The organism is Mycobacterium sp., assembly GCF_019247615.1.
Taxonomy (GTDB): Bacteria; Actinomycetota; Actinomycetes; order Mycobacteriales; family Mycobacteriaceae; genus Mycobacterium.
In genome coordinates, this window is the sequence record NZ_JAFBAT010000199.1 from 1 (window position 1) to 42,230 (window position 42,230).

33 protein-coding genes and 3 pseudogenes are annotated in these 42,230 nt (G+C 67.3%); 8 read left to right on the top strand and 28 right to left on the bottom strand.

Annotation, left to right across the window (positions count from 1 at the left end):
- Both JO059_RS13685 and JO059_RS13690 read left to right on the top strand, forming a co-directional pair.
- A pseudogene (locus JO059_RS13685) lies at nucleotides 1-1,158 on the top strand (hypothetical protein); the annotation flags it as partial.
- Nucleotides 1,155-3,317: a secretion protein EspK gene (locus tag JO059_RS13690; protein ID WP_293319522.1), complete on the top strand. Its 2,163-nt coding sequence runs from the start codon at nucleotides 1,155-1,157 to the stop codon at nucleotides 3,315-3,317. The pseudogene JO059_RS13685 and the gene JO059_RS13690, both read left to right, overlap by 4 nt.
- Here the strand turns inward: JO059_RS13690 and JO059_RS13695 are convergent.
- From JO059_RS13695 to JO059_RS13760, 14 genes are all read right to left on the bottom strand, one after another.
- The gene (locus tag JO059_RS13695; RefSeq protein WP_293319524.1) at nucleotides 3,303-4,040 is read right to left on the bottom strand and encodes a hypothetical protein; all 738 of its coding nucleotides are present in this window, start codon (nucleotides 4,038-4,040) and stop codon (nucleotides 3,303-3,305) included. The two genes, JO059_RS13690 and JO059_RS13695, sit on opposite strands and share 15 nt — an antisense overlap.
- Nucleotides 4,041-4,072: 32 nt before the next feature.
- Nucleotides 4,073-5,635, bottom strand: coding sequence for a type VII secretion integral membrane protein EccD (gene eccD, locus JO059_RS13700; protein WP_293319526.1), 1,563 nt, complete (start codon nucleotides 5,633-5,635; stop codon nucleotides 4,073-4,075).
- Nucleotides 5,632-7,170: an AAA family ATPase gene (locus JO059_RS13705; RefSeq protein ID WP_293319588.1), complete on the bottom strand. Its 1,539-nt coding sequence runs from the start codon at nucleotides 7,168-7,170 to the stop codon at nucleotides 5,632-5,634. Before JO059_RS13705 ends, eccD begins: the two co-directional genes overlap by 4 nt.
- Nucleotides 7,171-7,273: 103 nt before the next feature.
- Nucleotides 7,274-7,564 carry a WXG100 family type VII secretion target gene (locus JO059_RS13710; protein WP_293319528.1) on the bottom strand — a complete coding sequence of 97 codons (291 nt, stop codon included), beginning with the start codon at nucleotides 7,562-7,564 and terminating at the stop codon, nucleotides 7,274-7,276.
- Nucleotides 7,565-7,613: 49 nt separating this feature from the next.
- Nucleotides 7,614-7,916, bottom strand: a complete 303-nt coding sequence (locus JO059_RS13715; protein ID WP_293319530.1) for a WXG100 family type VII secretion target — start codon at nucleotides 7,914-7,916, stop codon at nucleotides 7,614-7,616.
- A gap of 88 nt (nucleotides 7,917-8,004) precedes the next feature.
- A complete protein-coding gene (locus tag JO059_RS13720; protein WP_293319532.1) occupies nucleotides 8,005-9,183 on the bottom strand; it encodes a PPE family protein in 1,179 nt (392 codons plus the stop codon).
- 262 nt (nucleotides 9,184-9,445) lie between these two features.
- Complete coding sequence (gene eccCb / locus JO059_RS13725; protein ID WP_293319534.1) at nucleotides 9,446-11,197, bottom strand: type VII secretion protein EccCb; 1,752 nt, start codon at nucleotides 11,195-11,197, stop codon at nucleotides 9,446-9,448.
- On the bottom strand, nucleotides 11,194-13,437 hold the full coding sequence (gene eccCa / locus JO059_RS13730; RefSeq protein WP_293319536.1) for a type VII secretion protein EccCa: 2,244 nt from the start codon (nucleotides 13,435-13,437) through the stop codon (nucleotides 11,194-11,196). The genes eccCb and eccCa overlap by 4 nt, the downstream gene beginning before the upstream one ends.
- On the bottom strand, nucleotides 13,434-14,879 hold the full coding sequence (gene eccB / locus JO059_RS13735; RefSeq protein ID WP_293319538.1) for a type VII secretion protein EccB: 1,446 nt from the start codon (nucleotides 14,877-14,879) through the stop codon (nucleotides 13,434-13,436). The genes eccCa and eccB overlap by 4 nt, the downstream gene beginning before the upstream one ends.
- Before the next feature lie 23 nt (nucleotides 14,880-14,902).
- On the bottom strand, nucleotides 14,903-16,642 hold the full coding sequence (gene eccA, locus JO059_RS13740) for a type VII secretion AAA-ATPase EccA (RefSeq protein WP_293319540.1): 1,740 nt from the start codon (nucleotides 16,640-16,642) through the stop codon (nucleotides 14,903-14,905).
- A complete protein-coding gene (locus tag JO059_RS13745; protein ID WP_293319542.1) occupies nucleotides 16,639-17,259 on the bottom strand; it encodes a hypothetical protein in 621 nt (206 codons plus the stop codon). The genes eccA and JO059_RS13745 overlap by 4 nt, the downstream gene beginning before the upstream one ends.
- A gap of 36 nt (nucleotides 17,260-17,295) precedes the next feature.
- Entirely contained in the window at nucleotides 17,296-18,171 is an 876-nt protein-coding gene (locus JO059_RS13750; protein WP_293319544.1) for an ESX secretion-associated protein EspG, read from the bottom strand.
- 2 nt (nucleotides 18,172-18,173) lie between these two features.
- The gene (locus tag JO059_RS13755; protein ID WP_293319546.1) at nucleotides 18,174-18,491 is read right to left on the bottom strand and encodes a type VII secretion target; all 318 of its coding nucleotides are present in this window, start codon (nucleotides 18,489-18,491) and stop codon (nucleotides 18,174-18,176) included.
- A gap of 71 nt (nucleotides 18,492-18,562) precedes the next feature.
- Complete coding sequence (locus JO059_RS13760; protein WP_293319548.1) at nucleotides 18,563-19,927, bottom strand: EspA/EspE family type VII secretion system effector; 1,365 nt, start codon at nucleotides 19,925-19,927, stop codon at nucleotides 18,563-18,565.
- A gap of 376 nt (nucleotides 19,928-20,303) precedes the next feature.
- On the opposite strand from JO059_RS13760, the pseudogene JO059_RS22955 reads away from it, so the two are divergent.
- Nucleotides 20,304-20,594: pseudogene (locus JO059_RS22955) on the top strand (PE family protein); the annotation flags it as partial.
- A 438-nt stretch (nucleotides 20,595-21,032) separates the two neighbouring features.
- Here the strand turns inward: JO059_RS22955 and JO059_RS13770 are convergent.
- Complete coding sequence (locus JO059_RS13770) at nucleotides 21,033-21,479, bottom strand: nitroreductase family deazaflavin-dependent oxidoreductase (RefSeq protein WP_293319552.1); 447 nt, start codon at nucleotides 21,477-21,479, stop codon at nucleotides 21,033-21,035.
- A gap of 1 nt (nucleotide 21,480) precedes the next feature.
- Nucleotides 21,481-22,329: an NAD(P)H-binding protein gene (locus JO059_RS13775; RefSeq protein ID WP_293319554.1), complete on the bottom strand. Its 849-nt coding sequence runs from the start codon at nucleotides 22,327-22,329 to the stop codon at nucleotides 21,481-21,483.
- Nucleotides 22,330-22,432: 103 nt separating this feature from the next.
- Between JO059_RS13775 and sigI the strand changes: the two genes are divergently transcribed.
- On the top strand, nucleotides 22,433-23,317 hold the full coding sequence (gene sigI, locus JO059_RS13780; RefSeq protein WP_293319556.1) for an RNA polymerase sigma factor SigI: 885 nt from the start codon (nucleotides 22,433-22,435) through the stop codon (nucleotides 23,315-23,317).
- Here the strand turns inward: sigI and JO059_RS13785 are convergent.
- Nucleotides 23,314-24,600, bottom strand: a complete 1,287-nt coding sequence (locus tag JO059_RS13785; RefSeq protein WP_293319558.1) for a MinD/ParA family protein — start codon at nucleotides 24,598-24,600, stop codon at nucleotides 23,314-23,316. The two genes, sigI and JO059_RS13785, sit on opposite strands and share 4 nt — an antisense overlap.
- 512 nt (nucleotides 24,601-25,112) lie before the next feature.
- On the opposite strand from JO059_RS13785, the gene gltB reads away from it, so the two are divergent.
- Both gltB and JO059_RS13795 read left to right on the top strand, forming a co-directional pair.
- The gene (gene gltB / locus JO059_RS13790; RefSeq protein ID WP_293319560.1) at nucleotides 25,113-29,696 is read left to right on the top strand and encodes a glutamate synthase large subunit; all 4,584 of its coding nucleotides are present in this window, start codon (nucleotides 25,113-25,115) and stop codon (nucleotides 29,694-29,696) included.
- Entirely contained in the window at nucleotides 29,689-31,155 is a 1,467-nt protein-coding gene (locus JO059_RS13795) for a glutamate synthase subunit beta (protein ID WP_293319562.1), read from the top strand. The genes gltB and JO059_RS13795 overlap by 8 nt, the downstream gene beginning before the upstream one ends.
- Nucleotides 31,156-31,606: 451 nt before the next feature.
- Here the strand turns inward: JO059_RS13795 and JO059_RS13800 are convergent, their stop codons facing one another.
- A complete protein-coding gene (locus tag JO059_RS13800) occupies nucleotides 31,607-32,458 on the bottom strand; it encodes an LLM class F420-dependent oxidoreductase (RefSeq protein ID WP_293319564.1) in 852 nt (283 codons plus the stop codon).
- Nucleotides 32,459-32,514: 56 nt separating this feature from the next.
- Between JO059_RS13800 and JO059_RS13805 the strand changes: the two genes are divergently transcribed.
- A complete protein-coding gene (locus tag JO059_RS13805; RefSeq protein ID WP_293319566.1) occupies nucleotides 32,515-33,522 on the top strand; it encodes a PHP domain-containing protein in 1,008 nt (335 codons plus the stop codon).
- Here JO059_RS13805 and dinB read toward each other — a convergent pair.
- Together dinB and JO059_RS13815 are read right to left on the bottom strand one after the other, a co-directional pair.
- The gene (gene dinB, locus JO059_RS13810) at nucleotides 33,519-34,733 is read right to left on the bottom strand and encodes a DNA polymerase IV (protein ID WP_293319568.1); all 1,215 of its coding nucleotides are present in this window, start codon (nucleotides 34,731-34,733) and stop codon (nucleotides 33,519-33,521) included. The two genes, JO059_RS13805 and dinB, sit on opposite strands and share 4 nt — an antisense overlap.
- Before the next feature lie 30 nt (nucleotides 34,734-34,763).
- A complete protein-coding gene (locus JO059_RS13815; RefSeq protein ID WP_293319570.1) occupies nucleotides 34,764-35,402 on the bottom strand; it encodes a TetR/AcrR family transcriptional regulator in 639 nt (212 codons plus the stop codon).
- A gap of 77 nt (nucleotides 35,403-35,479) precedes the next feature.
- On the opposite strand from JO059_RS13815, the gene JO059_RS13820 reads away from it, so the two are divergent.
- Nucleotides 35,480-36,952, top strand: a complete 1,473-nt coding sequence (locus tag JO059_RS13820) for an NAD(P)/FAD-dependent oxidoreductase (protein ID WP_293319572.1) — start codon at nucleotides 35,480-35,482, stop codon at nucleotides 36,950-36,952.
- A 15-nt stretch (nucleotides 36,953-36,967) separates the two neighbouring features.
- Here JO059_RS13820 and rraA read toward each other — a convergent pair whose 3' ends face one another.
- The 8 genes and pseudogenes from rraA to JO059_RS13860 form a co-directional block, all read right to left on the bottom strand.
- Nucleotides 36,968-37,441, bottom strand: coding sequence for a ribonuclease E activity regulator RraA (gene rraA / locus JO059_RS13825; protein WP_293319574.1), 474 nt, complete (start codon nucleotides 37,439-37,441; stop codon nucleotides 36,968-36,970).
- A gap of 11 nt (nucleotides 37,442-37,452) precedes the next feature.
- Nucleotides 37,453-37,893 (bottom strand): nucleoid-structuring protein H-NS, encoded by a 441-nt coding sequence (locus tag JO059_RS13830; RefSeq protein WP_293319576.1) that lies wholly within the window; start codon nucleotides 37,891-37,893, stop codon nucleotides 37,453-37,455.
- Between the two features lie 101 nt (nucleotides 37,894-37,994).
- Nucleotides 37,995-38,507, bottom strand: coding sequence for a copper resistance CopC family protein (locus JO059_RS13835; RefSeq protein ID WP_293319578.1), 513 nt, complete (start codon nucleotides 38,505-38,507; stop codon nucleotides 37,995-37,997).
- Nucleotides 38,504-39,148, bottom strand: coding sequence for a YcnI family protein (locus JO059_RS13840; RefSeq protein WP_293319580.1), 645 nt, complete (start codon nucleotides 39,146-39,148; stop codon nucleotides 38,504-38,506). Before JO059_RS13840 ends, JO059_RS13835 begins: the two co-directional genes overlap by 4 nt.
- Nucleotides 39,149-39,162: 14 nt before the next feature.
- Nucleotides 39,163-39,819 carry a DUF6474 family protein gene (locus JO059_RS13845; RefSeq protein ID WP_293319582.1) on the bottom strand — a complete coding sequence of 219 codons (657 nt, stop codon included), beginning with the start codon at nucleotides 39,817-39,819 and terminating at the stop codon, nucleotides 39,163-39,165.
- A 134-nt stretch (nucleotides 39,820-39,953) separates the two neighbouring features.
- Nucleotides 39,954-40,352 (bottom strand): helix-turn-helix transcriptional regulator, encoded by a 399-nt coding sequence (locus JO059_RS13850; RefSeq protein WP_293319584.1) that lies wholly within the window; start codon nucleotides 40,350-40,352, stop codon nucleotides 39,954-39,956.
- 510 nt (nucleotides 40,353-40,862) lie between these two features.
- Nucleotides 40,863-41,519, bottom strand: a pseudogene (locus tag JO059_RS13855) (TMEM165/GDT1 family protein); the annotation flags it as partial.
- Between the two features lie 253 nt (nucleotides 41,520-41,772).
- On the bottom strand, nucleotides 41,773-42,230 hold a 458-nt coding region (locus JO059_RS13860), incomplete at its 5' end, for a peptidase (protein WP_293319586.1).

The window sequence follows — 42,230 nt, forward strand, 5'->3', positions numbered from 1 at the left end:
CCGCCACCGCCGCCGTTCCAATACCCGTACTACGAGGTGAGGCAGGCCGCGGCGGACATCGAAGCCCCCGACCAAGGCACGGCGTTCAGGGCGTTCGCGACCGAATGGAACAGGTACCAGCTCGCATTCCAGCAAGAGGACTACCGCTTCCGCCCCTTCCTGAGATGGGAGGGTGAGGCGAGGGCGGCGGTCGAGGGCAACTTCACCTCACAGAAACAGTGGATATCCGGCATGGTCGGGCTGTGCGTAACCCTGGCCAAGCAGGCCCAGATGGTGGCCGACGCGCACAAGAAGGTCAAGCCCTTGGGCGGCTACGGCAACGACGACGGAACGCATCCGTCGGTCTATGAGGTCGCGCAATGCGATGCGACGTACAAGCGCTATTCAGAAGATCGTTACCTGCAACAGTATTTGCCCAGTGTCGTGGAGTGGTATGAGCTCTTGCAGAAGAGGTCGGAAACGGCGATATCGACTTACATTGGGAGCGCGGGCGTTCCGCTCGCCGCGTTGAACCCGAATGCCCCGTACACCGCTTACGTCATAAACCCGCCGCCCACTCCTGACCCCACTCCTGACAAGGGCGACGGTGACGGGGAAGGGACGACGCCCGTCGATCCCGTCGTCCCCGGCCCCGTCCCCGAAACGCCCGGCGACCCGGCGGCCAACGTGCCCACCACGCCGACGACGCCCACGATGCCCACCACACCGATGATGCCTGCCACCGGCATGGGTGCGACGCCGTCAACACCGTCGATGCCGGCGACACCGGATGCCCAGGCGATGGTGAACGCGGCGATGAACAAAGCGGGGCTGCCGAAGGGGGGCCCGGGAGCGGGAGTCAAGCCGGCGTCGGTGGGCGGAGGCGGCGGGGCCGGCATGCCAACGATGCCCTTGCAACCCGCGACAGGCGGCGATGCCGCGCCACGCCCGGCCGGGGCCGGCCCCGGGGTGGCGACCGAGGGCTTGGGCAAGGGGCTCCCGGGCGCAGGCGGCACGGGCGGCGGCATGGGTGGCATGCCGCTGGGCGGGCAAGGCGCCAAAGGTGAAGGCAAGGGCAAGCGCGTGGCGTCCGAAGACGACGCGCTCTACACCGAGGAACGCGCGTGGACCGAGGGCGTTATCGGCAACCGTCCGCGCAAGGGCGCAACCGAAAAATGACCGCGGGTCTGGGCGTCGCGAAGCCGACGGGGGGCTATGCGGAGCCGATGATCGACCCGGGCGGTTGGCCGGACGTCGACGAGCAAATCTTCTATGACCGGGCCCAGCAGTACACGCGGGTTCTGCACCAACTCACCGGCGTTTTGGAAACCTGCCAGCACCAGCGGGCGGAGATCTTCGACGGAGGTATCTGGTCGGGGGGCGCCGCGGCCGCCGCCAACGGCGAGCTCGGCGCCCTGATCGATGAAATGGCGGTTCTGCAAAACGGTCTCGCCACCGTCATCACGTGGCACAAATACGTTGCCATGACGATCGTGGAGGCCAAGTCGGACGTCACCGACAATGTTGTGGCGGCGCACCGGACGATCGACGCCCTGGAGAAAGACTCCAGCCTGGACGCTGCCGAGCGGACACAGCAGATCAGTACGGTGGTCAGCTCCGCGCACGCGGCCAACGTCGCCATTGTCGACGGCACCGCCGCGCAGATCTTGGTGAGCAAGACGTGGAAACCGCCGGCCAGCGCGCTGCAGGAGCTGCTCGACCAGAGAACACCACCCCCGGTGACGATCCCGGACACTCCCGCCGTCCGGCCATCGCCCGACGCGCCGCCGAGGCCCGCGCAGCCGGTCCCCGTCACCCCCGGGCCGGTCCCCGTCACGCCCGGGAAAGGTGGCCTCACCCCACCGCCCGTCACCCCGGGCACCGGGGGCACGAAGCCACCGCCTGGAACGCCACCGGCCGGACCGCCACCGTCCGGAACACCTCCGGTGGATGGCGGCGGCCTGCAGCCGACCCCGGGAACACCTCAGACGCCCGGGAAGCCGACAGCACCGACATCGCCGGGTCCCGCAGGCCCCGGTCCGGCGGTGCCGGGCGGCAGTCCGATTGGCGGACCGGCAGTTCCGCTGGCCCCGGCGACTCCGGCGTCGCCGTTGAGTCCTGCGGCCGGGGCGGGACAACCCGGAGCGGGTGGTGACGGCGGCAAGGGGATGGCTCCGGCGGCGGCGTCGGGGGCGGCGTCACCGGCGTCGACGAAGCCGGCGGGGGAATCAGGGGCCGGCGCGGGTGCCGGGCCGACCGGCATGCCGGCCGGCCCGATGGGATCGGGCGGATCCGGTGGTGCGGGCACCGGCTCGGGCGCAAAGTCGGGAGGCAAGTCGGGCGCTCCGGTCGGGCAGAAGTCCGGCGACAAGCCCCCAAGCACGCGACCGGCGGCAACCGCGAGGTCGACGGAAAAGGGCAAGCCCGGTCCGCAACCGCGGCATGTCGAACGCACTGAAGTCGACCAGGGCGCGGCGGGCGCCTCGGCGGTTATCCCGGTTTCTGCTGCGCGAGCCGAACGTGATGCGATCGCGGAGGCCGCGACGGCCGACGCGGCGCGGCGCGCGGGCCCGGACGCGCTGCAGCTGGCACGCCGCGTCGGCGCCGCGCTGAACGCACCGGGCGTCGGCGGCCGGACGGACCTCGGGTTCTTCTGGGTGACCGGGGTCACCACGGACGGCGCGATCGTCGTGGCCAACAGCTATGGGCTGGCCTACATCCCCGAAGGAGTGCAGCTGCCGCAACGGGTCCATCTGGCCAGCGGGGACGAGACGATCCCGCCCGCGGAACGGGCACGCTGGGCCACCTACCCGGTGATGGCCGTGCGGGGCTGGGCGGATCACCACGACAAAAAGCTGCGGGCGGTCATCGGCACCGAGCAGCAGTTGGCGAATTCCGATCCCGGCGTCGCCACAATTGTGTTGCAGCCCGACGACATTCCGGAGACCGGTGATATGACCGGCCGATCCCGACTCGAGGTCGTGGATTCCGAGGCGGCAACCCTGTTGGCAGCCACCCCGGATGCGCGCTTGGTCGACCTCTTGCCGCCGGCGCCGGCCGGGGCCGAGCCGGCCAATTCACCCGCCGACGATCGCCTCGTCCTGTGGTTCGACGTGATGAAGCCGTTGGCCAGCAAGGCATCTGGTCGTCAAGCCGCACACCTGCGGGCCTTTCAGGCGTACGCCGCCTGCGCCGAACGGGTTTTCGTGAGGGAGGCGCACGCCGCGACGGACCCCGATGCCCAGCGCAGCGCCGTGGCCGACTGGCTCTACTGGAAACACCTCGCCGCGTTGATCGACGCCGCGCTGGCCGACCCGCGCATCTTAAGTCCCGCCTAGCGGGTTCGTCTCTGGCCCGCCCGCAGTAGTAGGTGACTGGGCCGGAGCGCTACCGGACCGTTGCCCGCCCGCCGCCGCGCCGCCACTGTCCGCCGATGTTGCGTCGACCAAATGCGCGTCACCGGTTTGTGATTCGTCCGGTTCCGCACTGTCGTCGGCTTTGTTGTCATCGGCGGGCTTTGCCGGCGATGCACCCGCGTTGCCGACGCCGCCCGTCATTTGCTGCACGCTCGACATCACACTCTGCATGCCCTGTGTGGCAGGTTGTGCCGCCTGCGTCATCGCGGACACCTGATTGAGGTTGCTCGCCACACCCGCGGCCGGTGTCGTGTCAGCCTTCTCCGCGGCTGCCGCGTCGTTCTTGTCGGCCGTCGCGGCGCTCTGCTTGTCGGATGTTTCGCCGCCGGCGCCCGTTGCCCGCTGATCGCTTGCGGCCAGAAATTGGACCGTGCCGACGTGCTCCCCCAGCAGTTGGTCGGTCTCGGCATACAGGTCGGCCGCGGCGACGATCTTCGAACCCGTATTGGCAAGGGCGCCTTGGGCGTCAGGCAACCCCTCGACCACCGGCGATTCGATTATCGGCATCGTCTGGTTGATCGCCGCGGATACGGGGTCGGACCCGGTCGCGGAAATCTGCGGCGGCGACTCGGGCAGCACTTGGTCGCGCAACGCGATTCCCGCCGCTTTCAGACGAGCGGGATCGACCACCAGTGAGTCAGTCATCTTTCGGTCCCTCTGTGAGGTGCCCATCGGGCTCAGAATCGAATGTTGCGGACCGTGTCATAGACGCCACTTATCCACAGCAACAAGGGCAGGATCGCCGCGACTATCGCGCCGTCCAACAGCTCGAGAACCCGCTTCGTCACCGGCGTGATTCGGCGAATCCCCGCCGCGGCGCCAACCACGGTCACCGTTATCAGGCTGGTCACAACCAGAATGGTCAGAAACAGCCACGCGCGGTGTGGGTACCAGATGCACAACCGCGCCGTCACGCCGACCGGAATGGCGACGGCCGTCGCCAGCAGCGACCACGCGCACCAAGGCTCCGCGTAGAGCCGCGCACGAAACGCGCACATCAGGGTGACGAGGCCGGCGAGCACCAGGGTGTGGACGAAGAAGTGTCCGCGGACGAGCACCGCGACCACACCGGCCGCCAGAACCAGCGTGCCGGCGGTGACGAACCCGATGAGCAGGCGCTTGGCGAGTTGACTGCGTTCCGTGAGCCTCAGGGACGAACGAGGCACTGATGCGATGATGGCCTGCCAGGTGGGCGTTTCCTTGTCTTCACTGGCCTCTTCACCCGCAACGGGGTCGAGCAGTTCCTCGTGTTCCACCGTCTCACCCGGGGCCGGGATCGGCGGCAGTGCGATCCGCGCGACGACGACTGTCAGCTTGGCCGCAGTCGTCACGGTGAACAACCCGAACACGATCGCTCCGGCCGGCACCCATTGCTGCCAGCCGTAGCCCCAGGCGATGGCGGCGGCGGTCACCGCGATCGCGGTGACCGCACAAAACGATGCGATCTCGGTGCGCCGCCGAGGCCCGCCCCGAGTCATCAGCATCAGAAAAAGAACAGCCGCGGCCGCACCGGCAAGCTGCGGCGGCCCGAACGAGGAGACCCCGCGCGGCCTCGGGATGGCCAGCCCGACGGCTACCACGATCAATGGAAACGCGGTCACCAGTAGGCTTTCCGAAAATTCAGCGTTGCGGTAGAACCGGTTGGCTGCCCAACTGCCCGCCAGGAAAACGATTCCCGCAATGCCCAAAGCCAGCGGCCACCACAGCTGGCGCCCCGTGTTTGACCACGCGAATATCGCCAGCACGACAACCGCCAGGGCGACCGCCGGGATTGCCACGGCGACAAAGCGGTTCAGCGCCCTCCGGTCGAACTCCGGTGATTCGTCGAGCACGGCGATCGCGTCGATGACGTCCTCGACGAGCGGGCGGTACCGCTCGGTGCGGCTCACCGGAACCAGGGTCAGCAGCGACCCGTCGACAACGGACGCGTCATCGAGTGAGTGCTGGGGCGGTAGCGGGGGCGCCCCCGGGCGCGCAAACGTCCAGGCGCCTTGTGCGGAAAAGTCGAAACCGGCCAGGACGTCCGCGGGCGTGTCCTCCAGGATCTCAGCCAGTACCGCGACCGTGTCGTCGATGTACGTTTCTATCGGTGCGGAGGAAGGCAGCACGACATCGGTCAGCCGTCGGCCGTTGAGGATCGTTACCCGGGTCGTGGCGGGCTTGGGGGGTGCCGCGGCCGCAGCCGCCGGAGCAGAGGCGGCTCCCGCGCCGGCGGCGGTCCCAGTCGCGGTGACGCTCAACGACGTTCATGCCTTTCGAAATCGTCGGACAGGGCGGCGGCTAGCTCAAGAATCATACGCTTGTACGCGGGGTCCAGCAGGCCGAACTGAATCTCGGTCCCCGCCGCAATGTGCTTGTCCCAGGGCAACACGATGACCCGACCGGCCTCGACATACTGCCGGAATTGTCGCACCAACTGGGCGACGTCGATATTGGTCTCTCCGGGGAACACGTGGTTGATCACCACGCATGTGCGCGCCAGCAGTTCCTGATGGCCGTGGTTGCGCAACCAGTCGATCGCGACCGCGGCTTGTCGGGCTCCGTCGATCGACGCGTTCGTCACGATCACCGCCGCCGAAGACGTCGAGAGTACCCCGCGGGTCACCGGGTCGAACAAGCCGGCGCCGCAATCGGCCAGCACGAGATTGTAGAACCTGGACGCCGGGCCGATCGCTTGATGCCAATCCGCTTCGCTGAAGGCGCGGCGCGCCGTGCTGTAGTCCTGCGCCGCAAGAACTTCCAGATTGACCGCGTTCGCGCTGGTGTGCGCGCGGACATTGTTGTAGTGCGTCAGGTCCTTCTCGGCCAACAGATCCGCGACCGTCGCGGCCGATTGATGCCCGGCACGATCAGCGAGGTTGCCGCAGCTTGCATCGGCATCGACGGCCAGGACGCGATCAGAGCGCACCTGAGCGAACGCCGAACCCAAAGCGACTGTCACGGTTGTCTTGCCGGCGCCACCCTTCAGGCCCAGGATGGCGATCTGATACGGACCGTGGGGGGTGCGGCGAATCCGGTTGCGCAGGTTCAGTTCGTATTTCTCGTCCCGCGACAGTCCGACGTTGATACGTGTCAGCTTGTGGAGCCAGCGCCGCCAGCCTCGCTGCGAAACCGCTCTGCCCGCGGGCTTCCCGGCGGGTTTGACCCCGATGTGGGAAACCGCGGGCCGCGCACGCGGATCATCCGTCATCTGCGGTGGCAACGACTTTGCTTGTGCCGCAACCTGTCCAGTGGGTGGCGGTGGCGGGGGTGGTAAGGAGCGCTGGGATGGGGGTGTTCGACCGGCGGTCCCATTGTCGCGGTTGCGTCTTGGACCGGCGCGGTGGCTGTGTGGCGGGGTGGCGGGTTGGCCGCGCGGTGCCTCCGCCGCATCGCGAGGATTTTGCCGCGGGCGTGCATGTCGCGAATGCTGTGAGGGGGCCGCGGGCTGCGGTCCGGGTGGGACCGGCGGGGGTTTGGGGCGGGCCGGGGGCGATTGTCCGTTCCCTTCGACCGGCATAGGAGGCCGCGCGTGGCCGTTGGGGCCGCCCGGGTTCGTCGGCATGGGAGTGGGCGCCACGGGCCGGGCCGGTGGGGGTTGGCTGTTCCACTCGACCGGCATGGGAGGCGCTGTGTCGCCTTGCTTGCCTGGCTGGCTCGTTGACGCGGGCGCCGCCCCCGACGGCGGACTGATGTCGAAGCCCAGATCGATGTCGAAGTCTGGCTCCGCGGCGGCCGCATCCGGAATCTCGCCGCCCTCGGGCGGCTGAAACAGCCGGTCGTAGTCGGCCGTCATGCGAGCCTCCAGCAACTCATCCGTATGGGCGAACACGAGACGAGGCGAGTTCTCCCCTCAGGTCGAAACTCGCCTGATCCCGCGTTCGACGCTCCGTGCCTTTCTAGGTGAACATGCCGGTGACGCCGGACTCCGTCTGCGACATGGTCTGGCCGGCCTCGCCGATCCGCTGCGACAGCGCCTGCAACGAGTCGTTGAGCTCCTTCGAGGTGTTGTCCCAGTTCTGCTGGACCGCCTGGTAGGCCTCCGAGCCGCTACCGCCCCAAGCCTCCGCGAGCTTGCCAAGAGAAGCCCTGCCCTCGTCGAGCAGGCTGTGGGTGGTCTGCACGGCTCCGGCGATTGAGCCGGCGCCGGCTTCGATGCCGCCGAAATTCCATGACTGATGTTCCGACATTGGTTTGTTCCGTGCCTTTCTGGTGCTGTTCTGGTGTGGGTCGGGTTGGTCAGAAGTTCATTTGCGACGACAGCGAGCTGGCCTGCTCTTCATCGGCTCGCTGATACTGGATTCCGGCCTGACTGACGTTGCTGGAAATATCGCTGAGGGCCTTGATCTGTGCCTGACCCGCTTCGTGGAAGCGCGCCAGCGCCTGCTGGGTCGCGGTGCCGGCCTGGCCCACCATGTGGCTGGCCAATTCGCCGCCGGTCTGCTCTACCCCGGCGATGACCCGCTGAAGCTCGCTCGAGATCCGGTCGAAGTTGGCGGCCTCGGCGCTGAGGGTCGCGGCATCAGTTCTCATCTCTGCCATGTTGCGCTACTTTCTGTGTGCTCTGACCTCACCAAAAGATGGCAAGTCTTCCGGCCCCGGCGGCCGGGAAGTCGGTAACTGCGGGTGCTCACCAGCCGTCGTCCTGATCGTGGAGATCGAAGTCCTGGTCTTCACCGGGATGCTCGGCAAGCAGCGCCGGGGTCGCCGACGCTGGCCTGGCGCCGGCGGCGGATCGTCCGCCTTGGCCCATCATTCCGAGCGGTGCCGCGCCCCCTGCCGCCGACGACCCGGCGCCGGCGCCGGCGGCCGCCGACGAGGCCGCAGGGCCGGACTGATCCACCAACCGGCTCATCATCTCGGTTCGGGGCGACGTTCCGCCCGCTCCGGGCAACGCCTCGGCGTGCATCAGTCCGAGGCCCATGCTCGGGCCCGATCCGCCCGCCAACGGGTGGTTGGACAGGGGAGGGGCGCCGATGAGGCCCACCTGCCCGATGTCTGCCTTGCCGGGCGTGCCGGCCATGCCGTGTGCGCCGCCGGCGCCGGGCATGCCGCCGGCCTGGCCGGCCAGCGACGTCAGCTGCTGTAGCGGCTGGAGCAGCTGCTGCATCGGCCCGCTCAGTTGTCCGAGTTGGCCGATCCCACTTGCGAATTGGGTAAGCTCCTGCCCGGTCGGAATCCCCGCGACAGCGGCGGTGGGTGTCGCCACTTCACTCGCCGCCTCCGACGCCATCTGCGAGAACTGGCTGAGGTTGCCGAGAACCGTCTCACTCACCGCCCCGGGCTGCAGGATTGGCTTCATCGGCTCAAGCGGCTCGAAAACCGTGTTCGCGGCGGTTTCCGCCTGGTAAATGTCCATCGCGCCGCCGGCCTGGTTCCACATGCGGACGAAATAGTCGACTTCGTTGAAGCCGATCGGCACCAGGTTGATACCGAAGAAGTTGGTGGCCGTGAGGACCGCGTGCGTGATGTGGTTCGTCGCTATCTCGGGCAACGAGGGGGTGATCCCCAACGCCTTGACGTAGGACGCGGCTTGCGCCGAGGCCTGCATCCCGCGCCGTCGCGCCTGCTGCGCGGCGGTCTGCAGCCAGGCCACCATCGGAGTGGCGGCGGCGATCGCGCGCGCGCTGCCGCTTCCGGTCCACGCTGCCTCGAGAGCGGCAAGCCTCGCGGCCAACTCGGCGGCCTGAGCCTCCAGGGCGCCCCCCAGCGCCTCCCACCCGGCGGCGGCCTGCAGCATCGGCGCCGGACCCGCTCCGGCCATCAGCCGCGCGGTGTTCAGCTCCGGTGGCATCGCATGCCAAAACATCTCGGCCGGGCTCCTTCATCGAGCGCTCAATTGGGCAATTTCTCAGGCTGGACCAGATCGGCTGAAGGCAAGTCTTCTCGGCTGCGGGATGCGGTCCTCCACTTGGTGTGAACACGAATCAAAATGTGCGTGAATACAAGGCAATTCGGTGAACGCGGAGGCGCAATCCAACGGTCAACGCAGTCTCCGACTCAGTTATCGCCTTGTGGTTCAACGGTTTAATGCGCGACGGGATAATCCTAACCGCCCTTCGGGGATCTGGTCACACTTCTTCCGGTGGATCGATGTAAGCGGCTTGGATGACCTCTTTACCGTCGGGTGACACCAGAAATGCCTGGCCCGGGGGCCGCTTTTTGACCTGAAGATCCCGAGACGGGAAGTCCTGCTTGTCTCCGGAAAGGAACAGGGTGGGCGACCCGGCGCCGTAGGCCGCGCCGACAAATTTGTCCATGGTCGCCTTGTAGGCCTGGCTCATCTGGCAAGTGACAATGATGTGCAATCCGATGTCTTGAGCGGCCGGCAACAATGGAGCCAAAGGCGCCATTGGCGGCAACCCTCCGGCGGCGCCGACGATCATGTGCCAGTCGTCGACCAACAACACGAGGTCGAATCCTTGCCACCATGACCGAGACCGCAACTGCGCGGTGGTCAGGTCGGCCGGCGGCAGCCGCTTCTGCAGGTTCACCGCGAGCGCTTTGACGGATTCGTCCAGCGACTGGGCGTTGCGGTTGATTGCTCCCGCAGCGAGCAGGTGGCTGTCCGGTACCGCACCGAGCAGACCGGAGCGGTAGTCAGCCACCATGAAGCGCACCTGTTCGGGACTGTTGCGGGCACAGATCGCGCGGGCAATCGCATGCGCGATGGTGGTTTTGCCCGCTTTGGCCGCACCGAAAATCAGCAGGTGCGGTGTCGTGTACATGTGGGCGTGGGCGACCGAAAGGTCCGTCTCGCGCAGGCCGATCGGTATCGTCCAGCGCGTCCGGTAGTCGGCATCCGGGCCGGGCGGGCGGGGGTCGAGTTCTTTGAGGTGAACGCGCTCCGGCAGCACCCGCACCCGAGGCGCCTGCACCGTCGCCAGGGATGCGATGTGATTTACCGCCGCCGTGATGGCCTCAACGAGGCCTTCGGTGCTGTGGACGCCGTCCAGCCGCGGCACACCGATCATCAGGTGGTGCTTCTCCACCGACATCGCCCTGCCCGGCCGGTTTGCCGGAATGTCGCGGGTGGCGCGATCGATCTGGGTGTCGTTGACGTCACCGAGCCGGAACTCGATCTTGGTTCCGAGGTAGTCGCGTATGCGCGACTTCAACTCGGTCCACCGGGGTGTGGTGATGATCGTGTGGATCCCAAACGAAAGGCCCTGTGCGGCGAGGTTCTGGACATGCACTTCGAGGTCGGGAAACTCGCCGACAAAAGCAGGCCACCCGTCGATGACCAGAAACACGTCGCCGAACGGATCGGCCGCGACCGGTTGGCTGGGATCGGCGCGCAACTGCCGGTAAGACGCGATCGAGCCCACGCGATGCTCCTTGAAGGTGACTTCGCGTTGCCGCAGAACGGCTTGCACCTCCGCGATCACTCGCATCACCCGGTCGGGCTCTGATCGGGTCGCCACTCCGCCGACGTGCGGCAGCTTGTCCAGGTACATCAAGCCGCCACCACCAAGGTCGATGCAGTAGAACTGCACCTGCCGCGGCGTGTGCGTGGCGGCGGCCGACAGCATCAAGGTCTGCAACAGCGTTGACTTGCCGGTTTGTGGCGCACCTCCGACGCCGATGTTGCCGCCCCCGCCGGAAACGTCGACACCCCAAGGCTCCTGGAGATGCCGGCGCGGCTCGTCCATGATTCCCAGCGGGAAGTACAACAGCCGTCCCTCGGCCCGGGTAACGAGTTCATCGACAGGAGTGGGATCGGTCAACGGCGGCAGCCACATCTTGTATGCCCGCGACTCGCCGGTGCTGAGCTGGTCGAGCACTACCTCGCTCAGCGCCCGTCCTTTCGACTCGACAGTCATTGGCGCTCCGATTCTTCGAGCATCGGGGCCGCGGTGAACTGGCGGATGCGCAGCGCTCGGGAGCCATTGCGCGTTCCGTCCACACCGGCCTCGCCATCTGCCTCGGCATGCGCGGGCGGAACGTACGCGGCACCCGTGTAGATGGTGCTGAACTTGACCGGGTCCTCCATTCCGACTCGCAGGAACCCCACGCCGCTTTCCTTGTTGGTGATGTACACCGCTTCCGGTGTCCCGATCACCGACTTCGATTCGTGGGAACTGCTGGTGCGCAGCGCGATTCGATAGGTGATGTTGGGCTCCAGTTTGTCGATGCGTGCGCCGCCGGTCTGCAGCGACTGGGTGGCCAGCAACAGATGCACTCGCAGCGAGCGGCCCACTCGGCAGATTCGATCGAACAGCCCCACGAAGTCGGGGTGACTCTGCAGCAACTCGGCGAACTCGTCGACGACCACGAAAAGCGTTGGCAACGGCTTCAGGTCGGCGCCGCGCTCCCGATATTTCTCGTACTCGGCCACGCCGGACAGCGCCCCGGTCGCGCCCACCTGAATGCCGGCCTGGCGCAGGAGGTTCTGCCGGCGGTCAAGCTCGCCGGTCAACACCTCCCCCATCCGACCGACGAGCTCCGCTTCCTCCGCCATGTTCGTGATCACCGCTGCCGTGTGGGGAAGCTTTTCCATCCCCAGAAACGTCGAACCACCCTTGAAGTCGGTGAGCAGAAGGTTGACCTGGTCCGGGTGGTGCGTCGCCACCAACGACAGGATGAGGGTGCGCAGAAACTCGGACTTGCCCGACCCGGTGGTCCCGATCAGCATTCCGTGTGGGCCGCCGCCGAATTCCGCGCCCTCCTTGATGTCCAAGTACATGACCTCGCCGGTCTTCAGTTGGTGGCCGAACGGGATCTTGAGGCGGTCAAGGTCCTTGTCGGCGAACATTCGCCAACGGGCCGGCGTCACCTCCTCGACGCTCTTGGCGCCGACCAGCTGGTGCCATTCGGTCGCCACCTTCTTCTTGGCGCCCGTGCTCTTCTTGTCGATGATGGTGCCGGTGATCGACCATCCCGCAAGCTTTCTCGCGATGCGCGTCGCCTGCTGCGGTGTCATGCGATCGGTGGTCGCAGTCACCTGGCGGAAGTTCTGGCCCGGCAGTCGGTCGTCCGCCGTCCCATCCTCGGCCACCCTTATCCGGTATTTCGAGCCGCGGTGGTTGCCCAGCGTGATCACCGTGACACCGGCTCTTCCGTCGGGCGGAACTCCCGCCTTGCCGCCGGTCAGGTCGACTACCACGACATAGGGTCCCCCCGGGATGGAGTCGGGAGTGTGCGGACCGCGCGCGGCGAGATCGGACAGGCTTTCCGCCTGGGACGAGATCAGCCGAACCGGCCCGGCCGCGTCAGTGTCGCTCGGATGCTGAACGTGCGGAAGCCATTTCAGCCAGGACCACGCCGGATCATCGGGGGCTTCGGTCAGGACCCGGATCGCCAGCAGGTCGGGCGGATGGAACACGGCCAGATGGCAGATGATCGCGGTCAACAACCCGGCCGCGCCCGCCGGGTCGCCGCCGATGGCGATCGTCGGAAACGTCCTCAGCTGCACCAGTTTCGGACAATCGTGGATCAGCCCGTGCGTGCGCAGGAACTTGACCGCCCACATGTTGGCGACCGGCTCCAGATACGGCTGAGGCGCCGCGGACGGGCCCGCCAGCTCGCCGCCGACCGAGGGCTTCATGAGCCGGTCGACCGCCGGCTGGTCTCCGATTCCGATGCGGGTGGCGGCGTAGAAGTCCGCACTGGCCGGGCGGGACCACTGCCGGGGTGTGCCGACGAGTGACAACAGATCGTCAGGATGGGGTGCGTGGTAGCTGAAGAACGCGACCTGGGCGGCGGCCGAGGACGTCACCCGGGGTCGAAGCCCGGCCAGATAACGCAGATACTCTCTGCGGTCGGCGTTGATCTCGGGCACCTTCTTGCCGCCGCCGCCTCCGCCGGCGCCGACCATGCTCAACGACATCATGATCATCATCAGCGGCATCATCATCATGTAGGGCGACAGCGTCTTGGTGCCGCTCATCACCATGATCCCGATCATGCCGAGCATGCACACACCCATCACATACGGCATGACCCGCTGGACGAAGGAGGGCGGGACGTCGACGCCGAGGTCCTCGGGCGGTGTGAGGGCTATCTCGCCGGGGTTGAGCCTCGGGCCGCGAGTGACGCTCGGGGTGAACTTTTTCGTTGTCATCCGGGAGCTCCTGACGTCGCCGGTAGTTTCCCGGGGCTCGGGTCCGCGGGCAGCGTGTCATGCGCCAGCAGCGCGGCGTCTTTCGACAGCACGGGACCGTCCACCAAGAGGCGAATGACCTCCCACGGAGCCGGTTTGGGTGACGACAAGCCGAGCGCCTTCGCCGTCTGTTCATCCGGTATCCCGTAGCGCACCCCCTGCGGGTCGATGTAGAACAGGGATTCGCCGTACCGGGGATCGGGTGACTGCACCTGTACGTACTTGCCGCCGTCGGTGTAAATGGTTGCCGCGCCCTGGATCTGCTGGACGCCGCGGTTCATGGCGGACGGCGGGATCGGCAGACTCCGACCCGTTATGACCGTTGTCTTCGCCGAATGCTCGCCGGTCTTGCGTTGCCAGGACCAGCACAACACGGGCTCGTTCGGCCGGGACACGATCTTGATCGGTTGATCGGGGAGCGGCGACGGATAGATCTTCTCGGGGATTCTGACGACGACGCTCGACACCACCGCGGGAGGTTCGACCAGGCCGTGCGACTGGATGGCGCGCAGCGCCGTGGCCGTGTTGTCGTTCACCGGTGCGACACCGTCCGGGAGGACGACGAAGTACTTCGGCCCCGAGGGCGTCCGGATCTGGAACACCGACCCGACCACCAAATTGTCCGGCAGCCCAAGGGTATTGGGGGCGCCCTCGTCGGGAATGGGCGGCAACCGCCACGACCCGCCGTCGGGCAGGGCGTTGAAGATCGCGGCAGACAGGGGGCTGGGATTGGGGTTGAGGGGAATGCCCACCGCGGAGGTGAGGGGGCGGTCGGCCAATTCGGTGGCGTGCCGACCGCTTGTCGTGATGACCCAGTCAACCTTCTCGTAGATGGTCAGCAGCGCCTCGTTGGGAAGGAGCGGATCCACCGACGGATCGATGGCCAAAGGCATTGCCAGCACGGCCGTCTGGACGGAGGGATTGATGGTGTTGGCCTTGGTGACGGTGTCACACACCGCCCAAGCCGAGGTGGAGCCCGACGACACGGGGGTGGCATACGGCGCACCCGGGATGCCAACCGGCTGGCCCTTCGGCAGCTTGTTCAGTTCGGCGGACTTCACGGCCGCCGGTTCGGCCGGACTGCCAAGCACCAGCCGCGCCGAAGTCAGGTTGTAGACAGGATGCAACTGCCCCGACACCATCAGATACAGCTCATTGGTCGTGCGGTCGACGAACAGATTGCCGCTGCCGAGTTTGCCCTGGGGCTTGAAGTATGCCAGCGCCAGGGCGCCCACCAGGATCAGCACGGAGACGACAACGCCGAGCGCGGCCGACCTGCCGTAGAAGGACAGCGGGTCGTCGAACATGCGGGTGTCGCGGCGAACGATGGCATGCTCCAATCGCCGGAGCAGAAAACGCCAGCCACTCACCTGGACCTTGGTAGTAAGCCGAAAACCCGCCATTCGTTGTCCAGTGATCCCTCTTGTCAGTCGGTGATGTTGAGTCGCCCATGTACCGAGGCGATCGCCTCGGCCATGTCGTCGCCGTTGATCTCGCTCAGGCGGTCAACGTCGAGAGCCTCGAAGTCGGCGGCCTGGGTCAGCCGGATGTCGCGGTACTGCTCGGCGGCCTCCACCAGTTGGCGCGCATAGCGACCGTTGCCGGCGACGTCGATGCCGGCTTTGCCCCGAACTGTCCGCTGACTGAGCAGCTTCGCCGCCTCCAGCAGGTTGTCGGCCGCCTCCAGGCTCAACGTTGAGTCATTAGCCGCCGCAATGACTTTCGCGATCTCGAGGATCTCCTCGGGGGCGTAGGAGTCGAACTCGATCCGGGTGGCGAACCGCGACCGCAAGCCTTCGTTGGTTTCCAGCAACCGGTCGATGTCGGCGCTGTAGCCCGCGATGATCACCACGAGTCGGTCGCGGTCGTTCTCCATCCTGGCGAGCAGGGTGTCAAGCGCCTCCTGCCCGAACGGATCCGTGCGGCCGTCGCGTTCCTGTACCAGCGCGTAGGCCTCGTCGATGAACAGGACGCCGCCCATGGCACGGTCGATCGTCTTGGTGGTCTTGACCGCCGACTGCCCCTCGTATTCGGCGACGAAGTCCTTGCGCGCGGTCTCTATCAGCTTCGGTTCTCCGATGACGCCCAGGCCGGCCAGAATGTTGGCGACGACCCGCGCGATCGTGGTCTTGCCGGTACCGGGCGGCCCCGTGAAGATCATGTGCTTGCTCGGTTGCGCGACCTTCATGCCACGCGCGGCGCGGACCCTCGCCATCTGGGTCGCGGCCCGGTATCGCTCGATCTGGTCCTTGACGCGGGCGAGGCCGATCTGTCGTTGTAGCTCGGCCTCCGCCTCGGCGAGCAGCTTTTCGCGCCCCGAGGTGTCGGCCACGACGCTGGCCGCGTCCCAGGGGTCGGTCCGGGCGGCGATCTGTTCGGCGCTGGTGGTCGCCAGGCGGTAAGACGGATCCTTAAGCGCGGCAGTGACTTTGGCGCTCGGGTGCGTGGTCTGCAGCCACTCGAGAAGCGCCACGGCCGATTCTTCATTCCCCTGGCCGCGGCGCGTCATCGCCAAGTACCAGGCGATGGACTGGGCGCACGCCTCGCCGGCAGGCGAGGAGTTCGCCTCGGTGAGCCGGCGTTCGGCTTCGGTGAACAAACCGAGGTTGGCCGCCGCCACCCCGTGTGCGACGCTCGCGGCGGCAGCCAGGAACGTGTCCGGCCACTTGCCTGCCGCCCGCACTTCGTCGATCACCTCTGTCCATCGCCCGGCCGCGCCGTAGATCACCGCCTTGGTCCACGACACCAGGTGTTCGGCTCCGGTGTTGGGACTGCCCCCAAGGCCCTCGAGGCCCTCGATGGCTTCCATGGCATCCGCGTAGTTGCCCTGCGACGCTTCGTTCACCGCGAAACCGAGGGTGAGCGCCAACGGCGAGTTGACCGGGTACGTGATGTCGCCGTAGAGGCCGCCGATCGGAATTCTGGCGCCCACGGCGTTCATCGAGATTTGAGCGGACCCGGCCAGCCGTCCGAAGTGGGTGCGCGAATACCAGGCTCGGAACACCGTCACCCGGTCGTTGTCGCCACACCGGATGCGGCCAACCCATGCGTCGCAGGCGGACTCGTCGTAATTCGTTATCTCGGTGAAGAGGTCAAGGGCGCGCGCCTCCGAGACGGGCAGCATGCCGACCGCACTCTCGAACAGACCGGCCAGATGATCGGTCATTTATCGTCGGTGTATCGGGCCGCGAAGACTTCGGCCTGTTCCGCGTCGGCCTGCTCCGGGGTCGGCAACCGCATGCCGACCTCCACGAAGTCACGGAATACCTGGCTGCCGTCTATCCCGAGCTCGGCGAGGTCTTGCAGCCCCTCCACTTGGGATTCGTTCTCGAACAGATAGGTGTGCGTACCGGCGAGACCCTGTTTTCGGGCCAGGCCGGCGAGGACCGTAATCTCTTCTGCCAGTTCCGATTCGGTCATCCTGGTCACTGTAGGCGACAGCTTGACGCGTTGAATCCTGCCGTCCATGAGCGCCGACACCGACACCGTCCCGGCGGGGTTGGTGACCGTGAACTCCTGGGCGACCTCTTCTTCCTCTTCCTCGGAGGCGTCCGACGCCTCGGTCGCCGCGGCGATGGCATCCAGCTCGTTTGCGGCCTCCTCGGGCTCGGCGGTCGGCGCAAACCCGGACAGCGCCTCCACGTCCGACTCCTCGTCGGTGTCGTCGGCGGCAGCGGAGAAGTCGAGGGCGTCGGATTCCCCGTTGCCGTCGTCGTCCGATTCCGACTGAGGGGAAGAAAAGTCCAGGGCGGCGAGGTCGTCGTGCTCGTCGTGCTCGGGCATGGGAATTCCTCTTTCTGAAATTGGGTAGCGGCGGAATCAGCCTCGGTAGGCGGCCTGGGTGTGATCGGAGGCGTGAGCAGAATCGTCTTCCGGAGTGGCGTCGAACCAGGCGCCCGCCGGGAGAAACTCCAGGAGTCCGTCCAGGGTGCGCTGCAGATTCTGGTGCGTGCCGCACAGGAAGCTGCCATACAACTCGCCGTGGACGCGACGGGGCAGCGATACCACTCTGCCCAGCGGTGAATCGAGGACGCCGGCGGCGACATCGGTGTGCGAGAAGGTGCCGCCGGCGTGGCGCTGGCCGGCGATGATCTCCACCCAGCCACTCGGGTTGCTGACGATCTCGGCGTAGATGCGGGCCGTGGCCGGCGGGACGCCTTGACTGATCAAGTCTGCGGCGGTGGTGCACTCGGCCAGTTCGGCCGCGATACCGGTCATCGGTTCGACGCTGGCCGGAGTCCCCGGGCCCAGCACGGTGGTCACCATGCCGGCCAGACCCACCTGCGGCGCGACCAGTTGCAGCGCGATCAGTTCACCGTTGCGCGCGGCGATGACGTGCCGGTCGCCCTTTCGGCACACGGCGAAACGCACCATCACATCCCCGGCATCGCGCCGCCACCAGCGGCCTTCCAGGGTCCGGTCCGGCCTGCTGAGCGTGTCGACCATCTGCGCGACCGTCGGGTGGGGATGGCCCGAAGGGTCGAGCACCCCTTGCACGGTGAGGTCGTGCCGTACCTGGTCCCAGACGCGCTGGCGCACGTCCTCGAGTGGAATGTTCTGCCGGATCCCAAGCGCCACAGGGAATTCGATCAACTGCAAGCGGTCGGCGATCACCAGCATGCCGTCGATGGTCACCTCGACGCCGACGACGTCGTCGACGAGCCCGGCGCGAGAGGCAGCGAGATGACCGGCCATGGCTACCTGTCAAGCATTTGCTTGTTGAGGTTCCCGGCCAACTCACCGTCAACGCCCTGATATGCCTCCCTGGCGGCGCGCAGCTTCGCGGAGAGGTGCTTGCTGCCGTCAGCCAGGGCCTGAACGGCGGCTTTTCGGATCCCCTCGATGGAATCCAAGCCGCCGGCGGCCAAGGGGCAGCCGATGGCGCCGTGGGTGATCCGGCAGTCGGCGGCCGTCCCGTCCAGGCCGTTGGCGGCCGATTCGGCGTACTTGGCCGCGGCCTCCTGGCTGTTTGCCAGCGCCGTCAGGGTTGCCGGGTTGAGGAGTAGATCTGCCATTGTCGTTCTCCTTGACGTTTGCTTGTCACGCTATTGCTTTGGCTCGCAACGGATTAGACGCGCGAGTGGAATCAAAGGACGCGCTCGCGACCCGCCCCGGTGGGCTTGTCGCCGCTCGTCGCGGCATCGACCGGCGCCCGCTCGGCGCCCTCGCTGCCCGCGGCCGCACCGGCCTCCGCGTCCTGGCCATCGCCCGCCGCGTCGGCGGGCGGCGGGGCCGGATCACCCGGGCCCTTCCCGGATTGGGCCGCCTGCTGAATCTGGCTCACACCCTGGTTGACCGTCTGGCCGAGCTGGCTGACGGGCTGGGACATCTGCGATATCTGGGCCGACATCGCAGCCATCTGCGCCAGGGTGGGCGGGGCGTACCCTGCGGCGGCCGCAGAAGTTGCCGCCGGAGCTGCGGCCGGAGTTGCGGCCGCAGCTGTGGCCGGAGTTGCGGCCGCAGCCGCTGCCGCGGGCACCGCCGCCGGCGTCGCTTGCGGCGCTCGCGGCGCTTCAGAGCCGGCCGGGCTCTTCGCGGCAAGCCCCTGCTGTTGTCTGTTCGCGTCGAGGAACTCGCGTTGTTCCCGCGTAACACGGTCGCCGGCCTGGTTGGCCAAGTCGTTGATGCTCGGCGCGAAGGAGAACTTTGTCAGGCCGTCGGAGATCCCCCTGAAGCTGGACAGCTTGGATGAGGCCTCCGCCGCCACCTTCCCCTCGATCTTCCCGAAGCTGCCCTCGAGCGCCTTCTGCACGTTCTCGCCGAGCGTGACGTAGTCCTTGGCCAATGTGGCCACCTGGTTGTTGAGGGTCATCGATCTCGCCACCTCGAGCAGCTCGACGACCAGGACCGCCGCGCAGCACGCGAAGGCGGCAATGATTTGCCACGCCTGCGACCACGCCGGTCCCGTGACCGGAATCAAGTACAGGAGAAGGGCGACACCCGCGGCGGCGGTCAGCACGGCCACGTTGACCGCGCAGCACATGTGCGCCTCTTTGGTGTTACCGGCCTGTTCCGCGATGAAATTTTTCAGCTTGTCGTCCAGGAGCTTCAAGTCCTGCGTGTAACGCTTCAAGTCGGCGTTCTGCGCGATGTAGGCCGCCGCGGCGGGCCCGGCCCAGTCTCGGGGATCGGGAACGCACCCGGGGTCCAAGCTGGTTACGAACAGGTCGAGATCCTTTGCGGCGGTGGACACGGCGGAGCCCGAGTTCGGGGAACCGAATCCGTTGAGGAAGTCCACCAAAGTGACCGCCAGCGCCGCAGCATCGACGATGGCCGTCGGGGTCGGCAGCGCCTTCTTTACCGCGTCGGTCTTCAAAACGTCGACAAGCTTCGTCCATTGCTTGCTCGCGTAGATCAGCCCCTTGCCCACGATGGTGCCCGCGCTCGCACCGAGGGTGGCCCAGTCCTTGTTTTGAATGGCGCTTCCGCCGGTTTGGAAACTCTTTGTCACCGTGATCAGATCTGACGCACCGTTAAGCCAAGACACCTCGGTGTTCCCTTCACGCTCGCGAATCCTGTGCACCGATCCCGTGCACGGTGGAGCGAGCCTTTCAACGCTCAGAACAGCCCCGGCGCACGATGTTTCGGCTACGCAACAGCATTCACCACCTGGCGCGCGCACGCTATGCCATACATTGCAGCAAGGTTGCGGCGAAGCGAACACTTGGGAGTGAAGACGATCGAAACCAACTGATGCGACTGTATCGCACACCGGGCCCTTCATTGAGTCCGCTATGGATCTCATCGCCCACTAGAATCAGGTCTGACTTTCAACGCGGCCGGACCCCGGTGACAACCTCGGGATGGCGCATAGGAGCAGTCTGCACATGGAATCGATGTCAATCGATCCGGCCGCCGCCGCGATCGGATCGCAATTGGTCGATGTCGCCACTCGCGCCCTGACCTCCGGTGCGGCCGCGGCGCCGTTGTTGACCGGGTTGGCACCCGCCGGGGCAGAAGAGGTCTCGCTACAGGCAGTGATGGCTTTCGCGGCAGAGGCCTCCACGATGCTGGCTGCCAATACCACCGCCCAAGAGGAGCTGGCCCGGGCGGGCTTTGCGGTGACCGAAATCGCTCGCATGTATTCGCAGGTCGACGGCGACGCGGCCGCGACTTTGGCGGCGGCCGGCGCCCAATTCGCCGGCCAAGCGTCCGCGGGTGGAACCCCGGCGACCGCCGCCGCGGGACTGCTCAACGCGGAGACAGCAGCGGGTGCCGGTGGCCTGGCTGCCCGCACACCGCTGATGGCAAATCCTTTGGGAGGCGTCGCGGCGTCGAATCCGGCCGCCACGGTGCCCGCGACCGCGAACGCCGCGTCAACGGTGCTGGGCGCGGGCACCGCCCCGCTGAGTTCGATCGGCCAGTTCACATCGGCCGGTGGCGGGACGGCGGGTGTTCCTCCTTCGCTTACAAGCCAAGAAGAAAGCACCCGCGACGAGTCGAGCGACCGGCAAGCCGACGACCCGCAGCCCGGCGAGCAAGTCCTCTGACGGGTCTCCCCCGCCGGTGGTGCGCCGGCCCTTTCCGAAATATCGGACGGCTCGCCAGCTCTACTGTCAGGTGGCGTTGGGCTCGAACCGGAAGACGGCGACCCGGCCCGCCAGCGCCTCGAATTCGTCGGCCGTGCCGTCGCGCACCATGCCGGAGCGCTTGGCGAACGCCACGCCGACCGGCACCTTCACCGAGAACTCTCGCAGCACCGGGCGCGCCTCGTCGGCGTCCAGTTCGACGATCTTGACCTCACGTGATCGCCTGCCCCGGCTCAGTGTGCCGGTGCCCGCCGCCCGGGCGTTCGCCGCCCAGTCCGCGCCGGGGTAACCGGCCACGACGTACAGGCCGCCGCGGAACTCGAACGGCGTCATCGGGGTGCTGCGCGGTTGACCGGTTTTGCGGCCGGGCACGGTCAGCACCATCGCGGGGCCGGTCGGTAAGCCCAGCCGCTGGGCGGCCATCATCACCTTGTTCATGGGTTTGAGGTAGCGCGGGGGGCGTGGCTGCGACATGTCAGGCTCCTTCGGGTCGGGCGAACAGGTTGCGGTGCTCCGAAACCCATTGCGCGAACGTGCTTGCGGGCCGGCCGAGGATCTTCTCGACGTCGTGAGTGACGAGCGCGGGTTTGTCGAGGGTTTCGGCGAGCATGGACATGTAGGCGTCGGCGAAGTCGGCAGAGAATCCGAGGCCGATGAACCGTTGCCGCACCACGTCATTCGGCACTTCGAGGTATCGCAGCGGTCGACCGAGGACACCGCCGATGACCTCGACCAGCTCCGAGTTGGTGAACGCCTGCGGACCTGTCAGCGGGATGCGCTGGCCGACAAGGTCATCGGTGAGCAGCGCCCGCGCCGCGACCGCGGAGATGTCGCTTTCGACGATCGGCGCCGAGGACGCGGCGGCGTAGGGCCCGGCCACCACGTCGCCGGCGCGGATCTGCGCCGACCACATCCCGGCGAAGTTCGTCGCGAACACGCTGGGCCGCAGGCTCACCCACTCCAGGCCGGATTCGACGGCGAGCTGCTCGACCTCCTTATTGCGGTCCCCGCGAAAACGCGATGGCTGACGCGAGAAGTCGTCGTCGGCATTGATCGCCGACAGCGCAACCAGCCTGGTGACCCCGGCGTGCACGCACTGGTCCACCAGTTCGGCCAGCCGCTCACCCAGCGCGCGGGAATTGAGGAATACCGCCGAGGCACCCGTCAGCGCGTCGGCGGCCGAGTCGACCACCTCGACGCGCGAGGGAAACCCGGCGCCCTTCGGTGTGCGGGTGACCGCCCGTACCCACGCGCCCGCGGCGACAAGTTCGGCAACGAGCGGGTGTCCGACGTTGCCGGTCGCTCCGGTTACGACGATCGTCATGAGATGGTCCTTCCGTGAGTTTTACAGCCAAGGACGGCGCCGGCGGCGGGAAAGTTACACGGGCGACGCGTAACTTTTCGCAGTCCCGAATCGTCGAAGTTTCATGACCCAGTCGCACTCCCCGACCGACCAGCTCACCGAGGCGTGGCGCCATCACCGCCCCTATCTGGTCAACCTCGCCTATCAGATGCTCGGGGACGTCGGTGACGCCGAAGACGTTGCGCAAGAAGCATTCCTGCGGCTCTCCCGTGCCGATCTGGATGCGATCGACGATGTCCGCGCCTGGCTGACGGTGGTGGCGAGCCGGCTTTGCCTCGACCAGGTGCGGTCGGCCCGAGCCCGCCACGAACGGCCCGGAACCGGCGATCTCGAGGAGCGGGAGCCCGTATCGCGCCGCCCGGACCCGGCCGACCGGGTCACCCTCGACGATGAGGTCCGCAACGCGCTGTTCGAGGTCCTGCGCAGGCTCAGCCCCGGCGAACGAGTGGCGTTCGTACTGCACGACGTGTTCTCGGTTCCGTTCGAAACGATCGCCGAGACCGTGGGCCGTCCGGTCGGCACCTGCCGTCAGCTTGCGCGGCGCGCGCGCGCCAAATTCAATGCAGCGCAACCGAAGTTGAACGAAGTGGCCACGGCCGAACACCAGCTGGTCACCGAGAGATTCATCACCGCGTGCGCCAACGGCGACATCGCCGCGTTGACCGCCGTCCTCGATCCGGCGGTCTGGGGAGTGGGCACGATCCTCATCGACCCCGCGCCGCCGCCGCAGGTCAACCACGGTCCCGACGCCGTGGCCACCAACTTGCTGCGCTACCTGGGGCCGGAGGTGACGCTGGTCAGCGGTCCCGCCGGGCAGCCGGCGGTGCTGGCCTTCGCCGACCGGCGGCTGTTCGCGGTGATCGTGCTGAGCATCCGCGGCCCTCTCGTGACCAAGATCGAGGCAGTCGCCGACCCGTCGGCGCGGGCAGGGGTTCCGGGGCGGGATTAGCTCTTGTCGGGGCGGCGGTCCCGCGCACGATCCGACCGCGCCGCGAAATAACCGGCGACGGTTGCCGTCACCTCAAGGAATCTGCGCCGGGTGGCCGGGGCCATCTCGCGGCTCACATCGATCACCCCGCCGGGCCGCAGGTGGGCGTCGAAGGGGACCTCGACCACCGGCCGGCCGTGATCGACGAACTCGCGGGCGAGCAGCGCACGGGTCCGTTTGTCGGCATGGCCGTCGGAATCGTTGAGCACCACGATGGTGTGCTGCAAGAGATTCGTCATGCCGTGCTCCGACAGCCACTCCATGGTCCTGGCAGCAGCGGCGGCGCCGTCCGCCCACGGCGAGGACACCACGATCAGCGCATTCAGATCGCGCAGCACTTCCTGGGTGACCGGCGAGTCCATCGTCGAGCCGCAGTCGATGACCGAGATCGTGAAATGAGCGTCCAGCCGCAGCGCCGCTTCCCGATAGACGGCGGGATCGAGCACACGGCGGGGGCCGGACGCCGGTTCACCACCGAGAACGTGCAGGCCGGCGGAATTACGGCCGAGGCGCGCGACCACGTCGGTGAAGGAACCCGGATTCTTCTCCGATGTCAACTCCCAGAATGAGTCGGTCGATCGAGGATCGATCCGGCTGGCCAATCGCCCGAACGCGGTGTCGGCGTCGATTGCCACGACGTGGTCTTGCTGCCGTAATTCGGCGAAAAGCGATCCGACGCTGGCGGCCACGGACGTTTTTCCGACGCCGCCCTTACCGAGCACGCCGACCTTGTAGTTGCCGCGCAGCGGAGTCCGGATGGCCGCTTCGAACTGAGCCTCCCGGCGCTGGGCTGCCGACGGCCCCGGCCTGACGAGGCCGAACGTGGCCAGCCGCAGCAGGCGTCGCCAACCACGTTCGGGCATCTCCGCGTCGGCGGTCTGCAGCGGCGCGCCGACGGCGGTGGTCGGAGACTGCCGGCGATCCGGTCCCGTGGGCGTCGGGGCCGCGGGAGAAGCCGGCTGGCGGGGCGACAACGCGGGCTGCGCCGGCCCGGGACGAGGGGATGACGCCGGGGGCGGCGGACCCGGCCGGGGTTGCGCTGCCGCCGGCGAGGATTGCGGTGGACCCGGGCGGGGACGCGGGGGGGCCGGCGGGGGCGGCGCGGCCGGCCGCTGGGCAACCGGCAAAGCAGGCGGCGGCGCGGAGGGCGCAGACCTCACGGGCGGGCCGGGCGGGCGCGCGGCAGGCGGGGTGGGCCGGTCGCGCTGCAGCCGGTCGCGCAGGAATTCTTCGCGCTCGTTCATGGGCTCCTCGGTGCCAGGCAATCGCACCTTGCGCATGTGGCCGACCGCGCGAGCCCTGCTGATGAGCACCGCGGCCCGACCGTCGACGCTGGATGCGGACCACTACCAGTCCAGTATCGGCCATCCCGCCCGAGCAGCCGACCGCGTTCGGCCGGGCTGCCCGCCATCGGCGAGAAACAGCATGTCGGCGGTGTTGCGCACGCCACCCGCCACGAATTTACGGTGCCGCCAACTGGCGGCTAGACTTGACCAAGTTGGCATGTCAGGCGGGTTTTGTCATATCGTTTTACGACTTGTCGAGACCGATTCCAGGCCACCGTTCAGAGCTGCACGGACGTCACTAACCGGATTATTGCCCGCCTGGGGGACATCCTACCGACAAGGCCGAAAAGGGCTCAAAAGGTCCTCAGAAGGTCCGAGCCCGCAACCCTTCGGGGTTGCGGCCCCGGCGGAGCTGCTCGTAATGGCCCGGATAGGGCCGCTGGAACGTTCTGGTGAAGAGGCAGGTGCATATGACGCCCAAGCGCGTCGGGTTATACAACCCCGCGTTCGAGCACGATTCGTGCGGGGTAGCCATGGTCGTCGACATGCACGGCCGCCGCAGCCGGGACATCGTCGACAAGGCGATCACGGCGCTGCTCAACCTCGAACACCGCGGGGCTCAGGGCGCCGAGCCGCGCAGCGGCGACGGGGCGGGCATTCTCATTCAGGTTCCGGACGCCTTCCTGCGGGCAAGTGTGGATTTCGAGCTTCCTCCTCCGGGCAGCTATGCCACGGGCATCGCGTTCCTGCCCCAGTCGTCCAAGGACGCCGCGGCGGCGTGTGCCGCGATGGAGAAGATCGCCGAGGCCGAAGGCCTGCAGGTGCTGGGCTGGCGGAAGGTGCCCACCGACGACTCGTCGCTGGGTGCCCTGTCCCGCGACGCGATGCCGACCTTCCGGCAGGTGTTCATGGCGGGGGCATCCGGCATGGCGCTCGAGCGCCGCACCTACGTCGTCCGCAAGCGCGCCGAGCACGAACTCGGCACCAAGGGCCCGGGCCAAGACGGCCCCGGACGCGAAACCGTCTATTTCCCAAGCCTTTCGGGCCAGACGCTGGTCTACAAGGGCATGCTGACCACCCCACAGCTCAAGGCGTTTTACCTTGACCTGCAAGACGATCGGCTGACCAGCGCGCTCGGCATCGTGCACTCCCGTTTCTCGACGAACACCTTCCCGTCCTGGCCGCTGGCGCATCCCTTCCGGCGCATCGCCCACAACGGGGAGATCAACACCGTCACGGGCAACGAGAACTGGATGCGGGCCCGCGAGGCCTTGATCAAAACCGACATCTTCGGCTCGGCGGACGACGTCGAGAAGTTGTTCCCGATCTGCACCCCGGGCGCGTCCGACACCGCGCGTTTCGACGAGGCGCTCGAACTACTGCACCTGGGTGGTCGCAGCCTGGCCCACGCGGTGTTGATGATGATTCCCGAGGCGTGGGAGCGGCACGAGTCGATGGACCCCGCGCGGCGGGCGTTCTATCAGTACCACGCGTCGTTGATGGAGCCGTGGGATGGCCCGGCGTCGATGACGTTCACCGACGGCACCGTCGTCGGTGCCGTGCTCGACCGAAACGGCTTGCGCCCCTCCCGAATCTGGGTCACCGACGACGGCTTGGTGGTGATGGCCTCCGAGGCCGGCGTCCTCGACCTCGACCCGGCCAAGGTGGTCCGCCGGATGCGGCTGCAGCCCGGCCGGATGTTTCTGGTGGACACCGCCCAGGGCCGAATCGTCTCCGACGAGGAGATCAAGGCGGAGCTGGCCGCCGCGCTGCCCTACCAGGAGTGGCTCGACCAGGGTTTGGTGCCGCTCGACGAGTTGCCGGCCGGCAAATACGTCCGGATGCCGCACGACCGCCTTGTCAAGCGGCAGTTGGCTTTCGGCTACACCTATGAGGAGCTCAACCTGCTGGTGGCGCCGATGGTCCGCGCCGGTGCCGAGCCGATCGGCTCGATGGGCACCGACACTCCGGTCGCCGTGTTGTCGCAGCGTCCACGGATGCTTTACGACTACTTCCACCAGCTCTTCGCCCAGGTGACCAACCCGCCCCTGGACGCCATCCGTGAGGAGGTGGTGACCAGCCTGCAGGGGACCACCGGTGGAGAGTGCGACTTGCTCAACCCGGACGAGCACTCTTGCCGCCAGATCGTGCTGCAACAGCCGATTTTGCGGAACTACGAGTTGGCGAAGTTGGTCAACCTCAATCCCGACGACCAGGTCAACGGGCGTCCGCACGGCATGTGCTCCAAGGTGATTCGATGTCTGTACCCGGTTGCCGAGGGTGGCGCCGGGTTGGCCGCCGCGCTGACCGAGGTGCGCGCAGCGGCGTCGGCGGCGATCGCCGACGGCGCGCGCATCATCATTCTGTCCGACCGCGAGTCCAGCGAGGTGCTGGCGCCCATCCCCTCGCTGCTCGCCGTTTCGGCCGTGCACCACCACCTGGTGCGCGACCGGACCCGCACGCACGTCGGTCTGGTGGTCGAATCCGGGGACGCACGCGAGGTGCATCACATGGCGATGCTGATCGGGTTCGGCGCGGCGGCGGTCAACCCCTACCTTGTGTTCGAGTCGATCGAGGACATGCTCGATCGCGGAGTGATCGATGGTATCGATCGCCACACTGCGCTGAGCAACTACATCAAGGCGGCCGGCAAGGGCGTGCTGAAAGTGATGTCCAAGATGGGCATTTCGACGCTGGCCTCTTATACCGGCGCGCAACTTTTCCAGGCTGTCGGCATCTCCGAGGCCATCCTCGACGAGTACTTCACCGGGCTGAGCTGCCCGACCGGCGGCATCACGCTCGAAGATATCGCCGCCGATGTCGCCGCCCGCCACAACCTGGCATACGTCGATCGGCCCGACGAGCGTGCGCATCGCGAACTCGAGGTGGGTGGGGAATATCAGTGGCGCCGGGAGGGCGAGTACCACCTGTTCAACCCGGAGACCGTGTTCAAGCTGCAGCATGCCACCCGCACCGGGCAGTACAAGATCTTCAAGGAATACACCCGGCTCGTCGACGACCAGAGCGAGCGGATGGCATCGCTGCGCGGCCTGCTGAAGTTCCGCGCGGGTGTGCGGCCGCCGATTCCCCTGGACGAGGTCGAGCCCGCGAGCGAAATCGTCAAGCGCTTCTCGACGGGGGCCATGAGCTACGGCTCGATCTCGGCGGAGGCGCATGAAACGCTGGCCATCGCGATGAACCGCTTGGGCGGCCGATCCAATAGCGGCGAGGGCGGCGAGGACGTCAGCCGATTCGAACGCGACCCCGACGGGAACTGGCGCCGCAGCGCCGTCAAGCAGGTCGCCTCCGCGCGCTTCGGGGTCACCTCGCACTACCTGACCAACTGCTCAGACATCCAGATCAAGATGGCTCAGGGTGCGAAACCCGGTGAGGGAGGGCAACTTCCGGGGCACAAGGTGTACCCGTGGGTGGCCAAGGTCCGGCACTCCACGCCCGGGGTCGGGCTGATTTCGCCGCCGCCGCACCACGACATCTACTCCATCGAGGATCTGGCGCAGCTGATCCACGACCTCAAGAACGCCAACCCGTCCGCGCGGGTGCACGTCAAGCTGGTCTCCGAAAACGGGGTGGGCACGGTCGCGGCCGGGGTTTCCAAGGCGCACGCCGACGTCGTCCTGATCTCCGGACACGACGGCGGCACCGGAGCCACCCCGTTGACTTCGATGAAGCACGCCGGCGCCCCGTGGGAACTCGGACTGGCCGAGACTCAGCAGACGTTGTTGCTCAACGGGTTGCGCGACCGCATCGTGGTCCAGGTAGACGGCCAGCTCAAGACGGGTCGCGACGTGATGATCGCCGCCCTGCTCGGCGCCGAGGAGTTCGGCTTCGCCACGGCCCCCCTGGTGGTGTCCGGCTGCATCATGATGCGGGTCTGCCACCTCGACACCTGCCCGGTGGGCGTCGCCACCCAGAACCCGGTGCTGCGGGAGCGGTTCAACGGCAAGCCAGAGTTCGTCGAGAACTTCTTCATGTTCATCGCCGAAGAGGTCCGGGAGTACATGGCGCAGTTAGGCTTCCGCACCTTCAACGAGGCCGTCGGGCAGGCGGGTGCGCTCGACACCACGCTGGCGCGCGCGCACTGGAAGGCGCACAAGCTCGATCTGACGCCGGTGCTGCACGAGCCGGAGTCGGCGTTCATGAACCAGGACCTGTACTGCAGCTCCCGTCAGGACCACGGCCTGGACAAGGCGCTCGATCAGCAGCTTATCGTGATGAGTCGCGAGGCGTTGGATTCCGGCAAGCCGGTCCGGTTTTCCACCACGATCAGCAACGTCAACCGCACGGTCGGCACCATGCTCGGCCACGAGTTGACGAAAGCGTATGGCGGCCAAGGCTTGCCGGACGGAACCATCGACATCACGTTCGAGGGGTCGGCCGGCAACAGCTTCGGCGCCTTCGTGCCCAAGGGGATTACGCTGCGGATCTACGGCGACGCCAACGACTACGTCGGCAAGGGACTGTCCGGTGGCCGCATTGTCGTCCGGCCTTCCGACAACGCGCCGGAAGGCTACGTCGCCGAGGAGAACATCATCGGCGGCAACGTGATTCTGTTCGGCGCCACCAGCGGGGAAGTCTTCCTGCGCGGCGCGGTCGGCGAACGGTTCGCGGTCCGCAACTCCGGCGCGCATGCCGTCGTCGAGGGGGTCGGGGATCACGGTTGCGAGTACATGACCGGCGGTAAGGTGGTCATCCTGGGCCGCACCGGCCGCAACTTCGCCGCGGGAATGTCCGGGGGCATCGCCTACGTGTACGACCCGGACGGCGAGTTGCCGAAGAACCTCAACTTCGAGATGGTCGAGCTCGAAACCCTCGACGACGACGACGCCGACTGGCTGTGCGGCACGATTCAGGCCCACGTCGATGCCACGGATTCGGCGGTCGGCCAACGGATCCTGGCCGATTGGCCGCGCCAGCAACGGCATTTCGCCAAGGTGATGCCCCGGGACTACAAGCGGGTGCTGCAGGCGATCGCCGAGGCCGAGCGGGACGGCCTGGACGTCGACAAGGCGATCATGGCGGCCTCGCATGGCTGATCCGACTGGCTTCCTGAAGTTCACTCATCGGGAACTGCCGCGGCGCCGGCCTGTCCCGCTGCGGCTGCGTGACTGGAACGAGGTCTACGAGGACTTCGACGAGGGGACCCTGCGGGAGCAGGCAACCCGCTGCATGGATTGCGGTATACCGTTCTGCCACAACGGATGTCCGCTGGGAAACCTGATCCCGGAATGGAACGACCTGGTACGCCGGGGCCGCTGGCGCGATGCGATCGAGCGGCTGCATGCCACCAACAATTTTCCGGACTTCACCGGCCGGCTGTGTCCGGCGCCGTGCGAGCCGGCGTGTGTGCTGGGCATCAACCAGGATCCGGTGGCCATCAAGCAGATCGAGCTGGAGATCATCGACCGGGCCTTCGAGGAAGGCTTCGTGGTGCCGTTGCCGCCCGACACGCTGACCGGAAAGAAGGTCGCGGTGGTGGGTTCCGGCCCGGCGGGCCTGGCCGCCGCCCAGCAGTTGACCCGCGCCGGTCACAGTGTGACCGTCTTCGAGCGCGAGGACCGCATCGGTGGCCTGCTGCGCTATGGCATCCCGGAATTCAAGATGGAAAAGCGCCACCTGGAGCGGCGGCTCGAGCAGATGCGGGCCGAGGGCACCGAGTTCCGGGCGGGCGTCAACGTCGGGGTCGACATCACCGCCGAGCAGCTGCGCGGCGACTTCGACGCGGTGGTGTTGGCCGGCGGCGCCACCGCCTGGCGTGATCTGCCCATTCCGGGCCGGGAGTTGGACGGCATCCATCAGGCGATGGAGTTCCTGCCGTGGGCGAATCGGGTGCAGGAGGGCGACGACGTTCTGGGGCCCGACGGGGAGCCGCCGATCACCGCGAAAGGCAAGAAGGTCGTGATCATCGGCGGCGGCGACACCGGCGCCGACTGCTTGGGCACCGTGCACCGGCAGGGCGCCGTCGCGGTGCACCAGTTCGAGATCATGCCCCGACCGCCGGACGTGCGCGCACCATCCACCCCATGGCCCACCTACCCGCTGATGTACCGGGTCTCCGCGGCGCACGAAGAGGGTGGCGAGCGGGTGTTCGCCGTCAACACCGAGCAGTTCCTCGGCCGGGACGGGCACGTCACCGGGCTCAGGGCCCACGAGGTGACGATGCAGGACGGCAAGTTCGTCAAGGTCGAGGGTTCAGATTTCGAGCTCGAGGCCGATTTGGTGTTGCTGGCGATGGGATTCGTCGGCCCCGAGAAGGCCGGCCTGCTCACCGATCTCGGGGTGCAGTTCACCGACCGCGGCAACGTGGCGCGGGGCGCCGATTTCGACACGGCGGTTCCCGGCGTTTTCGTTGCCGGCGACATGGGTCGTGGTCAGTCGCTGATCGTTTGGGCGATAGCCGAGGGACGAGCCGCCGCGGCGGCCGCGGACCGGTATTTGATGGGCTCGACGGCGCTGCCGGCGCCCATCCAGCCGACCGCGGCACCGCTTCAGTAGTCACTTCAGTCACTCCAGAAACGTCTGTATTCAATTCGGCGTTTCTGCCCACGTTTGCCAGACGCTTGTTGTCTAATAGATCTCTGTGGGCCCCATCCCATAGCAGTCACGGGGGAGTCCGCCCGGAACGGAACGATCGCAGGAAGTGATCACTGTGCATGTCAACCCTTTACCTCGGACGCGGATGGGTCGAATCGCCTGGTCATGGTTTCGTCACCCGATGAAGAGTCGCGAGTTTCCCGCCAAGCACGAACGCCTGATTACGGCCGAAGAACTGATGCTGTTCGGGGTGTAGGCACCGAGTTCGAACACCGTCGGCGGATATTGAAGTTTGCTCGCTAGCTGCCGGAGCACGGAAAGTCCGTTACGTCGGCGATGTGGTCGCTAGCCCGAGAGCGGCCGCGGGGATGGCGTCAGGCCGCGAAGGCGCAGCGGCCGCAACGCTCGGACATCAGCCGTCCCACAGGCCCGAGTCCCGGATCGCTTCGGCCAGCGGCTCGAGTACGGCGACGTCGTGTGGCGGAGAGATGTAGACGATGCCGAGGTCGAGGCCCTCGGCGGCCAGCCCCGCCGCATCCTCGATGACCTGCCCGTAGTTGCGCTCCTCGTCCAGGCGGAGATGGGCCGACGTGACGATCTCTTTCGGGTCGCGCCCCAGGTCGGCGCAATGCGCGGCGAGTACGTCACGCTTGCGCGCGAACAGCTCGGGTGGCCCGCCGGCGAAGTTCCAGTGCTGGGCGTACCGAGCAGTGATGCGCAGCGTGCGCTTTTCCCCGCTGCCGCCGATGCAGATCGGCGGGTGCGGCCGCTGCGGCCCTTTGGGCTCGTTGCGGGCGCCCTTGAGGTGGTAGTACGTGCCCTCGAAGTCGGTGGTGTCCTCGCTGAGCAGTCCAATCAACACCTCACAGGCCTCTTCGAACCGGTCGAAGCGCTCCTTGATCGAGCCGAGCTCGATGCCGTAGGCGCCCGACTCCTCTTCGTTCCAACCCGCGCCGATGCCGAGCTCGAGGCGCCCGTCGGAGATGATGTCGAGTGCCGCGGCCATATTGGCCAGCACCGCAGGATGGCGGTAATGGATGCCGGTGACCAGGGTGCCCAGCCGCAGCCGCCCGGTGGCCTGCGCCAGCGCGGTGAGCGTCGTCCATCCCTCCAGGCAGGGCCCGTTGCTGTCCGAGAAGATCGGATAGAAGTGGTCGAAGGTCCACCCGGAGTCGTAGACGTCGATGTCGTCGGCGGCCTGCCAGACGGCGAGCATGTCCGCCCAGGTGGTGTTTTGTGGTGAGGTTTTGAACGCGAATCGCATGGAGTCGACGTTAGCCGCCCTTTATGACGCGCAACCAAACTAGGCACACTGGAACCATGGATCCGGTAACGGCGCTGCGGCAGATCGCCTACTACAAGGACCGCAGCCGCCACGACCCCAGGCGCGTGATGGCGTATCGCAACGCCGCCGACATCATCGAGGGTCTCGACGACGCCGCGCGGGAGCGACACGGTCAGGCCAACAGCTGGCAGACGCTGCCGGGCATCGGGCCCAAGACGGCGAAGGTCATCGACCAGGCCTGGTCCGGCCGCGAACCCGACCTATTGGTTGAATTACGTTCAGCCGCAGAGGATCTCGGCGGAGGCGACATTCGGTCCGCGCTGCGCGGGGACCTGCACCTGCACTCGAACTGGTCCGACGGGTCGGCGCCGATCGATGAGATGATGGCCACCGCATCGGCGCTCGGTCACGATTACTGCGCGCTGACCGACCACTCGCCGCGGCTGACGATCGCCAACGGGCTCTCGCCGGAGCGGTTGCGCAAGCAGCTCGACGTGATCGATGAGTTGCGCGACCAGTTCGCGCCGATGCGCATCCTCACCGGGATCGAGGTCGACATCCTCGACGACGGCGGCCTCGACCAGGAGCCGGAGCTGCTCGAGCGACTCGACGTCGTCGTCGCCAGCGTTCATTCCAAATTGTCGATGGATTCGACGGCGATGACTCGACGCATGGTGCGCGCCGTCTCCAATCCGCACGCCGACGTGCTGGGGCATTGCACCGGCCGGCTGGTCGCCGGCAACCGCGGCATCCGCCCCGAATCGCAGTTCGACGCCGAGGCGGTGTTTACTGCGTGCCGCGATCACGGCACGGCGGTGGAGATCAATTCCCGTCCGGAGCGCCGCGACCCGCCGACGCGGCTGCTCAAGCTGGCGCTCGAGATCGGCTGCGTGTTCAGCATCGACACCGACGCACACGCGCCCGGGCAGCTCGACTTCCTGGGTTATGGGGCCCAGCGTGCGGTGGACGCCGGCGTGCCCGTCGACCGGATTGTCAACACCTGGCCGCTCGACAAGCTGCTGGAGTGGACGGCGGCGAATTAGTCGGGTAGATGCGGCATTTCGAGGCCCGGGTCGCGGCCGACCAGCACCGCGGGCGTGAGTGCGGACTTGCCGTAACGACGGCGGACCCGGTCGATCGCCGCCTCCAGGTCATCGGTGGCCGGCCCGGACCCGGACTCGCCGAACGGCAGCGTCAGCTGCTGGGCGCCGCTGCGGTCGATGCCCGACACCGCGAAGCCGATCAGGGTCAATCCTCGTTCCGCGATCACGGGTGCCACCGAGCGCACCAGCTGCCGGGCGGCGGCCAGGATGGGCTGCGCCGACGACGTCGCCGATGACAACGTCCGCGACCGGGTGGCCCGGGTGAAATCGTCGAACCGCAGCCGCAATACCACCGTGCGCCCGGTGCGCCCGGCGGCGCGCATTCGCGCGGTGATTCGATCGATCAGGTTGACCACCACCGTGTCGACCTCGGCCGGCGACATCCGGTTGCCGTTGCGGCCCAGGGCTCGCTGGGCCCCCACCGAGCGCCGCCGCACGCCGGTGGTCACCCGCCGACGGTCGATGTTGCGCGACAGCGCATAGAGCTGTCGGCCCATCGCGGCTCCGACCAGCGCGGCCAGCGTCGATTCGCTCAGGTCGGCGACATCGGCGACAGTGCGGATGCCGTGCGCGTTCAGCTTCTCGGACGTCACGGCGCCGACACCCCAGAGCCGGCGCACCGCCAGCGGCCGCAGGAACGTCAGTTCGCGATCGGGCGGTACCAGCAGGAGGCCGTCGGGCTTGGCCTCCTGGCTGGCGACCTTGGCGAGGAACTTCGTCCGCGCGACGCCGACCGTGATCGGCAGGCCGACGCGATCACGCACGTCAGCGCGCAGCCGTTCGGCGATCCGGACCGGCGAGCCCGCGACGCGGCGCAGCCCGCCGACGTCGAGGAACGCCTCGTCCACCGATAGCGGCTCCACGATCGGCGTGCAGTCGCGGAAGACCTCGAAAACCGCGTCGCTGGCGCGGCTGTAGGCCGTCATCCGGGGCGGCACCACCACGGCCTGCGGGCACAGGCGTCGCGCCTGTGCGCCGCCCATCGCCGTGCGCACGCCGTACGCCTTCGCCTCATAGCTCGCCGCCAGCACGACCCCGGCGCCGACGATCACGGGGCGACCGCGCAACGTCGGATCGTCGCGCTGTTCGACGGACGCGTAGAACGAATCCAGGTCCGCGTGCAGGATCGACGCGTCACACCGCACGACCACATGTTCGCACGGACGGCGGACAGCTTGGCGTCAGCGGGCCTCGCCGTAGACGCTGTTGACCCAGATGTGTACCAGCGTGTCGAGGAGTTGCTCGCTGGGCACCGAGGGCCGCGCGCCGGCGAAGGAGGTGAGCATCACCTTCTCGTTGAGCAGGTTGAGCGCCGCCGACAGATGATCGGCCGGCAGGGTGACCGGCGCGGCCCCGCGTGCGCGTTCCGCCTCGATCACCGCGGTGATGTGACCCACCCACTTCTGCATGAACCGCGACCAGAGGTCACCGAGGTCCTTGTTGGTGCGCGCGGCGTCGGCGGCGAGGGACACCGCCCGGTGGGCCCCGAATGTCTCGACGAACACGTTGATCCCGGTGCGCCACAGCGCCCTGCGGTCGGCGGGGGGATTGGCGACCATATTCTCCAAAGCGGAGTCGGCCTCCACGATCACCCGCTCGAAGAGGGTGAGCAGCACCGCGTCTTTGGACGGGAAATAGAAGTAGAACGTCGGCCGGGACAGCCCGGCCCCCTTGGCCAGGTCGTCGACGGAGATCTCGGTGAGCGGCCGTTCGGCCAGCAGGCGTTCGGCGGTGGACAGGATGGCCAGCTCGCGGTCGTCACCCGACGGGCGCGGCGAGCGCCGAGCGCGGGAGACGCGGGTTGAGCCGGCGGTAGTCACGACGACGAGTTTACACCGTGTTGAGAATTTCAACAGTATGTTGACTGATTCAACGCCGTGTTGATAGCGTGGGCGCTATGACTGAGCACCGTGATGTGGTCATCGTGGGCGCCGGCATCTCCGGCGTGAGCGCGGCCTGGCATTTGCAGGACCGCTGCCCGACCAAGACCTACGCCATCCTGGAGCGCCGCGACGACCTGGGCGGCACGTGGGACCTGTTCAAATACCCGGGCATCCGGTCCGACTCGGACATGTTCACCCTGGGATTCCGGTTCAAGCCGTGGCGCTCGGCGAAGTCGATCGCCGACGGCCCGGACATCAAGGCCTACATCAGGGAGGCCGCGGTGGAGAACCGGATCGACCGTCACATCCGATACCGACACCGGGTGGTGGCGGCCGATTGGTCGGATGCCGACAACCGCTGGACCCTGACGGTCGAGCACGACGGGCAGCAGCAGGAGATGACGTGCTCGTTCCTGTTCGCCTGCACCGGCTACTACAACTACGACGAGGGGTACTCGCCCACGTTCCCGGGCGCCGAGGACTTCGGGGGCACGATCGTCCATCCGCAGCATTGGCCGGAGGATCTCGACTACGCCGGGAAGAAGATCGTCGTCATCGGATCCGGCGCCACCGCGATTACGTTGATTCCCGCCCTGGTCAACTCGGGCTCGGGCCACGTGACGATGCTGCAGCGGTCACCGACCTACATCGGCTCGTTGCCGGGCGTGGATCCCTTCGCCGAGCGGGCCAACCGGTTGCTGCCGGACCGCCTCGCACACATGGCGAACCGGTGGAAAGCCATCGCGTTCAGCACGTTCACCTATCAGCTCGCGCGCAAGGCGCCCAAGTACATGCGCAAGCAGCTGATGACGATGGCGCAGCGTCGCCTGCCGAAGGGCTACGACGTCGAGAAGCACTTCGGGCCGCGGTACAACGTCTGGGACCAGCGCCTGTGCCTCGCCCCGGACGGCGATTTCTTCCGAACCATCCGGCACGGCAAGGCCGACGTCGTCACCGACACCATCGACCGGTTCACGAAAACCGGCATCCGGCTCACCTCCGGGGAAGAATTGCAGGCCGACATCATCATCACCGCCACGGGGTTGAACATGCAGTTACTGGGCGGGCTCAAGCCGTCCCGCAACGGCGAGCACTTCGACCTGACATCGTTGATGACATACAAGGGCTGCATGTTCTCCGGGGTGCCGAACTTCGCCATCACCTTCGGCTACACGAACGCGTCCTGGACGCTGAAGGCTGACCTGGTCTCCGAATTCGTGTGCCGATTGCTGAATTACATGGACGCCAAGGGGTTCGACACCGTCGAGCCGCAGCGTCCGGGCCCCGACGTCGACGAGCTCCCGTTCATGGACTTCAGCCCCGGGTACTTCCAGCGTTCGATGCATCTGCTTCCCAGGTCGGGATCGCGCGCGCCGTGGCGGCTCAAGCAGAACTACTTCTTCGACATGCGGACCATCCGGCGCGGGAAGGTCGCCGACGAGGGCCTGCGGTTCTCGAAGAAGAAGCGCGCCGCCCTAGCGGCCTGAAAGCGGCCCCGAAGCCTAGACGACCACGATGCCGTCATCGTCGCTATAGGCGACCTCGCCGGGCGCGAAAGTGACTCCGCCCAAGGTGATTTCGACGTCGCGCTGTCCGTCCCCGGTTTTGCTGCTCTTGCGGGGATTGGTCCCCAGCGCCTTGATGCCGATATCGATGGTGCGCAGCGCGGCGGCGTCACGCACCGCACCGTTGACGACAAGCCCGGCCCAACCATTCGAGCGGGCCAGCTCGGCGATAACGTCCCCGACCAGCGCGGTGTGCAACGAGCCGGCGCCGTCGATCACCAACACCCCGCCGTCACCCGGCTCCGAGAGCACCGATTTCAGCAGCGCATTGTCCTGGTAGCAGCAAACGGTGCTGATCCGGCCGGCGAATTGTGAGCGGCCGCCGAACTGCCGGAATTGCAGGTCGCAGCTGCGCACCTGAGGCCCGATGTCGTCGACGAGGTCGGCGGTGGGCCGAAACGAGACGGGCACGGCTGGGCTATTCAGCGGCGCAGCTGACGAATCAGCAGGATCGCCAGGAGGGTGAGCGCCGCGGCGACGATGAGCGGCAGCGGCGATTGGCTCGAAACCGACGGCGCGAGCGTCGGCGCGACGGGGTTGTTCGCACCGTCCACGGTTGACTTCGCTTGTGCCGCGGCATCTTTGGCGGCGGCGGCTAGTTCACCGTTGGTTTCGATTCGCTGCTGCATGTCGAGGGGTTGCCGGGCGGGCTGCTCGGCTCGGATCGGAGGCGGGGCCTTGGCCGGAGCCTTCTTGGCGGGCGCTTTCTTCGCAGGCGCCTTTTTGGCGGGCGCCTTCTTCGCAGGGGCCTTCTTGGCGGGCGCCTTCGCGGCCTTCTTGACGGGCTCGGCGGGTGGTTTTTTCGCCGGCGGAGTCGGTGCGCCGTCGGGTTCGCCGTTGGGTTGGTCCTGCGGTTCTGCCATGCGGCCGCTCCTTCGCAGCTCTTTATCGCGTGTTTCCAGCGCACCGGGTTCGTCGCGTCCCATCATGCCAGCACGCTCGGCGCCGCCTCGGCGAGCAGGGCCTATCCGGGCCGGCCCCGCACCAGCAGCCAACCGCCCGCGGCTATCAGGGCCACCGCGGCGGCCACGAACGGCCACACCGGGATGCCGCCGCCCGCGCCGCGACCGGCGGGGGGACCCGGGATTCCGGTGCCCGCGACCGTCAGCCGAAACGACCAGGAGCCGGACACCGGGTGGCCGTCCGCGGACGTCACGCGGTAGTTCACCGTATAGCTGCCGGGTGGTCCGAGCGGGCGCAGTCCGACGGCCACGACCGCGCCCTGCACCGTCGGAGTCCCGGTAGACCACACGTTGGCATCCGGACCGACGACCGTCATGGCCGCGAATGTGGTTTGCAATCGCTCGTTGAAGGTTGCGCTCACCCGTGCGGGACCGCTCGTCAGAATCGCATCGTCGGCGGGCTCGGCCGACACCCGCCAGGCGTGCGCATGCGCCGGTTGCGCGTTCAGGATTACGATCACCAGCACGGTGGCCAGCAGCAGAGCCGCCCGTGCGGCAACCGAAAGCCGTTTCATGCCCTTCGGCGGAACAGCGCAATTCCCACGCCCAGCGCGGCCATGGCGAGCGCTGCCCCGCCCAATACCCGGGCGGCGTTGTCCGCCGATTTGGCCTGCGGCGCGGTGGTGCTGTGGCCGGCCGGCGCGGCGGCCAGCGTGAGCATGGGTGCCGGATGTTCGGGCTCGCCCCCACCGGGAAGCGGCGGCTGATCCCACTTCACGACCGCCCCGTCGGAGTAGGTCTGCGTCGCCGGGAAGGTGGCCGTTTCGGAATCCGGCAGTTGCACCGAAATGCGGAAAAGCGCAAACTGATCCGCTCCGATCCCGGCGTTGGGCGCGACCGCGTTCCAGGTCACGGAGCGGAAGGTGCCGCCGGCCGCGTCGCGATCGAGCTTGGCCGTCCAACCGGGCATGCTTTCGACGCTCGCAGCTGCGACATTAGGAAGATTGACGGTCAGCGCGGTGGTTGCTGCGCCTGTGCTCGATTCGTTGGGCACCTGGAAGGTGACGATGGCCGTCGCACCGCGCACGGAGTTGTCACTGGCGGCGTGCACGTGGGCGCCGGCCGGCGGGGCGGCTGCGGCCGCGCCGACACCGAGCGCCGCGGCCGCGGCTACCGGCAGCAGAACGCGCGCGATGCGCCTGTCACGGGATTGCATGTCCGATCGTGCCGTCAGGTCAGCCCGAGGCGGGCCATCAGGTCCGCCTCGATGCCGTCGAGCTGCGACGAGATCGCGGCGTGCGCCGCACGGCGGCGCGCCGCCGGCATGTTCTCCGCGACGGTGACGGCCGCCGACAGGTCTGAAAGCCGTTCGGTGATTGCCGACACGAACTGCTTGGTCTCGGCGTCCTTGGGTTTCTTGTCCTGCACCATCCGCAGTGATTTTTCCGCCGCGGCGATCCGGGCCGACAGTTGGGCGCCATGAGCGGAGAACTGGCCGATCTGCGCCAACGGTATCCCGAGCCGGTCCGCGCGACGCTGGTCGATAATCGCTCGGCCCGCCATGGCCGCCCGGTAGATCAGCGGCGTGAGGACGGGGGCCAGCAGCCTCGACACCGTCAGCACGCGGCGGATCCGCGACGGAGACAACAATTTTCCTTCCCGCGCCGCCTTGAGCTCGGCCTCGGCGACCTTCAACGCGGCCCGGTCACTCTCTCGCCGGGATTTGATCTGCGCCCGGAGTGCCTTTTCGGCCGCCCGTCGGTCGCCCTTGATCCGGCGGGCCTCGTTCTTGGCGGCCAGCCTGGCCTCGAGCCGTGCGCGGGCCTTGATCGCGCGGACTTCGGCGCGACGCGTCGCCCGACTCTTTCGCTTGCGGAACAGGCCCATTCCCGGCCGCCTCCCGGTAACTCGCTGGCTGTCGTGTCTATCGCTCTCGCGTGTGCGCGATCCGTGAGCCAACCCTAATCGGAACGGGGAGGCCGCGGCCGATCAGGTCGGTTGGGTGAGCGGGTGATGACCGCTCAGGCGCTGAGATGCTCCTTGCGGCGCAGCTCGTCGACGCGCTCGACGATGTCCTGGCGGGCCTCGGGAGACAACTCAGCGGCGGCCAGGGCGATGCGGCGCACGCCGTCGTCGCGCATCGTGGCCAGCCACGACAACTCCTTATCGAGCTTTTCGTAGTACTCGTCGTCGGTGAAGTACGCGGGCTTGATGCGGAAGAAGTTGGCCAGGGCGGCCATCGTCGCCGCCGACGGGTTGGTGCGGTTGCCCGATCGCAACTGGGACAGGTAGGGAGCCGACATCGTGATGCCCTCCGCCTTGAGCGCCGCAATCACCTCCGCGGAGGTGTGCGGTCCGCGCCCGGGAGGATAGACCGTGTCGAACAAGCGGTTCAGGCGGGCGGCGAATGTCGTGCTCATCGATCTGACCTCCACTGGGCTGTAGAAGCGAACATGGCTTAAAACTACCCAAACAATTGCCTAGGTGTATTTGCTGATCATGGTAGCGAGGCTTCGGGTTCCCAACCAGGGTGCAAACCCGGAGGGGTTCACCTTCGGTGTTGCTGCCGCTCGGCCAATCCGCACCTGACGAGCCTCTATCCGATTCGCTGGCGTGTCCACTCTGGCAGCGAAACTCACAGCTTACCCGCAGAATTCGCGCGATTGCACGAGGTGGCGGACCCACGTGCCGCAGCCGCTTCGCGCGAGTTCGCCGAGGATGCTGGGCAGATGCACCCCAACCGCCAGGCAACCTGGACGCGTCAATGACAACCTTTGCTGTCCGGTCGGTAAACCGGCCATGAAACCGGGTATGGGTGCAGCTAATCGCCCCCGGAGATACCTCTGGGGCGACAACGCGCACCCCGGCCCAGGCGAGGTGCGGCGGGCGGCTTAGGCGACGTCCCGTGACCTCCCGGAGGTTGACACGTGTCTGCGCCGAGACCGCAGCGCTTGCGCCGCCAGCAACGTCGCGGCGGCCAGTACCGCTCCCGCCGTGACGGCGACGGCCACCGCCGGCCGGCCCAGCGCGTTGTCAAACAGCATCCAGACGCCGAATGTCAGGAACAGCAGACTGGCCAGGACGTGCAGTAGCTTCTCGGGAAGTCGCTTGTGCAGCAGCATCCCCACACCGATCGCCAGAGCGTCGGCGCAGAGCATGCCCAGGGTGGCCCCGATCCACACGCCGGCCCAGTCATGGTGGCTGGCCAATGCCAGGGTCGCCAACGACGTCTTGTCGCTCACCTCCGCGAGGGCGAAAGACGAAACCACGGTCAGTAGCGCGAAGCGAGGTTCCCGACCACTCTTGACCGTCTCGTCGGCGGCACCTCCCGCGCGCCACGACCACACCGCGAAGCCGAAGAAGGCGATCGCCGATGCGAACGCCAGCGGGCGCGCCGGCAGCGCGGCGCCCAGGAAGTGCCCGATCATCACAGAGACCCCATGGACCGCGAACGCGGCTATTGCTACGCCGCTGAACACAACCCACCACCGATACCGCAGCGCGTAGGTCATGGTGAGCAGCTGGGACCTGTCGCCCAGTTCGGCGATAAAGACCACTCCGAGGCTTAGCAGCGTGGCGGCGAGCATGGGGCGACCTTTCGACACGTCGTCGATGACCGCGTGGCCATCGAACACCGGTCGAAGGTCTCGCCCACCGGCGCAATGAGCCGGTTCGCCGGCCGGGCTGTGCGCCAGTATGTCGACTCGACGATTCGGGGCTACTCCCCTTCGCTGACGAGTTCAGGCTAGCGGGCCAGTTCGGCATGCACCAGAATGCAGCCGAAGTTCGGGTGCCCGCATCCGGTGGCTCCAACGTCCGAACGGTTCGGTTTGAATTGCCTTATGCGGCAAGCAGCATGGCCAGGACCGCCGTGTCGGGATGGCTGATGGGATCGACACCCACCCGGCTCACCATGGAGGTGATCGTGCCGTCCGCCTCGGCTTCCACCCAGGCCGCGCGGTGCTCGAGTCCCAGATACGGCAATCCGGGCAGCAGTACGCACCCCGATGCCGCTCCCGTGCATTCGGGCAGCGAGGGCGTGGTCTCCGAGGGCGGGTGCAGCATCAGCAAGGCGGGCGGCTGATGATCGGCGAAATACCCTGGCGGGATGGCCGATTCGCCGAACACGGTGCCCTCGGCCAGGACCAGGCCTACGGTGCCCGGTTCCGGTTCGTCGGGTAACTCCTCGCGGGCACCGAAAACCGTTGTGGTGGAGAGCAATCCGGGCAGCGACGCGACCCTGACCGCGACCATCAGCAGTTGGGCCCACTCTTTCGTCGAATCGGGCCAACGGCCGG

What these genes read in the sequence shown, in the direction of transcription:
- JO059_RS13690 (WP_293319522.1), top strand. Translation starts at nt 1,155, where the DNA reads ATGACCGCGGGTCTGGGCGTCGCGAAGCCGACGGGGGGCTATGCGGAG.
- JO059_RS13695 (WP_293319524.1), bottom strand. Translation starts at nt 4,040, where the DNA reads ATGACTGACTCACTGGTGGTCGATCCCGCTCGTCTGAAAGCGGCGGGA.
- JO059_RS13705 (WP_293319588.1), bottom strand. Translation starts at nt 7,170, where the DNA reads ATGACGGCCGACTACGACCGGCTGTTTCAGCCGCCCGAGGGCGGCGAG.
- JO059_RS13710 (WP_293319528.1), bottom strand. Translation starts at nt 7,564, where the DNA reads ATGTCGGAACATCAGTCATGGAATTTCGGCGGCATCGAAGCCGGCGCC.
- JO059_RS13715 (WP_293319530.1), bottom strand. Translation starts at nt 7,916, where the DNA reads ATGGCAGAGATGAGAACTGATGCCGCGACCCTCAGCGCCGAGGCCGCC.
- JO059_RS13720 (WP_293319532.1), bottom strand. Translation starts at nt 9,183, where the DNA reads ATGTTTTGGCATGCGATGCCACCGGAGCTGAACACCGCGCGGCTGATG.
- eccCb (WP_293319534.1), bottom strand. Translation starts at nt 11,197, where the DNA reads ATGACTGTCGAGTCGAAAGGACGGGCGCTGAGCGAGGTAGTGCTCGAC.
- eccCa (WP_293319536.1), bottom strand. Translation starts at nt 13,437, where the DNA reads ATGACAACGAAAAAGTTCACCCCGAGCGTCACTCGCGGCCCGAGGCTC.
- eccB (WP_293319538.1), bottom strand. Translation starts at nt 14,879, where the DNA reads ATGGCGGGTTTTCGGCTTACTACCAAGGTCCAGGTGAGTGGCTGGCGT.
- eccA (WP_293319540.1), bottom strand. Translation starts at nt 16,642, where the DNA reads ATGACCGATCATCTGGCCGGTCTGTTCGAGAGTGCGGTCGGCATGCTG.
- JO059_RS13745 (WP_293319542.1), bottom strand. Translation starts at nt 17,259, where the DNA reads ATGCCCGAGCACGACGAGCACGACGACCTCGCCGCCCTGGACTTTTCT.
- JO059_RS13750 (WP_293319544.1), bottom strand. Translation starts at nt 18,171, where the DNA reads ATGGCCGGTCATCTCGCTGCCTCTCGCGCCGGGCTCGTCGACGACGTC.
- JO059_RS13755 (WP_293319546.1), bottom strand. Translation starts at nt 18,491, where the DNA reads ATGGCAGATCTACTCCTCAACCCGGCAACCCTGACGGCGCTGGCAAAC.
- JO059_RS13770 (WP_293319552.1), bottom strand. Translation starts at nt 21,479, where the DNA reads ATGTCGCAGCCACGCCCCCCGCGCTACCTCAAACCCATGAACAAGGTG.
- JO059_RS13775 (WP_293319554.1), bottom strand. Translation starts at nt 22,329, where the DNA reads ATGACGATCGTCGTAACCGGAGCGACCGGCAACGTCGGACACCCGCTC.
- sigI (WP_293319556.1), top strand. Translation starts at nt 22,433, where the DNA reads ATGACCCAGTCGCACTCCCCGACCGACCAGCTCACCGAGGCGTGGCGC.
- JO059_RS13785 (WP_293319558.1), bottom strand. Translation starts at nt 24,600, where the DNA reads ATGAACGAGCGCGAAGAATTCCTGCGCGACCGGCTGCAGCGCGACCGG.
- gltB (WP_293319560.1), top strand. Translation starts at nt 25,113, where the DNA reads ATGACGCCCAAGCGCGTCGGGTTATACAACCCCGCGTTCGAGCACGAT.
- JO059_RS13795 (WP_293319562.1), top strand. Translation starts at nt 29,689, where the DNA reads ATGGCTGATCCGACTGGCTTCCTGAAGTTCACTCATCGGGAACTGCCG.
- JO059_RS13800 (WP_293319564.1), bottom strand. Translation starts at nt 32,458, where the DNA reads ATGCGATTCGCGTTCAAAACCTCACCACAAAACACCACCTGGGCGGAC.
- JO059_RS13805 (WP_293319566.1), top strand. Translation starts at nt 32,515, where the DNA reads ATGGATCCGGTAACGGCGCTGCGGCAGATCGCCTACTACAAGGACCGC.
- JO059_RS13820 (WP_293319572.1), top strand. Translation starts at nt 35,480, where the DNA reads ATGACTGAGCACCGTGATGTGGTCATCGTGGGCGCCGGCATCTCCGGC.
- JO059_RS13830 (WP_293319576.1), bottom strand. Translation starts at nt 37,893, where the DNA reads ATGGCAGAACCGCAGGACCAACCCAACGGCGAACCCGACGGCGCACCG.
- JO059_RS13835 (WP_293319578.1), bottom strand. Translation starts at nt 38,507, where the DNA reads ATGAAACGGCTTTCGGTTGCCGCACGGGCGGCTCTGCTGCTGGCCACC.
- JO059_RS13840 (WP_293319580.1), bottom strand. Translation starts at nt 39,148, where the DNA reads ATGCAATCCCGTGACAGGCGCATCGCGCGCGTTCTGCTGCCGGTAGCC.
- JO059_RS13845 (WP_293319582.1), bottom strand. Translation starts at nt 39,819, where the DNA reads ATGGGCCTGTTCCGCAAGCGAAAGAGTCGGGCGACGCGTCGCGCCGAA.
- JO059_RS13850 (WP_293319584.1), bottom strand. Translation starts at nt 40,352, where the DNA reads ATGAGCACGACATTCGCCGCCCGCCTGAACCGCTTGTTCGACACGGTC.